The sequence below is a fragment of the Streptomyces virginiae genome (assembly GCF_000720455.1).
In the GTDB taxonomy this organism is placed as follows: domain Bacteria; phylum Actinomycetota; class Actinomycetes; order Streptomycetales; family Streptomycetaceae; genus Streptomyces; species Streptomyces virginiae.
Map to the genome: position 1 here is coordinate 1 of NZ_JOAK01000036.1, position 57,133 is coordinate 57,133.

Annotated in this window: 46 protein-coding genes and 3 pseudogenes (1 of these 49 cut by a window edge); 22 read left to right on the forward strand and 27 right to left on the reverse strand. The window is 73.2% G+C overall.

The window, feature by feature from the left end:
- Positions 1–248: 248 nt before the first annotated feature.
- The 5 genes and pseudogenes from IG86_RS0133570 to IG86_RS0133590 form a co-directional block, all read right to left on the reverse strand.
- Positions 249–1,373: pseudogene (locus IG86_RS0133570) on the reverse strand (acyl-CoA dehydrogenase family protein); the annotation flags it as partial.
- Positions 1,370–3,283: an ATP-binding protein gene (locus IG86_RS0133575; protein ID WP_030823585.1), complete on the reverse strand. Its 1,914-nt coding sequence runs from the start codon at positions 3,281–3,283 to the stop codon at positions 1,370–1,372. The pseudogene IG86_RS0133570 and the gene IG86_RS0133575, both read right to left, overlap by 4 nt.
- Before the next feature lie 8 nt (positions 3,284–3,291).
- Complete coding sequence (locus IG86_RS0133580; RefSeq protein ID WP_030823582.1) at positions 3,292–4,890, reverse strand: acyl-CoA carboxylase subunit beta; 1,599 nt, start codon at positions 4,888–4,890, stop codon at positions 3,292–3,294.
- On the reverse strand, positions 4,887–6,803 hold the full coding sequence (locus IG86_RS0133585) for an acyclic terpene utilization AtuA family protein (RefSeq protein ID WP_078906124.1): 1,917 nt from the start codon (positions 6,801–6,803) through the stop codon (positions 4,887–4,889). The genes IG86_RS0133580 and IG86_RS0133585 overlap by 4 nt, the downstream gene beginning before the upstream one ends.
- Entirely contained in the window at positions 6,800–7,612 is an 813-nt protein-coding gene (locus IG86_RS0133590) for a TIGR03084 family metal-binding protein (protein WP_045936855.1), read from the reverse strand. The genes IG86_RS0133585 and IG86_RS0133590 overlap by 4 nt, the downstream gene beginning before the upstream one ends.
- A 319-nt stretch (positions 7,613–7,931) precedes the next feature.
- On the opposite strand from IG86_RS0133590, the gene IG86_RS0133595 reads away from it, so the two are divergent.
- Positions 7,932–9,554: a CocE/NonD family hydrolase gene (locus IG86_RS0133595; protein WP_030902039.1), complete on the forward strand. Its 1,623-nt coding sequence runs from the start codon at positions 7,932–7,934 to the stop codon at positions 9,552–9,554.
- A gap of 100 nt (positions 9,555–9,654) precedes the next feature.
- On the opposite strand, the gene IG86_RS40655 is transcribed toward IG86_RS0133595, so the two are convergent.
- The 4 genes from IG86_RS40655 to IG86_RS0133615 all read right to left on the reverse strand — a co-directional run bounded on the left by IG86_RS40655 (position 9,655) and on the right by IG86_RS0133615 (position 15,783).
- Positions 9,655–11,202: a PKD domain-containing protein gene (locus IG86_RS40655; protein ID WP_063761591.1), complete on the reverse strand. Its 1,548-nt coding sequence runs from the start codon at positions 11,200–11,202 to the stop codon at positions 9,655–9,657.
- Between the two features lie 418 nt (positions 11,203–11,620).
- Positions 11,621–11,977 carry a DUF1801 domain-containing protein gene (locus IG86_RS0133605; protein ID WP_030902041.1) on the reverse strand — a complete coding sequence of 119 codons (357 nt, stop codon included), beginning with the start codon at positions 11,975–11,977 and terminating at the stop codon, positions 11,621–11,623.
- The gene (locus IG86_RS0133610; RefSeq protein WP_030902043.1) at positions 11,977–12,912 is read right to left on the reverse strand and encodes an EamA family transporter; all 936 of its coding nucleotides are present in this window, start codon (positions 12,910–12,912) and stop codon (positions 11,977–11,979) included. Before IG86_RS0133610 ends, IG86_RS0133605 begins: the two co-directional genes overlap by 1 nt.
- A 57-nt stretch (positions 12,913–12,969) precedes the next feature.
- Positions 12,970–15,783, reverse strand: coding sequence for an FAD-binding and (Fe-S)-binding domain-containing protein (locus IG86_RS0133615; RefSeq protein ID WP_030823560.1), 2,814 nt, complete (start codon positions 15,781–15,783; stop codon positions 12,970–12,972).
- Between the two features lie 118 nt (positions 15,784–15,901).
- Between IG86_RS0133615 and serC the strand changes: the two genes are divergently transcribed.
- A complete protein-coding gene (gene serC, locus IG86_RS0133620; protein WP_030823557.1) occupies positions 15,902–17,020 on the forward strand; it encodes a phosphoserine transaminase in 1,119 nt (372 codons plus the stop codon).
- Positions 17,021–17,262: 242 nt separating this feature from the next.
- Positions 17,263–20,391 carry a sacsin N-terminal ATP-binding-like domain-containing protein gene (locus tag IG86_RS0133625; RefSeq protein ID WP_030823554.1) on the forward strand — a complete coding sequence of 1,043 codons (3,129 nt, stop codon included), beginning with the start codon at positions 17,263–17,265 and terminating at the stop codon, positions 20,389–20,391.
- A 290-nt stretch (positions 20,392–20,681) separates the two neighbouring features.
- On the opposite strand, the gene IG86_RS0133630 is transcribed toward IG86_RS0133625, so the two are convergent.
- Entirely contained in the window at positions 20,682–21,476 is a 795-nt protein-coding gene (locus tag IG86_RS0133630) for an SGNH/GDSL hydrolase family protein (RefSeq protein WP_030902045.1), read from the reverse strand.
- A complete protein-coding gene (locus IG86_RS0133635) occupies positions 21,460–22,038 on the reverse strand; it encodes a PadR family transcriptional regulator (protein ID WP_030902046.1) in 579 nt (192 codons plus the stop codon). The genes IG86_RS0133630 and IG86_RS0133635 overlap by 17 nt, the downstream gene beginning before the upstream one ends.
- A gap of 96 nt (positions 22,039–22,134) precedes the next feature.
- Here IG86_RS0133635 and IG86_RS0133640 point away from each other — a divergent pair, with 96 nt between their 5' ends.
- On the forward strand, positions 22,135–22,551 hold the full coding sequence (locus IG86_RS0133640) for a nuclear transport factor 2 family protein (protein ID WP_030823548.1): 417 nt from the start codon (positions 22,135–22,137) through the stop codon (positions 22,549–22,551).
- 15 nt (positions 22,552–22,566) lie between these two features.
- On the opposite strand, the gene IG86_RS0133645 is transcribed toward IG86_RS0133640, so the two are convergent.
- Entirely contained in the window at positions 22,567–25,029 is a 2,463-nt protein-coding gene (locus IG86_RS0133645) for a cation-translocating P-type ATPase (protein WP_030902048.1), read from the reverse strand.
- A 226-nt stretch (positions 25,030–25,255) separates the two neighbouring features.
- Positions 25,256–25,546, reverse strand: a complete 291-nt coding sequence (locus tag IG86_RS0133650) for a DUF2530 domain-containing protein (RefSeq protein WP_030823543.1) — start codon at positions 25,544–25,546, stop codon at positions 25,256–25,258.
- Between the two features lie 143 nt (positions 25,547–25,689).
- Between IG86_RS0133650 and IG86_RS0133655 the strand changes: the two genes are divergently transcribed.
- Entirely contained in the window at positions 25,690–27,150 is a 1,461-nt protein-coding gene (locus IG86_RS0133655; RefSeq protein ID WP_030902050.1) for an NCS2 family permease, read from the forward strand.
- A gap of 31 nt (positions 27,151–27,181) precedes the next feature.
- On the opposite strand, the gene IG86_RS0133660 is transcribed toward IG86_RS0133655, so the two are convergent.
- Positions 27,182–27,364 (reverse strand): hypothetical protein, encoded by a 183-nt coding sequence (locus IG86_RS0133660; protein WP_030662366.1) that lies wholly within the window; start codon positions 27,362–27,364, stop codon positions 27,182–27,184.
- A gap of 141 nt (positions 27,365–27,505) precedes the next feature.
- On the opposite strand from IG86_RS0133660, the gene IG86_RS0133665 reads away from it, so the two are divergent.
- The 3 genes from IG86_RS0133665 (at position 27,506) to thpR (ending at position 30,049) form a co-directional block, all read left to right on the forward strand.
- Positions 27,506–27,943: a MarR family winged helix-turn-helix transcriptional regulator gene (locus IG86_RS0133665; RefSeq protein ID WP_030662370.1), complete on the forward strand. Its 438-nt coding sequence runs from the start codon at positions 27,506–27,508 to the stop codon at positions 27,941–27,943.
- Positions 27,944–27,968: 25 nt separating this feature from the next.
- Positions 27,969–29,345: an MFS transporter gene (locus tag IG86_RS0133670; protein WP_078906125.1), complete on the forward strand. Its 1,377-nt coding sequence runs from the start codon at positions 27,969–27,971 to the stop codon at positions 29,343–29,345.
- A 149-nt stretch (positions 29,346–29,494) separates the two neighbouring features.
- The gene (thpR, locus tag IG86_RS0133675; RefSeq protein WP_030823534.1) at positions 29,495–30,049 is read left to right on the forward strand and encodes an RNA 2',3'-cyclic phosphodiesterase; all 555 of its coding nucleotides are present in this window, start codon (positions 29,495–29,497) and stop codon (positions 30,047–30,049) included.
- 94 nt (positions 30,050–30,143) lie between these two features.
- On the opposite strand, the gene IG86_RS40335 is transcribed toward thpR, so the two are convergent.
- The 4 genes from IG86_RS40335 to IG86_RS45195 all read right to left on the reverse strand — a co-directional run bounded on the left by IG86_RS40335 (position 30,144) and on the right by IG86_RS45195 (position 34,855).
- Entirely contained in the window at positions 30,144–31,655 is a 1,512-nt protein-coding gene (locus IG86_RS40335; RefSeq protein WP_051785556.1) for a VCBS repeat domain-containing M23 family metallopeptidase, read from the reverse strand.
- A gap of 93 nt (positions 31,656–31,748) precedes the next feature.
- Positions 31,749–33,182, reverse strand: coding sequence for a C40 family peptidase (locus tag IG86_RS40340; RefSeq protein WP_051785557.1), 1,434 nt, complete (start codon positions 33,180–33,182; stop codon positions 31,749–31,751).
- Between the two features lie 188 nt (positions 33,183–33,370).
- The gene (locus IG86_RS43315) at positions 33,371–33,544 is read right to left on the reverse strand and encodes a hypothetical protein (RefSeq protein WP_157854958.1); all 174 of its coding nucleotides are present in this window, start codon (positions 33,542–33,544) and stop codon (positions 33,371–33,373) included.
- A 318-nt stretch (positions 33,545–33,862) separates the two neighbouring features.
- A complete protein-coding gene (locus tag IG86_RS45195; protein WP_030823529.1) occupies positions 33,863–34,855 on the reverse strand; it encodes a helix-turn-helix transcriptional regulator in 993 nt (330 codons plus the stop codon).
- 138 nt (positions 34,856–34,993) lie between these two features.
- Between IG86_RS45195 and IG86_RS0133700 the strand changes: the two genes are divergently transcribed.
- A complete protein-coding gene (locus IG86_RS0133700; protein WP_030823527.1) occupies positions 34,994–35,299 on the forward strand; it encodes a hypothetical protein in 306 nt (101 codons plus the stop codon).
- A gap of 187 nt (positions 35,300–35,486) precedes the next feature.
- Entirely contained in the window at positions 35,487–35,630 is a 144-nt protein-coding gene (locus IG86_RS43320) for a hypothetical protein (protein WP_157854959.1), read from the forward strand.
- A gap of 218 nt (positions 35,631–35,848) precedes the next feature.
- Here the strand turns inward: IG86_RS43320 and IG86_RS0133715 are convergent, their stop codons facing one another.
- Together IG86_RS0133715 and IG86_RS0133720 are read right to left on the reverse strand one after the other, a co-directional pair.
- Positions 35,849–36,838, reverse strand: coding sequence for an aldo/keto reductase (locus tag IG86_RS0133715; RefSeq protein ID WP_030823525.1), 990 nt, complete (start codon positions 36,836–36,838; stop codon positions 35,849–35,851).
- Between the two features lie 59 nt (positions 36,839–36,897).
- A complete protein-coding gene (locus tag IG86_RS0133720) occupies positions 36,898–37,590 on the reverse strand; it encodes a GDSL-type esterase/lipase family protein (protein WP_030902059.1) in 693 nt (230 codons plus the stop codon).
- Between the two features lie 76 nt (positions 37,591–37,666).
- Between IG86_RS0133720 and IG86_RS0133725 the strand changes: the two genes are divergently transcribed.
- Positions 37,667–38,689 (forward strand): membrane protein, encoded by a 1,023-nt coding sequence (locus IG86_RS0133725; RefSeq protein WP_030902061.1) that lies wholly within the window; start codon positions 37,667–37,669, stop codon positions 38,687–38,689.
- Between the two features lie 73 nt (positions 38,690–38,762).
- Here the strand turns inward: IG86_RS0133725 and IG86_RS0133730 are convergent, their stop codons facing one another.
- Entirely contained in the window at positions 38,763–39,686 is a 924-nt protein-coding gene (locus tag IG86_RS0133730; protein ID WP_030823518.1) for a DUF3027 domain-containing protein, read from the reverse strand.
- Positions 39,687–40,014: 328 nt separating this feature from the next.
- Here IG86_RS0133730 and IG86_RS0133735 point away from each other — a divergent pair, with 328 nt between their 5' ends.
- The 4 genes from IG86_RS0133735 (at position 40,015) to IG86_RS0133750 (ending at position 43,681) form a co-directional block, all read left to right on the forward strand.
- Positions 40,015–41,391, forward strand: coding sequence for an MFS transporter (locus tag IG86_RS0133735; protein ID WP_030823515.1), 1,377 nt, complete (start codon positions 40,015–40,017; stop codon positions 41,389–41,391).
- A 206-nt stretch (positions 41,392–41,597) separates the two neighbouring features.
- A complete protein-coding gene (locus IG86_RS0133740; RefSeq protein ID WP_030662405.1) occupies positions 41,598–42,086 on the forward strand; it encodes a hypothetical protein in 489 nt (162 codons plus the stop codon).
- 13 nt (positions 42,087–42,099) lie between these two features.
- A complete protein-coding gene (locus IG86_RS0133745; protein ID WP_045936857.1) occupies positions 42,100–42,843 on the forward strand; it encodes a futalosine hydrolase in 744 nt (247 codons plus the stop codon).
- On the forward strand, positions 42,818–43,681 hold the full coding sequence (locus IG86_RS0133750) for a 1,4-dihydroxy-6-naphtoate synthase (RefSeq protein ID WP_030823509.1): 864 nt from the start codon (positions 42,818–42,820) through the stop codon (positions 43,679–43,681). The genes IG86_RS0133745 and IG86_RS0133750 overlap by 26 nt, the downstream gene beginning before the upstream one ends.
- Before the next feature lie 72 nt (positions 43,682–43,753).
- Here IG86_RS0133750 and IG86_RS45200 read toward each other — a convergent pair whose 3' ends face one another.
- Positions 43,754–44,137 carry a cold-shock protein gene (locus tag IG86_RS45200; RefSeq protein WP_030012939.1) on the reverse strand — a complete coding sequence of 128 codons (384 nt, stop codon included), beginning with the start codon at positions 44,135–44,137 and terminating at the stop codon, positions 43,754–43,756.
- A gap of 178 nt (positions 44,138–44,315) precedes the next feature.
- Between IG86_RS45200 and IG86_RS0133760 the strand changes: the two genes are divergently transcribed.
- Positions 44,316–44,567: a hypothetical protein gene (locus IG86_RS0133760; RefSeq protein WP_030662415.1), complete on the forward strand. Its 252-nt coding sequence runs from the start codon at positions 44,316–44,318 to the stop codon at positions 44,565–44,567.
- A gap of 74 nt (positions 44,568–44,641) precedes the next feature.
- Here the strand turns inward: IG86_RS0133760 and IG86_RS0133765 are convergent, their stop codons facing one another.
- Positions 44,642–45,259: an HAD family hydrolase gene (locus IG86_RS0133765; protein WP_234316144.1), complete on the reverse strand. Its 618-nt coding sequence runs from the start codon at positions 45,257–45,259 to the stop codon at positions 44,642–44,644.
- Positions 45,260–45,511: 252 nt separating this feature from the next.
- On the opposite strand from IG86_RS0133765, the pseudogene IG86_RS44820 reads away from it, so the two are divergent.
- Positions 45,512–45,790 (forward strand): annotated as a pseudogene (locus IG86_RS44820) (sigma factor); the annotation flags it as partial.
- A 24-nt stretch (positions 45,791–45,814) separates the two neighbouring features.
- On the opposite strand, the gene IG86_RS0133770 reads toward IG86_RS44820, so the two are convergent.
- Positions 45,815–46,831: a hypothetical protein gene (locus tag IG86_RS0133770; protein ID WP_030823501.1), complete on the reverse strand. Its 1,017-nt coding sequence runs from the start codon at positions 46,829–46,831 to the stop codon at positions 45,815–45,817.
- A 132-nt stretch (positions 46,832–46,963) separates the two neighbouring features.
- Between IG86_RS0133770 and IG86_RS0133775 the strand changes: the two genes are divergently transcribed.
- Both IG86_RS0133775 and IG86_RS0133780 read left to right on the forward strand, forming a co-directional pair.
- The gene (locus IG86_RS0133775; protein ID WP_030902066.1) at positions 46,964–49,399 is read left to right on the forward strand and encodes a helicase C-terminal domain-containing protein; all 2,436 of its coding nucleotides are present in this window, start codon (positions 46,964–46,966) and stop codon (positions 49,397–49,399) included.
- A 138-nt stretch (positions 49,400–49,537) separates the two neighbouring features.
- Positions 49,538–50,128, forward strand: a complete 591-nt coding sequence (locus tag IG86_RS0133780; RefSeq protein ID WP_030823494.1) for a DUF4291 domain-containing protein — start codon at positions 49,538–49,540, stop codon at positions 50,126–50,128.
- Positions 50,129–50,132: 4 nt separating this feature from the next.
- Here the strand turns inward: IG86_RS0133780 and IG86_RS0133785 are convergent, their stop codons facing one another.
- Positions 50,133–50,675, reverse strand: coding sequence for a DoxX family protein (locus IG86_RS0133785; RefSeq protein ID WP_030823493.1), 543 nt, complete (start codon positions 50,673–50,675; stop codon positions 50,133–50,135).
- A gap of 375 nt (positions 50,676–51,050) precedes the next feature.
- On the opposite strand from IG86_RS0133785, the gene IG86_RS0133790 reads away from it, so the two are divergent.
- Positions 51,051–52,694, forward strand: coding sequence for a DNA repair helicase XPB (locus IG86_RS0133790; RefSeq protein WP_030823491.1), 1,644 nt, complete (start codon positions 51,051–51,053; stop codon positions 52,692–52,694).
- Here IG86_RS0133790 and IG86_RS0133795 read toward each other — a convergent pair.
- Positions 52,652–53,431: a glycosyltransferase 87 family protein gene (locus IG86_RS0133795; protein ID WP_078848380.1), complete on the reverse strand. Its 780-nt coding sequence runs from the start codon at positions 53,429–53,431 to the stop codon at positions 52,652–52,654. The genes IG86_RS0133790 and IG86_RS0133795 overlap by 43 nt on opposite strands.
- A gap of 340 nt (positions 53,432–53,771) precedes the next feature.
- Between IG86_RS0133795 and IG86_RS39375 the strand changes: the two are divergent.
- Positions 53,772–54,948: pseudogene (locus IG86_RS39375) on the forward strand (serine hydrolase domain-containing protein).
- Between the two features lie 16 nt (positions 54,949–54,964).
- On the opposite strand, the gene IG86_RS0133805 reads toward IG86_RS39375, so the two are convergent.
- Positions 54,965–55,150 (reverse strand): hypothetical protein, encoded by a 186-nt coding sequence (locus IG86_RS0133805; protein WP_030662445.1) that lies wholly within the window; start codon positions 55,148–55,150, stop codon positions 54,965–54,967.
- Positions 55,151–55,459: 309 nt separating this feature from the next.
- Here IG86_RS0133805 and IG86_RS0133810 point away from each other — a divergent pair.
- The coding region annotated (locus tag IG86_RS0133810) for a HelD family protein (protein ID WP_063761592.1) crosses the window boundary (this coding region is incomplete at its 3' end): on the forward strand, positions 55,460–57,133 show 1,674 of its 2,091 nt. Its footprint extends 417 nt past the window's final position.

Below are 57,133 nucleotides of genomic sequence, written 5' to 3' on the forward strand. Positions count from 1 at the left end.
GCCGAAGCGAGCCGGACCCCGCCGAGCCGGCCCGCAGGGCAACCCGCGCGGGGTCCGGGGCGGAGCCCCGGCAGCCGCCCGCAGGGCCAGACCCACCCCGACCCGCCGAAGCGAGCCGTGCACCGCCGAGCAAGCCCGCAGGGCAACCCGCGGGGTCCGGGGCGGAGCCCCGGCAGCCGCCCGCAGGGCCAGACCCACCCCCGACCCGCCGAAGCGAGCCGTGCACCGCCGAGCAAGCCCGCAGGGCAGACGAAGTTGAGGATCATTTCGCGGCTGACGGGGGCGATGCGGGCCACGCGGGAGGCCGTGATCAGGGAGCCTAGGCCGTATTCGCGGGTGAGGCCGTTTCCGCCGAGGGTGTGGACGGACTGGTCGACCGCGCGGACGCAGGCCTCGCCCGCCGCGTACTTCGCCATGTTCGCGGCCTCGCCCGCGCCCATGTCGTCGCCCGCGTCGTACAGCGCGGCCGCCTTCTGCGTCATGAGGCGGGCCAGTTCCAGTTCGATGTGTGCCTGGGCCAGCGGGTGGGCCACGGCCTGGTGGGCTCCGATCGGTTCCTTCCACACCTGGCGGGTCTTCGCGTACTCGACGGCCCGGGCGAGGGCGTAGCGGCCCATGCCGATGGCGAAGGCGGCGGTCATGATGCGTTCGGGGTTGAGGCCGGCGAAGAGCTGCAGCAGGCCGGCGTCCTCGTCGCCGACCAGCGCGGAGGAGGGCAGGCGGACCTCGTCCAGGGTCAGTTCGAACTGCTTCTCCGCCGCCTGGAGTTCCATGTCTATGACCGAGCGGCCGAAGCCCGGGGTGTCGCGCGGGACGATGAACAGGCAGGGCTTGAGGCGTCCGGTCCGGGCGTCCTCGGCGCGGCCGACGATGAGGGTGGCGTCGGCGATGTCGACGCCGGAGATGAAGACCTTGCGGCCGGTGAGGATCCAGTCGTCGCCGTCGCGGCGGGCCGTGGTGGTGATGCGGTGGGAGTTGGACCCGGCGTCGGGTTCGGTGATGCCGAAGGCCATGGTGCGGCTGCCGTCGGCGAGGCCGGGGAGCCAGGTCCGCTTCTGCTCGTCGGTGCCGAAGCGGGCGATGACCGTGCCGCAGATGGCGGGCGAGACGACCATCATGAGCAGGGGACAGCCTGCGGCGCCCAGTTCTTCGAGGACGATGGAGAGTTCGGCGATGCCGCCGCCCCCGCCGCCGTACTCCTCGGGGAGGTTGACGCCGAGGTACCCGAGCTTCGCGGCGTCGGCCCACAGTTCGTCGGGGTGGCCGCCCTCGCGGGCGACCCGGGCGAGGTATTCGCGGCCGTAGCGCTGTCCGAGGGCGGCGACGGCGGTGCGCAGGGCCTTGCGTTCGGCGGATTCGAGGGTGGAGCTCATGGCTGCGGTTCCTCCTGGACTACGGCGAGCAGGGCGCCGAACTCGACCTGTTGGCCGGTGACGGCGTGGAGCGCGGTGAGCGTGCCGGAGGCCGGAGCGAGGATGCGGTGCTCCATCTTCATGGCCTCCAGCCAGAGCAGGGGCTGCCCGGCGGTGACGTGGCTGCCGGGGGCGAGGCCGTCGGCGACGCGGACGACGGTGCCGGGCATGGGGGCGAGCAGGGAGCCCGGTTCGGTGCGGTCCTGGGGGTCGGGGAACCGGGGGACTGGGGTGAGGGTGTGGGCTCCGAGGGCGGAGTCGACGTAGACCTCGGTGTTGTTCGAATTTCGTTTCACGTGGAACATCCGGCGGATGCCGTCGACTTCGAGGGCGACGAGGTGCCGTTCGGCGGACAGGACCCGAACGCCCGGGTGGTCGACGGGGTGGTACTGGACCTCGTACTCGGTGCCGGCGCAGGTGTAGCGGCGGGTCTGCGGCTGGGAGCGCACGTTGCGCCAGCCGCCGAGGCGGGCCGCGAGGGGCGCGTCCGGGGCGGGGGCGGCCTCGGCGAGGGCGGCGGCGAGGGCGGCCGTGCCGGCGTCCGGGGCGGTCTCGGTGAGGTCGGCGAGGTGGCGGTCGTAGAAGCCGGTGTCGAGCTGCGCCGCGCCGAACTCCGGGTGGCGCAGGGAGCCCACGAGGAGTTCGCGGTTGGTGGTGAGCCCGTGGATGCGGGCTCCGGCGAGGGCGTGGGCGAGGGCGCGTACGGCCTCGGCGCGGGTGGGGGCGTGGGCGACGACCTTGGCGAGCATGGGGTCGTAGTGGATGCCGACGGTGTCGCCGTCGGTGAAGCCGGTGTCGACGCGGACCTGGCCCGGGATGTCGAGGGTGTGCAGGACACCGGTCTGGGGGCGCCAGTCCTGGGCGGGGTCCTCGGCGTAGAGGCGGGCCTCGACGGCGTGGCCGGCGGGTTGCGGGGGCGACGGGGGCAGGGCGGCGCCCTCGGCCACGCGCAGCTGCAGGGCGACGAGGTCGAGGCCGAAGACGGCTTCGGTGACGGGGTGTTCGACCTGGAGGCGGGTGTTCATCTCCAGGAAGTACGGGCGTCCGTCGGCGGTGACGAGGAACTCGACGGTGCCCGCTCCCTGGTAGGAGACGGCGCGGGCGGCGGCGACGGCCGCGGCGTGGAGGCTTTCGCGCAGGGTGTCCGGCAGGCCGGGCGCCGGGGCCTCCTCGATGACCTTCTGGTGACGGCGTTGGAGGGAGCAGTCGCGGGTGCCGAGGGCCCAGACGGTGCCGTGCGCGTCGGCGAGGATCTGTACCTCGACGTGGCGGCCGCGTTCGACGTAGGGCTCGGCGAACACCTCGCCGTCGCCGAACGCGGAGGCCGCTTCGGCGGACGCGGCGTGGAGGGCCTCCTTGAGGGCGTCCAGGTCGCGGACCACGCGCATGCCGCGGCCGCCGCCGCCGGCGGCCGCCTTGAGCAGGAGCGGCAGGTCGGCGGGGGTCGCGGTGGCCGGGTCGACGGGGTCGAGGAGCGGGACGCCGGCGGCGCGCATCAGTTCCTTGGCCCGGGTCTTGGAGGCCATGGCCTCGATGGCCTCGGGGGGCGGGCCGATCCAGGTCAGGCCGGAGTCCTGGACCTGGCGGGCGAAGTCGGCGTTCTCGGAGAGGAATCCGTAGCCGGGGTGGACGGCGTCGGCTCCGGCGGCGAGGGCGGCCTTGATGACCAGGTCGCCGCGCAGGTAGGTGTCCGCGGGGGCCGCGCCCGGCAGCCGGACGGCCGCGTCGGCGGCGCGGACGTGCAGGGCGTCGGCGTCGGGGTCGGAGTGGACGGCGACGGTGGCCAGGCCCAGGTCGCGGGCCGTGCGGAAGATCCGTACGGCGATCTCGCCGCGGTTGGCGACGAGCAGGGAGCTGATCTGTGGGGTCATGTGCGGGCTCACATCCGGAAGACGCCGAAGCCGCCACGGGCGCCCTCGACGGGGGCGTTGTGGACGGCCGACAGGCACAGGCCGAGGACGGTACGGGTGTCGCGCGGGTCGATGACCCCGTCGTCGTACAGCCGCCCGGACAGGAACATGGGGAGGGACTCGGACTCGATCTGCGCCTCGACGAAGGCCCGCATCCCGGCGTCCTGTTCCTCGTCGTACGGAAGTCCCCTGGCGGCGGCGGACTGCCGGGACACGATGGAGAGGACTCCGGCGAGCTGCTGGGGGCCCATGACGGCGGACTTGGCGCTGGGCCAGGCGAAGAGGAAGCGGGGCTCGTAGGCGCGGCCGCACATGCCGTAGTGGCCGGCGCCGTAGCTGGCGCCGATGAGCACGGACAGGTGCGGGACCCTGGAGTTGGAGACGGCGTTGATCATCATCGAGCCGTGTTTGACGATGCCGCCCTGCTCGTACTCCTTGCCGACCATGTAGCCGGTGGTGTTGTGGAGGAAGAGGAGCGGGATGTCGCGCTGGTTGGCGAGCTGGATGAACTGTGCGGCCTTCTGGGACTCGGCGCTGAACAGCACGCCCTGGGCGTTGGCGAGGATGCCGACCGGGTAGCCGTGGAGGGTGGCCCAGCCGGTGACGAGGCTGGTGCCGTAGAGCGGCTTGAACTCGTCGAAGTCGGAGGCGTCGACGATGCGGGCGATGACCTCGCGCGGGTCGAAGGGGGTCTTCAGGTCGGGCGGGACGATCCCGAGGAGTTCGTCGGGGTCGTAGAGGGGTTCCTCGGCCTTCGGCGGTTCCTGGTGCGGCTTGCGGTGGTTCAGGCGGGCCACGATGCGGCGGGCCTGGCGGATGGCGTCGTACTCGTCCAGGGCGTAGTGGTCGGCGAGTCCGGAGGTGCGGGCGTGCATGTCGGCCCCGCCGAGGGACTCGTCGTCGCTCTCCTCGCCGGTGGCCATCTTGACCAGGGGCGGGCCGCCGAGGAACACCTTGGAACGGTCCTTGATCATGACCGTGTGGTCGGACATGCCGGGGATGTACGCGCCGCCGGCGGTGGAGTTGCCGAAGACGACCGCGACGGTCGGGATGCCTTCGGCGGAGAGCCGCGTGAGGTCGCGGAAGATCGCGCCGCCCGGGATGAAGATCTCCTTCTGGGAGGGCAGGTCGGCGCCGCCGGACTCCACGAGGCTGATGACGGGGAGGCGGTTCTGCCGGGCGATCTCGTTGGCCCGCAGCGCCTTCTTCAGCGTCCAGGGGTTGCTGGCGCCGCCCCGGACGGTGGGGTCGTTGGCGGTGACCAGGCATTCGACGCCCTCGACCGTGCCGATGCCGGTGACCATGGACGCGCCGACGGGGTAGTCGCTGCCCCAAGCGGCGAGCGGGGACAGCTCCAGGAACGGGGTGTCGGGGTCGAGGAGCAGCTCGACGCGCTCGCGCGCCAGGAGCTTGCCGCGCTTCTTGTGGCGGGCCGTGTACTTGTCCCCGCCGCCCTGAAGGGCCTTGGCGTGCTCGGCGTCGAGGGCGTCGAGGCGCTCCAGGGCGGCCGTACGGGCGCTGGTGTGCTCGGGGGCGTGGGGGTCGACGGTGGTGCGCAAGCGGGTCATGGGCCGGTCCCCTCCGGGGCGGGTACGGGTGCGGGGCCCTGGGCGGGCTGCGGGGCGGGTGCGGGGCCCTGGGCGGGCTGCGGGGCGGGTGCGGGGCCCTGGGCGGGCGGCAGGAGGTCGACGGGGATGTCGAGGTGGCGGGCGCGCAGCCATTCGCCGAGGGCCTTGGCCTGCGGGTCGAAGCGGTGGCCGGAGGCGACGCCGTCGCCGAGGATGCCGGTGACGGTGAAGTTCAGGGCGCGGAGGTTGGGCAGTTCGTGCCGCTGCACGGCGAGGCCGCGGGTCTCGGGGAGCAGGGCCTGGAACCGGTCGACGGTGAGGGTGTCGCGGAGCCAGTGCCAGGCGGGGGCGGATTCGGTCCAGACGCCGACGTTGGCGTCGCCGCCCTTGTCTCCGCTGCGGGCCCCGGCCAGCGCCCCGAGGGGGGCGCGGACGGTCTCCCGGGGCTCCGCCCCGGACCCGGCGGGGGCTGCGCCCCCGACCCTTTCGAGGGCTCCGCCCGCGGACCCCCGCGCCTCAAACGCCGGCGGGGCTGAGAATGCGGCGGGCTCCGGCGGCGGGGCTGAAAGTGCGCCGGGCTCCGACGACCCGGCTGGAAAGGCGGCGGGCTTCGGCGGCGAGGCTGGGAGAGGCGGGGTGGGGATCGGGAGGTGGGTGCCGTCCGGGAGGACTGCGGTGTGGGGGACCTCCGTCGCCGGGGCGAAGGTGGAGGCGAAGACGCCGTAGGGCTGGGCCGGGCCGGGTGGGGTGGTGACGTGGAAGCCCGGGTAGCTGCCCAGGGCCAGTTCGACGGCCGCCGAGGTCAGGGCGCGGCCGACCCGGTCCGGGGACGGGTCGCGGACCACCAGGCGCAGCAGGGCGCTCGCCGTCTCCTCCGTGTCGGCGTCGGCGTGGTCGGTACGGGCCAGGGTCCAGGCGACGTCGGCGACGTCCTCCAGGGTCTCGGCGAGCTGCGAGCGGACGAGGTCCGCCTTCGCCTCGATGTCCAGGCCGGTCAGGACGAAGACCACCTCGTTGCGCCAGCCGCCGATCCGGGTCACGCCCACCTTGAGGGTGGGCGGCGGCTGTTCCCCGCGCACGCCCGAGATCCGCACGCGGTCGGCGCCGTCGTCGCCGAGCCGGACCGTGTCCAGGCGGGCGGTCACGTCCGGGCCGAGGTAGCGGACGCCCTGGGTCTCGTAGAGGAGCTGGGCGGTGACCGTGCCGGCCGAGACCACGCCTCCCGTCCCCGGGTGCTTGGTGATGACCGCCGAGCCGTCTGAGGAGATCTCCGCGAGCGGGAAGCCGGGGCGGCGGACGTCGTGGGCGGTGAAGAAGGAGTAGTTGCCGCCGGTGGCCTGGGTTCCGCATTCCAGGACGTGGCCCGCGACCACCGCTCCCGCCAGCCGGTCGTGGTCCTCCGGCGCCCAGTCGAACCACCAGGCCGCCGGGCCGCTGACCAGCGCCGCGTCCGTGACCCGGCCGGTGACGACCACGTCCGCGCCGGCCCGCAGGCAGGCCGTGATCCCGGCGCCGCCGAGGTAGGCGTTGGCCGTCAGGGCGCCGTTCTCGCGGGCGGTGAGGTCGTCGCCCTCGACGTGGGCCACGGAGACGGGCACGCCCACCTTGGCCGCCAGCGCCCGTACCGCGTCGGCGAGCCCGGCCGGGTTGAGACCGCCCGCGTTGGTGACGAGCCGTACGCCCCGCTCGTGCGCGAGACCGAGGCCCTCCTCCAGCTGGCGCAGGAAGGTCTTGGCGTAGCCGAGGTCCGGGTTCTTCAGGCGGTCGCGGCCCAGGATCAGCATGGTCAGTTCGGCCAGGTAGTCCCCGGTCAGCACGTCCAGCGGGCCGCCGGTGAGCATCTCGCGCAGGGCGCCGGAGCGGTCGCCGTAGAAGCCGGAGGCGTTGCCGATGAGGAGGGGGCGCCGGGTCACCGCCGGCCCTCCGGCTCCCGCCCCGCGCCCGCCGGTCCGGCGAAGGCCTGGGCGATGTCCAGCCAGCGGTCCGCGTCGGGGCCGGTCGCGGTCAGGTCGAGGTCGGCGCGGTGGGCCCGCTGGGTCACCAGCAGGCAGAAGTCGAGGGCCGGACCGGTGATCCGCTGCGCGGCCTGCGGCGGCCCGTACGCCCACACCCCCGACGCGTCGGGAGCGGTCAGTTCCACCCGGAACTCCCCGTCGGGCGCGGGCAGTCCGCGTACGGCGTGGGCGTAGTCGCGGGCCCGTACGCCGATCCGTGCCACGTGCCGCAGTCGCGCGGTCGGGGTGCGGCGCACGCCGAGGGCGTCGGCGACGTCCTGGCCGTGCGCCCAGGTCTCCATCAGGCGGGCGCTGGCCATCGACGCGGCCTTCATCGGCGGCCCGTACCAGGGGAAACGGGTGTCGGGCGGGGCCTCGGTGAGGGCCTGCGCGAGTGCGCCCCGCGTGTCGCGCCAGCGGGTGAGAAGCTCGGCGGGCGGCAGCGCCGCGCCCTCCCGCGCACCGTCGTCGACGAAGGAGTCGGGAGCTTTGAGCGCCTCCTGGACCATGTGGCCGAAGCCGTCGGCGTTGGTGAGGGAGAGCAGCGAGGCCCGGTCGGTCCAGTGCAGGTGGGCGATCTGGTGGGCGATGGTCCAGCCGGGTGCGGGTGTGGGCCGGGCCCAGTCCGGGCCGGGCAACCGCTCGACGAGGGCGTCGAGTTCCCGCCCCTCCTCGCGCAGATCGGTGAAGACGGCGACGGCGTCGTCGACGGCGGACGGATCGGGCACGGTGCGCTCCCCTTCTCGGCGTGAGGGGAAGACTGGCAGCACCCAGGAAAACAATCAAGCACGCTTGCATGATTTTCTCGGCCGGGTGACGCCTTCCCGCCACCCACACCAAACCACCGCAATCCACTGGCAGTTGATCCACACCCGCACAGGCCGCAGGTCTCGCGCCGCGGACACGCCGGGGACCACGGAGGGCGATTCAGGCCGTAAGCCGGAAACTCGCGATACGTCACCGGATGTCCCGTCGATACTGAACGCTCCGCTCCGGGCCCGGGCGGGCGCCCACGTTCGTGTCACTCGACGAAGAGGATGAACTGACGTGACTCCAGCCGCCCAACCTCCCTTCTCCCTCTATCCCGAACTCGACGCGACCGCCCTCGGCGCCTTCGTCTCCGCGCTGGAGAGCGGCGACGTCACCGGCCTGCCGCCCGCCCGCGCCGCCGAGGTCGCCGAGGCGCGCGCCCTGGCCGTCTTCACCCGCGGCAAGGTGACCGGCGCCGACGGCGACCTCCTCGACGCGGCGCTCTGGCGGCACACCGGGGCCCGGCCGCGTCCGATGATCGTCATGCCGTCGCCCTGGACGAGCCTGGGCTGGCTCGCGTACGCCGTGCAGGCCACCCTCTTCGCGGCCCGCGGCTACAACGTCCTCGCCTACTCCGCCCGCGGCTTCGCCGGCTCCGAGGGGCAGGTCGACGTGGCCGGCCCGCTCGACGTCGCCGACGGCAGCCGCGCCCTGGACCACCTGATCGAGCGCAGCACCGGCCCCGTGACGAAGGTCGGTTTCCTGGGGGACTCCTACGGCTCCGGCATCAGCCAGCTCGTCGCCGCGCACGACACCCGCGTCGACGCCGTCGTCGCCCTCAGCTCCTGGGGCGACCTGGGGGAGGCCTTCTACGAGAACTCCACCCGCCACGTCGCGGCCGTGAAGGCCCTGCTCAAGGCGGCCGCGAAGGCCCGGCTGAGCCCGCAGACGCAGAGCGTCTTCGACAACGTCCTCACCGGCAGCGACGTCCGGGGCACCCTGCGCTGGGCCGAGGTCCGCTCGCCGTTCACCCACATCAAGGAGCTCAACCGCCGCCAGGTGCCCGTCTTCTTCTCGCACGCCTGGCACGAGACGCTCTTCCCCGCCAACCAGACGCTGCGGATGTTCAACGAACTGACCGGTCCCAAACGCCTCGCCCTCTCCATCGGCGACCACTCGGGCCCCGAGATGTCAGGCGTCCTCGGCCTGCCCAACCGGATCTGGACCGACGCCCACCGCTGGTTCGACCACCACCTCATGGGCATCGACAACGGCATCGACGACGAGGGGCAGTTCATCGGCGAGGTCATGTGGAGCAAGACCCTCGAACCCCGCCCCACCTGGCCGTCCGTCACCGAACAGCTGCAGCGGCTCCACCTCGCCGACGGCGGCGAACTCGGCCCGGAGGCGGAGCCCGGCTGGACGGCGACCGTGCTGTGCGGGATGGACACCCCGGCGACCGTCGCCGACAAGGTCGTCGAGTCCGGGTACGCGGAGATGGCGGGCCGCCCGAAGGTCTATCTGACGGAGGACATCGACCGCACCGTCGCCGCCGTCTGGACGGCGGAGCCGGCCGCGGAGACCGTCCGGCTGCGCGGCACGCCCCGGCTACGTGTGACCTACCGGGCGGCCAACCCCGGTTCCACCTTCGTCGCGTATCTCCTCGACACGGCCCCCGACGGCACGGCCCACCTCGTCACCCACGCCCCGTACAGCGACCTGGAGTCCCCGCCCGACAGCCTGATCAGCGCGGACATCGAGCTCCAGGCCACGGCGTACGACGTGCGGCGCGGCCACCGCCTGATGCTGGTGATCGACGCCCGCGACCCCTTCTACGCCGACGCCAACCTGCCCCGCGCGACGCTGGCCTTCACCTCCCCGGAGGCGACCCCGTCGTACCTGGACCTCCCCCTCGGCTGATGCCGTGCGCCCGCCCAGCCGGTCCCCCGCGGCCGTCCGGGCGGGCGCACGCTTCACAGATGACGCACAGCGAACCGGTCCGGTTGCAGGCGCGGCCCGGCTACCAGTTGTCGTAGTAGCCGAAGATGTCGACGACCAGGTCGGCGCTGTCCCAGCCCTGGTTCCAGAAGTCGACGATGCCGTATTCACCGGCGCTCGCCTGGACCAGGTTGGCGGTGGTCCTGCCCGCCGTCCAGTTCAGGGTGGAGGACACCGGACGCACCGGGGTGAGGGCGGTCCTGTCGGCGTAGCTGCCGGTGGTGTTGGGGTCCGGTGCGACCGAGAGGAAGCCCGCGCCGCGCGTGTTGGTGACCGTGGTGTTCAGCACCCAGGCCTCCTGCCCGATCGAGAAGGCCTGCCAGAGGTAACCGCGTGTGGGCCACGGCCCCTTGGACCAGCTCTCGCGCGTGTCGATCTGCCGGACGGGCGTCACCGGCACGTAGGCGCAGGGGCTCGCGGCGCTGTACGTGCCGACCAGTTCCACGATGACGTCGGACGGCGCCCAGGAGCCGTTGCGGACGGTGATCCGGCCGTCCTTGTCGACCGGCACGATCACCGAGTTGGCGACCGTCTGCCCGGCGGTGAAGTTCACGTTGGACGTGGTCGGTGCCGCCTGTCCGGCCGGGTGGACGGTCAGGTGACCGGCCTCCTGCGGGTTGGTGGCCGTCACGTTCAGCGCGACGGCGGTGGCGCCCGGTTCGGCCACCTTGACGGTGAAGGACCCCTGGCCGGCGACGGGACCGCCCGGCGCTCCGGTCCCGTTGCGGGTGTCGACGACCCGGGCCGGCGCCTGCGGGGCGTACCCGCTGGCTTCGTTCTGGCCGAAGTACCCGGTGACGTCGGCGATCAGATCGACCGGCTCCCAGCCGCCGTTGTACAGCTCGACGTAGCCGTCCGCACCGACCTGCGCGATGACCAGGTTCGGAACGGTCTGACCGGCTTCGAAGTTGATGTTCGATGCGGTCGGCCGCAGGCTGCCGGAGGCGTAGACGCTGACGTGCCCGCCACTGGTGCTGTTGGCGGCGGTCACGTTGAGCGCGACGACGGTGACCCCGGCGGGGATGCCGCCGTTCCCCGCGACCTTCAGCCGGGTCGAGGAGTACCCCTTGACCTTGCCCTTGACCGCGCCCGTGCCGCTGCGGGTGTCCAGCAGGCGGGTGGGACCGTACGGGGTGAACTCCGACCCCGCCGTCCTGACCCGGACCTCCTTGGTGTCGCTCGTCCCGAGCACCGGGTCTACGACGGTGGCCTTGACCGTGTACTCGCCGAGTTCCTTGTAGGTGTGCGGGGTCCGCGTCTCCGAAGAGCCGGAGGCCGTCACCGTGCCCGTGGTCCCGTCGCCCCAGTCGATGGTGGTGTCCAGCGGCGGCGTACCCCTGCCGAGCGAGGTCGTCAGCTCGACGCTGTGCGCCGAGAACGCCCGGGCGCTCAGAAAGAGACTCAGCTGCGCGCTGCCGGTGGTGGCGGCACTCGTGAAGGTCTGCGCCCCCGCCGCCGGATCCACGACGGGCGCCCCCGCCGCCTGCCCGGCGGGCTTGACCGGATCAGCGGCCTGAGCCGTGCCGGGTATGAAACCGATGCTCGCCGCCACGATGGCGGCAGCGGACATTACGAGTCGGCGATTACGCACCGATCCCCCTGTTTTTCAGCTTTTGAACGCGCTCAGCATGAGCTCGCGCACAGCCTACCGAGCAACGCGCGGCCGATCACCGGAGTATCGGCCCGGGCGAGGGCCGGACGCGGTCGGACAGAAGCGCGTAGCGATCGAGGGCGGCCCATGCCCAGCCCCAGGGGGTCGCAGGCTCCGTCTGACGGGAGCGCGTAGCGATCCGGTGCGCTCTGGCTCCGCCCGGGCAGTGGCGGACGCCCCGATGGTGTCTCGGCCCCGGCCCGTCCCTCTGGGGGCTTCCCGGTCCCGGCCCGGTGAACCGGCCTCACCGAAACGCCGCCCAGCGACGGTGGAGCCGCGGGGGTGAGGTCGCCGAGCACGCGGGCACCCGTGAACGGACCACCCCCGTCCTCCCCCCTCAGCACACCCCGCCCGGGCCCGCCAGGGCCGTCGCGCGCAGGAGGTCGCGGACGAGGTCGAAGTCGACCTTGGCGGGGTTGCGGAAGCGGAGGCAGGCCTTGCCCATGTCGTGGGCCGCCAGGCGGTCCGCGAAGGCGTCCCGGACGTCCGTACGCATCAGGTAGAAGGAGATGTACTGCTTCTGGTTCGCCCAGGCGATCTCCGCCTCGGTCCCGCCCGCCCGCACATAGACCGGCATCCCGTACGCGATGCCCTCCTCGAAGCCCTTCAGTTCCGTCACGCACAGCTCGCGCAGGCGGGCGAGGGCCGCCCGGCGGGGCTCGGGGGCGGCTTCCAGGTAGGCCGTGACGTCCATCAGGCGGGCTGCTTTCCGATCTGGGAGCGCACCGCGCCCATGCTGGCCGCGATGACGAGGGCGATGGCGAGGGCGTCGAGCCCCGACAGGGCCTGGTTCAGGACGAGGAATCCGGCGGTGGCGGCGATGGCCGGCTCCAGGCTCATCAGGATCGCGAAGGTCGGGGCGGGCATCCGCCGCAGGGCGAGGAGTTCGAGGGTGTAGGGCAGTACGGAGGACAGTACGGCCACGCCGACGCCCAGCGCGAGGGTGCTCGGGACGAGCAGGTCCGAGCCGGCTTCGACGACGCCCAGCGGCAGCGAGAGCACCGCGGCGGCGGCCATGGCGAGGGCCAGGCCGTCGGCCTGCGGGAAGCGGCGGCCGGTGCGCGCGCTGAACACGATGTACGCCGCCCACATCGCGCCCGCCCCGAGCGCGAAGGCCGCGCCCAGCGGGTCGAGGGAGCCGAAGCCGAGGCCGCCCCCGCCGTGCCCGGACAGCAGCACCACGCCGCCGAGGGCGAGGCCGGCCCACAGGAGGTTCACCAGTCGGCGGGAGACGACGACGGACAGGGCGAGCGGCCCGAGCACCTCCAGGGTGACCGCCGGGCCGAGCGGGATCCGGTCGATGGCCTGGTAGAAGAGGCCGTTCATGCCGGCCATCGCCACGCCGAACGCGACGACCGTGCCCCAGTCGGAGCGCGTGTACCCGCGCACCTTCGGCCGGCACAGGAGCAGCAGCACGATCGCGGCGGCCGCGAGGCGCAGGGTCACCACGCCCGCGGCACCCGCCCTGGGCATGATCATGACCGCGAGGGCGGCCCCGAACTGCACCGAGATGCCGGCCGAGATCACCAGTGCGACCGGCCCGAAGCGGGACCGGGCCGCCTCGGCGGAGGGTTCGGTGGGGAGCGCTGCGGCGGGGGTGGTCGTCGGGGACGCGGTAGGTGCGGGCATGCATCCAGACTAAGCCGCCGTAAGGAGTGTCGCCGCTCCTGTTGCCTTACATCTTCGCTACGGCCGTGTGTCGTCCGCCAAGCCCCCCGCGAGGAGTTCCACGAGGTGACGGGCCCGGACTCCGCCCAGCTGGGCGATCTGGGTCCGGCAGGAGAACCCGTCCGCCTGGACCAGCGCGTCCGGCGGAGCCGCGCGCAGGGACGGCAGGAGCTGTTCCTCCGCGCAGGCCACCGACACCTCGTGATGACCGGGCTCGAAGCCGAAGTTCCCGGCGAGCCCGCAGCACCCTCCGGCGGGCTCCCCCACGAGTCCGGCGCGTTCGCGCAGTCGGCGGTCCGCCGCGTCGCCGAGTACGGCGTGCTGGTGGCAGTGGGTCTGGCCGACCACCGCGCGGTCGAGGCGGGGCGGCCGCCACTCCGGCGCGTACTCCTCCAGGGTTTCCGCGACAGTGCGTACGGCTGCCGCCAGGCGGGCCGCGCGGGGGTCGTCGGGGAGCAGGGCGGGAAGGTCGGTGCGCAGGGCCGCGGCGCAGCTCGGTTCGAGGACGGTGACGGGGCCGGGGACCTCGCCGACGGTGTCCAGGGTCCGGCGCAGGACCTTGCGGGCACGGTCGAGGCGGCCGGTGGAGAGGTAGGTCAGGCCGCAGCAGACCCGGCCGCGGGTGCGGGGGACGGACACGTCCAGGCCGGCCGCCCGGAGCACGCGGAGCGCGGCGTGGCCGACCTCGGGGGCGAGGTACTCCGTGAAGGTGTCGGGCCACAGGACCACGGCGGCACCGGCCGCCCGGCCCCCGGCAGCAGACCCGCCCCCGGCCGGGACTGCCCGGCCGGCGGCCGCGGCACCAGCCGCCGCCGGGCGCCCGGCCAGCCCCCGCGTGAAAGGCCGCTTGGCGAGTTCCGGCAGGGACCGCTCCCGGGCCAGGCCCGGCACCGGGACCGGCAGGAGGCGCGCGGCCGTGTTGACGGCTCCCGCCGCCCGCAGCCGGGCGATCAGGCGCAGCCATCCGGGCAGGCCGCCCAGCGTGTAGTGGGCGAGCGGCCGGATCCGGCCGGCCCAGTGGTGGTGCAGGAACTCCGACTTGTACGAGGCCATGTCCACGCCGACCGGGCAGTCGCTGCGGCAGCCCTTGCATCCCAGGCACAGGTCGAGCGCCTCGGCGACCTCCGGCGAGCGCCAGCCGCCGGTGACGACCTCCCCGGCGAGCATCTCGTGCAGCAGCCGTGCCCGGCCGCGGGTGGAGTGCTGTTCCTCGCCGGTGGCGCGGTAGGAGGGGCACATCACGCCGGGTCCGCCCGTTTCGCCCGTACGGCATTTCGCGACCCCGACGCACCGGGCGACCTCGGCGGCGAAGGGGGTGGCCGGGAGCACCGCGAAGCGGAGGTTCTCGTCCAGCCGGGCGGGCCTGACCAGCATCCCCGGGTTCATGCCGCCCGCCGGGTCCCACACGTCCTTGTACGCGCCGAAGAGCCGGATCACGTCCTCGCCGTACATCTTCGGCAGGAGTTCGGCGCGCGCCTGCCCGTCGCCGTGTTCGCCCGACAGGGATCCGCCGTGGGCGACGACCAGGTCGGCGAGTTCCTCCGAGAAGGTGCGGTAGCGGGCCACGCCGGCGGCCGAGGCCAGGTCGAAGTCGATGCGTACGTGCACGCAGCCCTCGCCGAAGTGGCCGTACGGGGTGCCGCGCAGGCCGTGGGAGGCCAGCAGGGCCCGGAAGTCACGCAGGTAGGCGCCCAGCCGGGCCGGCGGGACCGCGCAGTCCTCCCAGCCCGGCCAGGCCATCCGCCCGTCCGGCGTCCTGGTCGCGGTGCCCGCGGCGTCCTCGCGGATCCGCCACAGCGCCCGCTGCCGGGCCGGGTCCGTGACGACCAGCGCGTCGAGCGCGTCGGCGCCCCGTACGACGGCCCGCGCCCCGCCCTCGTCCGGCATCTCCACGAACAGCCAGGCCCGCCCCCGGGGCAGTCCCGCGGCCCTGCCCTCCCCGCCCGTGGCCCCGCCCACCAGGTCCTCGGCCATGCCCTCGACCGTCAGCGGCCGGTACGGGAGCAGCCCGGCGGCCGCGTCCGCCGCCGCGCTCTCGTCGGCGTACCCGAGGACGGCCAGGGCGGGCGTGGGCGGCAGTTCCACGAGGCGCACCACGGCCTCGGTGACCACCCCGAGGGTGCCTTCGCTGCCGCAGAAGGCCTCGGCCAGGCGCACCCCGCGTTCGGGGAGCAGGGCGTCCAGTCCGCCGTAGCCGGAGATCCGCCGCGAGAAGCGGGGCGGCATGCCGGTGCGCAGCAGGCCGAGGTGTGCGCCGACCAGTTCGCGCAGGCCGTGGGGGGCGCCGTCCCAGCCGGTGCCGATGCGGTGGGCGGTGCCCGCGTACGTGGTGACGGCGAGTTCGGTGACGTTGTCGGCGGTGGTCCCCCAGGCCACGGAGTGGGCTCCGCAGGCGTTGTTGCCGATCATGCCGCCGAGGGTGCAGCGGGAGTGGGTGGAGGGGTCGGGCCCGAAGGTCAGCCCGTACGGCCGTACGGCCTCCCGGAGGCGGTCGAGGACCAGGCCGGGCTGGACGACGGCGGTGCGGGCGGCCCGGTCGACGGACAGGAGGGCGTTCATGTGGCGGGTGAGGTCGAGGACGACGCCCACGCCGGTGGCCTGCCCGGCGATGGAGGTGCCGCCGCCCCGGGGGACGACGGGCACGCCGGCCTCGGCGCACACGCGCAGTGCGGCGGTCACGTCGTCGGCGTCGCGCGGGGCGACGACGCCGAGGGGTACGCGGCGGTAGTTGGAGGCGTCCATGGTCACGAGTGCGCGAGCCGCGGCGCCGAAATCCACCTCCCCGCGCAGCTCCGCCCGCAATGTCCGCTCGACTTCACCGGGTGTCGTCACGGCGCCCAGCCTGCCACCGTCGTGCCGGCGTCGCGCCGACGTCGTGCCGGCGTCGCGCCGCGTCTCATCCGGTGGACGCGCTTCCGGAGCGTGGACCCGGACCCGATACGCTCCGCTCGTGGCTGAGATCCAGATTCCCGCTGACATCAAGCCCGCCGACGGACGCTTCGGCGCGGGCCCCTCCAAGGTGCGGATCGAGGCGCTGGACGCCCTCGCCGCCACCGGTACCTCCCTGCTCGGAACCTCACACCGCCAGGCCCCGGTCAAGAACCTGGTCGGATCGGTGCGCCAGGGCCTCCGGGACCTCTTCTCCCTCCCCGAGGGCTACGAGGTGATCCTGGGCAACGGCGGCTCCACCGCCTTCTGGGACATCGCGACCGCCGGGCTGATCGAGCGGAAGTCCCAGCACCTGACCTTCGGCGAGTTCTCCTCGAAGTTCGCCAAGGCGGCGAAGCTCGCGCCGTGGCTGGACGAGCCGTCCGTGATCTCCTCCGAGCCGGGCACGCACCCCGAGCCGGTGGCCGAGGCGGGCGTGGACGTGTACGCGTACACCCACAACGAGACCTCGACGGGTGTCGCGGCGCCGGTCGAGCGCGTCGCGGGCGCGGACGCCGGGTCCCTCGTTCTGGTGGACGCGACCTCGGGCGCCGGCGGCCTGCCGGTGGACATCACCGAGACGGACGTCTACTACTTCGCGCCGCAGAAGTCCTTCGCCTCCGACGGCGGTCTGTGGCTGGCGGCGTTCTCCCCGGCGGCCCTGGAGCGGGCGGCCCGCGTGCACGCGTCGGGCCGGCACATCCCGGAGTTCTTCTCGCTGCCGACGGCGATCGACAACTCGCTGAAGAACCAGACGTACAACACCCCGGCGCTGTCCACCCTGTACCTGCTCGACCAGCAGCTGGAGTGGATGAACAGCCAGGGCGGCCTGGAGTTCACCACGGGCCGTACGGCGGCCAGCGCGCGCAACCTGTACGGCTGGGCGGAGGCGTCCAAGTACGCCACGCCGTTCGTCGTGGACGCCGACAAGCGCTCCGCCGTCATCGGCACGATCGACTTCTCGGACGACATCGACGCGGCGGCCGTCGCGAAGGTGCTGCGCGCCAACGGGATCGTGGACACGGAGCCGTACCGCAAGCTCGGCCGCAACCAGCTGCGCATCGCGATGTTCCCGGCGATCGACCCGGCGGATGTGCAGGCGCTGACGGCCTGCATCGACTACGTGATCGAGAAGCTCTAGCCGTCATCCGTCCGCCACTTGCCGAGCCCCCGGTGACTCTTCGTCGCCGGGGGCTTCTTGTGGTGTCGTGCGGGGACCAGGGGGTGTCTTGCCGATCAGGCCGGGCTCGCGGCGGGTGGCGCCCCCACGAAGGGCCGCCACTGGGATTCCGGCGTCGTCGTGTTCGCCCACCTCACGGGGAAGGCGCAGCCCCGCACGCGATACCTTCAGGAGTTCGTTGGGCGATTCTTGGAGGCAGCGGCGTGAGCGTGCGAGTGACGGCGGCCCAGAGCGGCGTGGACCCCTTCGGCACGGCCCGGCTGCGGCGCGGCGTGCTCGATGCCTGGGGTGCCGGCCCGGCCCGGTTCCGCGAGGACGCCAACGCCGAGGAGGACCTCGCCCTCGGCGGCTACCGGGACCGGCTCGTCGTCGAGCTGGCCCAGAACGCCGCCGACGCCGCGGCCCGCGCCAAGGTGCCCGGCCGGCTGCGGCTCACCCTCCACGCGGGCGAGGGCGGCCACGCGCTGCTGGCCGTCGCCAACACCGGTGCCCCGCTGGACGCGACGGGCGTGGAGTCCCTGAGCACCCTGCGGGCCTCCGCCAAACGGGAACCCGCCTCCGAGAGCGTCGGCCGGTTCGGCGTCGGCTTCGCGGCCGTCCTCGCCGTCTGCGACGAGCCCGCGGTGCTCGGCCGCCACGGCGGTGTCCGCTGGTCCCTCGCCGAGGCCCGCGAACTGGCCCGCGAGGCCGCCGTCGGCAGCCCGGGCCTCGGCGACGAACTGCGCCGCCGCGACGGCCACGTCCCCCTGCTGCGGCTCCCCCTGCCCGCCGAGGGCACCGCCCCCGAGGGGTACGACACCGTCGTGGTCCTCCCGCTGCGCGACGCCGCCGCCGAGGACCTCGTACAGCGGCTGCTCGCCGGCATCGACGACGCCCTGCTGCTGACCCTGCCCGGGCTGTGCGAGGTCGTCGTGGAGACCCCCGCCGGCTCGCGCACCCTCAACCGCCGCGACGAGGGCGCGTACACCGTCGTCGAGGACACCGACGGCTCCGCCACGCACACCACCCGCTGGCGCACCGTCCGCCACAGCGGCGCCATCGAGCGGGCGCTGCTCGCCGACCGGCCCGTCGAGGAACGGCTGCGGCCCTCCTGGGCGGTGTCGTGGGCGGTCCCCGTCGACCCCGACGGCGCCCCGCTGCGCCCGGCCACCGCGCCCGTGGTGCACGCCCCGACACCCACCGACGAGCCGCTGGGCATCCCGGCGCTGCTCATCGCCACGCTGCCGCTGGACACCAGCCGCCGCCACCCCGCGCCGGGGCCGCTGACCGACTTCCTCGTGGAGCGCGCGGCCGACGCGTACGCCGAACTCCTCGGCTCCTGGGACCCGGTGAGCACCGGGCTCGTGGACCTGGTCCCCGGCCCGCTCGGCAAGGGCGAGCTGGACGGGGCACTGCGCGCCGCCGTGCTGCAGCGGCTCCCCCGCACGGCGTTCCTCGCGCCGGCCGCGCCGCCCGAGCACGCGGAGGAGCGGAGCGCCCTGCGCCCCTTCGAGGCCGAGGTGGTGGAAGGCGCGGGCGCCGAGACCGTACGCGTCCTGGCGGAGGTCCTGCCGACCCTGCTGCCGGCGGGCCTGGAGCGCCGCGCCGAGCTGCGCACCCTGGGCGTGGGCCGGCTCCCCCTGGGCGACGCCATCGAGCGGATCGCGGGCATCGAGCGGACCCCCGAGTGGTGGTACCGGCTCTACGACAGCCTCGCCGGCGTGGACCCCGACCGGCTGTCCGGGCTGCCCGTGCCGCTCGCCGACGGCCGTACGACGATCGGGCCGCGCCACGTCCTGCTCCCGTACGCCGAGACGCCCGCGGACCTGGCCCGGCTGGGCCTGAAGGTGGCCCACCCGGAGGCGGCGCACCCGCTGCTGGAGAAGCTCGGGTCCCTTCCGGCGACGGCGCGCGCCGTCCTGACGACCCCGCAGGTACGCGCGGCGGTGGCCGCCTCCCTGGACGCCGGGGAGATCTGGGACGAGGACGCCGACACCCTGGACGCCGACGAACTGGCCGAGGTCGTCCTCGGTCTGGTCCGCGACGCGGAGCTGGCGCCGGGCGACGAGCCGTGGCTGGGGGCGCTCGCCCTGCCGGACGAGGACGGGGAACTGACGCCGGCGGGCGAACTGCTGCTGCCGGGCTCGCCGCTGGCCTCCGTCATCCGCGAGGACGAGGTCCCGTACGTGGACGCCGAGCTGGCCGAGCGGTGGGGCGGGGGGCCGCTGACCGCGTGCGGGGTACTGGCGGCGTTCCAGCTGGTGCGCGCCACCGACGTGGTCCTGGACCCGGACGAACTGGAGCCCCGCGAGGGCGACTTCGCCGAGCCGGACGACGCGGGACTGCTGGACGCGGTGGACGTGTGGTGCGAGGACGTACTGGACCAGCTGCCGGACCTGCCCGTGCCGCCGGTGGCGACCGAGCTGGTCGCCGTCCGTGACCTGGACCTCGTCGACGACGACTGCTGGCCGCAGGCCCTCGCCATGCTGGCGCAGCCGCCGCTGCGGGACGCGCTGACCCAGCCGGTGCGGATCCTGCTGCCGGACGGCACGACGCAGTCGGTGCGCCCGTACACGGCGTGGTGGCTGCGCGACCACCCGGTGCTGGACGGCCGCCGCCCGGCGGGCCTGCGCGCGGCGGGCGGCGACCCGCTGCTGGAGGGCCTGTACACCTCGGCGGACGCGACCGGGTTTGAAGACGAGCAGGTGCTGCGGGCGCTGGGGGTACGGACCTCCGTGGCGGCCCTGCTGGACGAGCCCGGGGGCGCGGCCGAGCTGCTGGGCCGGCTCGCCGACCCGGAGCGCGAGGTGACGGACCGGCAGTTGCACGGCCTGTACGGGTTTTTGGCCGATCTCGACCCCGAGCAGGTGACCCTGCCGGACGAGCTGCGGGCGGTGGTGGACGGCGAGGTGCTCGTGGTCGACGCGGCGGACGCGGTGATCGCGGACGCCCCGGACCTGCTGCCGCTGGCGACGGGCCTGCCCCTCCTGCCGGTCTCCCCGTCCCGGGCGGCCGACCTGGCGGACCTCCTCCAGGTGCGCCGGCTCTCGGAGACGGTCCCGGCGGAGGTGACCACGCCGGGCGAGGAGCACGAGGTCCCGGAGTCGGTGCGGGTCCTGCTGGGCCCGGCGACCCCGGCGACGTACTTCGAGCACGAGGAGCTGGTCGCGGGCGGCACCGAGCTGGACTGGCGGCGCACCCCCGACGGCACCCTGCACGCGTCCACCCTGGAGGGCGTGGCGGCGGGCCTGGCCTGGTCGGCGGGCCAGTGGCCGCGCCGCTTCGAGGTGGCGGCCCTGCTGGAGGACCCGTCCCGCACGACGGAACTGGCCCGGGACCGCTGGTTCGACTAGACGCCCGCGGCCCCGGACCGGGCATCGGCCCGGTCCGGGGCTCCGGGATCAGGGAGCGGCGCGCGCGGGGCCCCGGGCCTCACCGCCGCCGGACACCCCCGTGTCCCGGCCGCGGCCGCCCGGTCCCGCAGCCGTTCACCGGCCGCCGCGCCACGGGCGCAGACGACGCACCGTCCGGCGGCCCGGCCCGTGGGGGCGTCCGCGGCGAACGGCGTCAACGCGAACCTAGCCGCCGTACGGACCGTCCCGGCGTCCCAGAGCGTGCCGAGACGTCCCGGGACGCGGCCGGGTCACCGCTCGCCGGCGCTGTCGGTGGCCAGGGGGAGCAGGTCGGGGCGTTTGGCGGTGCGGCCGTCCCCGGAGGAGCGGCCGCGCAGGCGGCGGCCCAGCCAGGGGCCGAGGAAGGCGGTGGCCCAGCGCAGTTCGGCCGCGACGGCCGAGCGGCGCAGCGCGTCCGGCGGTGGCAGCGGCCGCGTCCAGGTGTCGTCGCTGCCGGGGAGGCCGACGGCGTGGGCGAGGGCGGCGGCGATGCGTTCGTGGCCGAGGGAGCTGGCGTGGAGGCGGTCATCGGTCCACATCCGCGGGTCCGCCACGGCCTCCGGCAGGGCGGTCTCGGCGACGAAGACCCCGTGCCGGGCGGCCGCGGCGCGGACGAGCTCGTTGAGTTGGAGCAGGCGGGGGGCCAGCGGCCGGGCGAGGGGCGCGATCCGTCCGATGTCGGGGAAGGTCACGGTCGCCACGTGCGCCCCGGTGGCCGTGAGCGCGGCGAACATCTCCTCCAGGTGCCCGGCGACCTCGGCCGCCACGAAGCGGGGCCGCAGCACGTCGTTGACCCCCGCGACGACGGTGGCGATGTCGGGCCGCAGGGCCAGGGCGGGTCCGAGCTGTTCGGCGCGGACCTGACCGGCGAGCCGTCCCCGTACGGCGAGGTTGGCGTAGAGCAGGCCGGGGCGGGCGGCCTCCAGGTGTCCGGCGAAGCGGTCGGCGAAGCCGCGCAGACCCGCGCTGTCGTCGCCGTCGCCGAGGCCTTCGGTCTGGCTGTCGCCCAGGGCGACGTAGCGCCGGTACTCAGTGCTCGTCGGCACGGGTGGTCAGCCCCTCTCGCTCTCGCAGGATCGCCGCGCTGCGGCGGCACCAGTCGCGGTGGCCCTGCTCGAACGCGATGCCGCGCAGGCAGGTCAGGTACCCGCCGATCGCGTCGCCGCGGAGCAGGAACTCCTCCTCGTCGAGATCGCCGCGCATCTTGCGCAGCACCCTGCGGAGGAGGTCGATCTTGGCGTCGGCGGCGGTCGCCCGCTCTTCGAGCTGTGCGATCACCGGCGCGGTGCCGATCCGGTCGGCGGTCTGGACCTTGACGAGGAGGTCGTCGCGGATGACCGAGGGCTTCAGGGCCGCCGCCGCGAACGCCTCCAGCTCGGCCCGGCCGGCGTCGGTGACCTGGAAGAGTCGCTTGTTGGGGCGCGCCTCCTGGACCACCTGGCGGCCCTCGACCAGGCCTTCCTTCTCCAGCTTGGCCAGCTCCGTGTAGAGCTGCTGGGGGGAGGCGTGCCAGAAGTTCGCGACGCCGATGTCGAACGACTTCGCCAGCTCGTAGCCGCTGAACTCGCCGTCCAGCAGCGCCGCCAGTACGGCGTGTCGCAAGGCCATCGCGGCTGCCCCTTCCCTTTTCCTCGTGCTCCCCCGCATGATACTCACGAAACTGACTAGTCAATTCCTTGAGTATCAGGAGGAGCCGTGGAGTCCGTGCCGGAGACCGCCGAACGCTTCCGTGCCGCCGTGGAGAAGCGTGACCTGTCCGCGCTGGAGGACCTGTTCACCGAGGACATCAGGCTCTACAGCCCGGTGAAGTTCCGCCCCTTCGAGGGCAGGCCGATGGTGCTGGGCCTCTTCGGGGTCCTGCTGCGCGTCTTCGAGGACCTGCGCTACGTCGGCCACTTCGACGGCGCGACCGAGACCAGCGCGGACGGCACCCGGGCCGCGGCGTCGGTCCTGCCCTTCCGCGCCACGGTGGACGGCAAGGAGATCCACGGCATCGACATGCTGCACTTCGACGAGTCGGGCCGGATCAAGGAATTCACCGTGATGGTCCGCCCCCAGTCCGCGGTCCACACCCTGGGCCAGGCCGTCCTGACGGGCTTGCAGGCGGACGGCCTGGCCTAGGGGGTGTCTTGCCGGTCAGGCCGGGAACTTGCGGTCGACCCAGCGGAAGGTGAATTCGATGAGGGTCGCGGCGGCTGCCGCGACCGCCACCGCGGTCCACGGCATCGTGGCTCCGACCAGCTTGAGCTGGAAGAAGTCCTGGAGCCACGGCACGATCAGGACGATGAGGAAGGCCCCGCCCATCGCGCCCACCAGGGCCACGCGCCACCACGTGTACGGGCGGGCGATGATCGCCAGGACCCACATCGAGGTCAGGAACAGCGTCAGCGTCGCCGCGCTCGTCTCCGCTGGCAGGGCGTCCGCGCCCGTGTAGTGGTGGCGGGCGATCAGGTAGGTGACGAAGGTGGCGGTCGCCGCGATCACGCCGCCCGGGATCGCGTACCGCATCACCCGTTTCACGAAGTGCGGCTTCGCACGCTCCTTGTTCGGGGCCAGTGCCAGGAAGAACGCCGGGATGCCGATGGTGAGGGTGGACAGCAGCGTCAGGTGGCGCGGCAGGAACGGGTACTCGACCTGCGAGCACACCACCAGGATGGCCAGCAGCACCGAGTAGACCGTCTTCGTGAGGAAGAGGGTGGCCACGCGCGTGATGTTGCCGATGACCCGGCGGCCCTCGGCGACCACCGACGGGAGGGTGGAGAAGCTGTTGTTGAGCAGGACGATCTGCGCGACGGCGCGGGTGGCCTCCGAGCCCGAGCCCATCGAGACGCCGATGTCGGCGTCCTTGAGGGCGAGCACGTCGTTGACGCCGTCGCCGGTCATCGCCACGGTGTGGCCCCTGGACTGCAGGGCGCCGACCATGTCCCGCTTCTGCTGCGGGGTCACGCGCCCGAAGACGGAGTTGCCGTCGAGGACCTCCGCCATCTCGGCCTGCTCGGAGGGCAGCTTGCGGGCGTCCACGGTGTTCTGCGCGCCGGGCAGGCCCAGCTTGCCGGCGACGGCGCCGACGGAGACCGCGTTGTCGCCGGAGATCACCTTCGCCTTGACGTTCTGGTCCTCGAAGTAGCGCAGCGTGTCGGCGGCGTCGGGGCGCAGCCGCTGTTCCAGGACGACCAGGGCGGTCGGCCTGACCCCGGTGGCGACGGCCTCGTCGTCCAGCTCGCGGGCGGAACGGGCGAGCAGCAGGACCCGCAGGCCCTGTTCGTTGAGGCCGTTGATCTCCTGGAGGGCGGGGTCCCCGGCGGGCAGCAGTACGTCGGGGGCGCCGAGCAGCCAGGTGTTGTTCTCTCCGTCGCCCTCGCTGAAGCTGGCGCCGCTGTACTTGCGGGCGGAGGAGAAGGGCAGGGACTCCGTGCACCGCCACTCGGCGCTGTCGGGGTAGGCGTCGATGATCGCCTGGAGGCTGGCGTTGGGACGCGGGTCGGACTCGCCGAGCGCGCCGAGCACCTTCTGGACGTACGCCGGTTCCGCGCCGCCGAGCGGGCGGAGCTCGGTGACGTCCATACCGCCCTCGGTGAGCGTGCCGGTCTTGTCGAGGCAGACCACGTCGACGCGGGCGAGGCCCTCGATGGCGGGCAGCTCCTGTACGAGGCACTGCTTGCGGCCCAGGCGGATGACGCCGATCGCGAAGGCCACGGAGGTGAGGAGGACGAGCCCCTCGGGGATCATCGGCACGATCCCGCCGACGGTGCGGGCGATGGCGTCGTTGAGGTTGTTCTCCTTGACGACGAGCTGGCTGATGATCAGGCCGATGGAGGTCGGGATCATCATCCACGTGACGTACTTGAGGATGGTGGAGATGCCGGAGCGCAGCTCGGAGTGGACGAGCGTGAAGCGGGAGGCCTCTTCGGCCAACTGGGCGGCGTAGGCCTCGCGGCCGACCTTGGTGGCGGTGAACGCGCCACCGCCGGCGACGACGAAGGAGCCGGACATGACCTGGTCGCCGGGCTTCTTCAGGACGGGGTCGGCCTCGCCGGTGAGCAGGGACTCGTCGATCTCCAGGCCGTCGGCCTCGCCGACGGACCCGTCGACGACGACCTTGTCGCCGGGGCCGAGTTCGATGACGTCGCCGAGGACGATCTCGGAGGTGGAGATCTCCGCGGTCCGGCCGTCGCGGCGCACGCCGGGTTTGGCCTCGCCGATGACGGCGAGGCCGTCGAGGGTCTTCTTGGCGCGCAGTTCCTGGATGATGCCGATGCCGGTGTTCGCGATGATGACGAAGCCGAAGAGGCTGTCCTGGATCGGCGCGACGCAGAGCATGATCACCCAGAGGACGCCGATGATCGCGTTGAAGCGGGTGAAGACGTTGCCGCGGACGATGTCGGTGGTGGAGCGCGAGGACCGTACGGGGACGTCGTTGACGTCCCCGCGGGCCACGCGCTCGGCGACCTCGGCGGTGGTCAGCCCGCCCGGCTTGAACCGGGGCGCCGGTGGCCGCACGGGGTGCACCGGGTCGAGCTCCGCCCCGGCGTCGATGGCCGTCCCGGGCCCGCCGCCCGGCTCCCGCCCGTCATGGTCGATCCTCTCCCGCTCCGTCATGGTTTCGACGGTAAGCGGGGTTGTATGGCTTCACCCGCCGAGAAGCCCGAAGACGCGACCTCGGGATGACCCGGATCGTCCCCGAGTAGGAGCCGAAACCGCCCCGCGGGTGACCTACCCTCCGCGATGCCCTTGCTCAGGCCCGAGCCGACCCGCGGGACGCAGTGGCTGCCGCCCGCCCGGCCGGCAAGGGGCCCGCACCGGAGCCTCCCGGCCGCGGGCGCCGTCAGGCCTCCGCGGCTCCGCCCGACTCCTGCCGGGCCTGCGCAGCAGCATCGGCATGGCGCTTCAGCGCCGCCTCGCGGCCGCGGACGTACCAGATGCCGATCAGGCCGAGGAAGCCGCCGGCCGCGCAGGTCCAGACCCACCACAGCTGACCGCGGTCGGCGAACCACCCGTAGAACGGCAGCTGGACCACGAAGAGGGCGAACCACAGGATCGTGCCACCCGTGACCGTCGCGACGACGGGACCCTCAAGGGGCTCGGGCGCCTCGTGCTTCGCAATCCATTTCGCCATGCAGCCAGTTTAAGCGGGAGCCCCCCGCCACCAGCCCCCACGCTGTCTACGCGCGGAGATGGACGGCCCTTCTCTGATGTGTTCATACTGAAACGGTTTGGGCGCGGCCCATTTTCTTCGTATGAACCACCAATGAGGACCGTATGAGCACCCCGGCCCCCGCCCCCGCACCCGCCACTCCGGAGCCTTCCCCCCGGGAGCCCTCCGGCGGGCTGGACCGCTACTTCAAGATCTCCGAGCGCGGCTCGTCCGTCGCCCGCGAGGTCCGCGGCGGTTTCGCGACCTTCTTCGCCATGGCGTACATCATCGTGCTGAACCCGATCATCCTGGGCAGCGCGAAGGACATGTACGGCCACCAGCTCGACAGCGGTCAGCTCGTGACGGCCACCGTCCTGACGGCCGCCTTCACCACGCTCCTCATGGGCGTCATCGGCAACGTCCCCATCGCGCTCGCCGCCGGCCTCGGCGTGAACACCGTCGTGGCCCTCCAGCTCGCCCCGCGCATGAGCTGGCCCGACGCGATGGGCATGGTGGTCCTGGCCGGCTTCGTCGTGATGCTGCTGGTCGCCACCGGGCTGCGCGAGCGCGTCATGAACGCCGTCCCGCTGGGCCTGCGCAAGGGCATCGCGATCGGCATCGGCCTGTTCATCATGCTGATCGGCCTCGTCGACTCCGGCTTCGTCTCCCGCATCCCGGACGCCGCGCACACCACCGTCCCGCTGCAGCTCGGCAGCGACGGCCACCTGCACGGCTGGCCCGTCCTGATCTTCGTGATCGGCACGCTGCTCACCCTCGCCCTGCTGATCCGCAAGGTCCCCGGCGCGATCCTGATCTCCATCGTCGCCATGACCCTCGTGGCGGTCGTCGTCCAGCTCGTCGCCGACCTGCCCGACTCCGGCTGGGGCCTGACCGTCCCGGCCTGGCCCGGCAACCCGGTCTCCGCGCCGGACTTCGGCCTCGTCGGTCAGGTCAGCCTCTTCGGCGGCTTCGGCAAGGTCGGACTGCTCACCGGCATCCTCTTCGTCTTCACCGTGCTGCTGTCCTGCTTCTTCGACGCCATGGGCACGATCCTGGGCGTCGGCGACGAGGCCAAGCTGATCGACAAGAAGACCGGCGAGTTCCCCGGCATCAACCGGGTCCTGTTCGTCGACGGCCTCGCCGTCGCCTCGGGCGGCGCGACCTCCTCCTCGGCGACGACCTGCTTCGTGGAGTCCACGGCCGGCGTCGGCGAGGGTGCCCGTACGGGCCTGGCGAACGTCGTGACGGGCGCCCTCTTCGCCGTGGCGCTGTTCCTCACCCCGCTGGCCACCATGGTCCCGTCGCAGGCCGCCACGCCCGCGCTGGTCGCGGTCGGCTTCCTGATCCTGGCGGGGTCGGTCAAGGACATCGACTGGAGCGACTTCACCATCGCCGTCCCGGCCTTCCTGGCCATGGTGATGATGCCCTTCACCTACTCGATCACCAACGGCATCGGCATCGGCTTCATCACCTTCAGCGTGCTGCGTCTGGCGACCGGCCGGGGCCGCGAGGTCCCGACCGCCATGTACGTCGTGTCGGCGGTGTTCGTCTTCTACTACGCGATGCCCGCGCTCGGCCTCGGCTAGGCCGTGCCTTTCGGCCGCCGGGGGCTCGGGCTCACGTCAGCCCGTAGAACTTCTCCGTCTCGTCGACGGCCGACTTGAAGCGCTCGTCGAAGTCATCGCGAATGAGCGTCCGGACCACATAGTCCTGGACGCTCATTCCGCGTTTGGCGGCGTGGATCCGGAGCCTGTCGAGGAGCTCCCCGTCTATGCGCATGCTCAGCACATGTGTCCCCATGCCGAAAGAGTCGGGGCACAGGGTGCGCGCGCGTGTCACTTTCGGCCGCCGACTCACCCGTACGAGTGACTTGGCACATACCTGGTGCATGACCGGGAAACCCGGTGTTCTTTAGCGAGAGTAATGAGTTATTCTAAGTACATGCCTGACCTCTCCCATGGCGACGATGCTGCCGCCGTGAACGACCTCCGCTCTGCCGTCATGCGGCTGGGGCGGCGCCTGAAGCACCAGCGCGTCGACGAGTCGCTGAGCCCGACCGAGATGTCGGTCCTCGGCACCCTCGCCCGCTGCGGCCAGGCCACACCCGGTGAGCTTGCGCGGCGGGAGCACGTCCAGCCGCCGTCCATGACGCGCATCGTCGCGTTGCTGGAAGCCAAGGGACTGGTCACGCTGGAACCGCACCCCGACGACCGCCGCCAGAAGGTGGTCCGCCAGACGGAGGAGGCCGAAGCGATGCTCGAAGAGAGCCGCCGCAAGCGCAACGCCTTCCTGGCCGGGCTCGCGGCAGAGCTGACCGAGGACGAATGGGCCAAACTGCGCGCGGCCGCACCCGTCCTGGAGAAGCTCGCGCACCTGTAGGAACGACGCCAGGAGGCGAACGCTTTTGAGTACGGGAAACGGAGCAGACTCCGCACCCGGCCACATATCCACCCCCACTACCGCCGCGCGACCCGCGGCACCCGCGGCACCCGCGGCACCCACGAGCAGGAACTCGATGTTCAGCTCGCTGAGGATCCGCAACTACCGGCTCTTCGCCACCGGCCAGGTCGTCTCCAACACGGGCACCTGGATGCAGCGCATCGCCCAGGACTGGCTGGTCCTCTCACTGACCGGCTCCGCCTCCGCCGTCGGCATCACCATCGCCCTGCAGTTCCTGCCGATGCTGGTGTTCGGCCTCTACGGAGGCGTACTCGCCGACCGGCTGCCCAAGCGGCCCCTGCTCCTCGTCACCCAGAGCGCGATGGGCCTGACCGGCATCGCACTCGCCGCCCTCACCCTCGCGGGACACGTCCAGGTCTGGCACGTCTACGTCGCGGCCCTCCTCCTCGGCCTGATCACCGTCGTGGACAACCCCGCCCGCCAGACCTTCGTCCCCGAGATGGTCGGCAAGGACCAGGTCGCCAACGCCGTCAGCCTCAACTCGGCCAACTTCCAGTCCGCCCGGCTGGTCGGCCCGGCGATCGCCGGTGTGCTGATCACCGCCGTCGGCTCCGGCTGGGCCTTCCTGCTCAACGGCCTCTCCTTCGCCGCGCCCATCGCCGGCCTGCTGATGATGCGGACGAAGGAACTGCACCCCGTCGAGCCCCGGCCCCGCGCCAAGGGCCAACTGCGCGAAGGCCTGCGCTACGTCGCCGGCCGGCCCGAGCTGGTCTGGCCGATCGTGCTCGTCGGCTTCATCGGCACCTTCGGGTTCAACTTCCCGATCTGGCTGTCGGCGTTCGTGAGCGACGTCTTCCACGGCGACGCGGGCACCTACGGACTCTTCAACACCCTGATCGCGGCCGGCTCCCTCGCGGGCGCCCTGCTCGCAGCCCGCCGGGGACACTCCCGCCTGCGGCTGCTGGTGGCCGCGGCCGCCCTGTTCTCCGTACTGCTGCTCGTGACGGCCTTCGCACCCGGCTTCTGGCTGTTCGCCGCGCTGCTCGTGCCCATCGGCGTCTTCGGCCTGACGGTCAACGTCACCGCCAACTCCAGCGTGCAGATGGCCACCGACCCCGAGATGCGGGGTCGGGTCATGGCCCTCTTCATGATGGTCTTCACCGGCGGCACCCCGCTGGGCGCCCCGCTGCTCGGATGGATCACGGACACCTACGGCGCGCGCATCGGCATGGCCTCGGGCGCCCTGATCTCCCTGGCCGCGTCCGTGGCCATCGCGGTGGTCCTGGCCCGCGTCGGCAACCTCCGGCTCCGGGTCGGCCGCCACGGGGTGGCCTTCGTCCCCGCCGTTTCGCGCCGCCCCGAGCTGGTGACGGTGGCCTAGGGAGTCTCTTCCGGCGGGACCCGGCGCGGCGCCCCACGGGGCTCCGCCCCGGACCCCGCCGGGCAATCTCAGCCTCGCCGGCGTTCGAGGCGCGGGGGCCCGGGGGCAGGGCCCCCGGCAGCGGCGCCGCACCCCTATACGCTCCTCGCATGAGACTGTTCGCCGCCGTTCTGCCGCCCGAGGAGGCCGTCGCCGCGCTGCGGGAAGCCGTAGCGCCGCTCCGCGACGACCGGCTGACCTGGACCGCGGAAGCGGGCTGGCACTTCACGCTCGCCTTCATGGGCGAGGTGCGCGACGACGTGCTCCCCGAGCTGCACGCCCGCCTGGAGCGGGCCGCCCACCGCACGGCGCCCTTCGCGCTGCGCCTGCACGGCTGCGGGCACTTCGGCGACCGGGCCCTGTGGGCCGGCGCCGCCGGGGAGCTCGACGCCCTGCGCCTGCTCGCCGACCGAACCGACGCGGCCGCACGGCGGGCCGGGGTCCCCATGGAGCAGCACCGCCGGTACACCCCGCACCTGACCCTCGCCCGCAGCCGCCACCCCACCACCCCGCTGCGCCCGTACCTGGACGCCCTCGCGGACTTCGAGGGCACCGCCTGGCAGGTGGACACGCTCAGCCTGGTCCGCAGCAACCTGCCCGTGAGCGGGGTGCCGGGCGAACAGCCCCGCTACGAGACCGTGCGCGCCTGGCCGTTGGCCGGCTGAACCGCCTACGTACGGCGAACGCCGTGAGGCGGCCCGTCCTGCAGGGACGGGCCGCCTCACGCGTCTTCACTTTCGGGCCGTGGTGTTCAGGTGGTCACCAGCCGCCGGTGCCGATCTCCTTACGGGCGCCGAGGCCGCCGGAGCCGGTGCCCGGGTAGAGGAAGAGCTTGCCGGTGGAGTTCTGGACGGCGATCAGGTCGTCCGAGAGCTGCGAGTTCAGCAGGTCGCCGCCGATCAGGTCGGACATGCCGTTCCAGCCGCCCGAGCCGATCTCGATGCGCGGGCTCAGGTAGCCCTTGTCACCGGGGTACATGAACAGCTTGCCCGAGGACTTCTCCACCGCGACCAGGTCCTGGCGGCCGCTGTTGTTGAGGTCCATGCCGGTCAGGTTCGACATGCCGTTCCAGCCGCCGGAGCCGATCTCCTTGCGGGCGTTCAGACCGGTGCCGTTGCCCGGGTAGAGGTACAGCTTGCCGGTGGACTTCTCGACGGCCGCCAGGTCGGCGATCTTGTCGCCGTTGAGGTTGAGGGCGGTCAGGTTGGACATGCTGTTCCAGCCGCCCGAGCCGATCAGGACGCGGCTGCCGCCGGAGGCGATCGTCGAGTTGTCGGCGCCCTTGTAGAGCCACAGCTTGCCGGTGGACTCCTCGACCGCGACTATGTCGTCCTTTCCGTCACCGGTGAAGTCGCCGCCGGTCAGGTTGGACATGCCGTTCCAGCCGCCCGAGCCGATCAGGACGCGGTTGCCGCCGGAGGCAATGGTGCCGTTGGAGGAGCCCTTGTAGAGCCACAGCTTGCCGGTGGACGCCTCCACCGCGGCGACGTCCACCACGTTGTCGCCGTTGAGGTCGGCCGAGGCCAGGTCGACCATGCCGGTGGAGCCGGCGCCCCCGTCACCGGGGCCCTCGGGCTTCGGCTCCGGAGCCTTGGTCTCACAGTTCTTGCTGGTCAGCGACTTGGACCAGCGGCCGGAGCCGCCGAAGGGGGCGCCGTTGAAAGTGATGCGCTGGTCGACGGTGTCGTGGCGCTGCTCGAAGTGGAGGTGCGGACCGGTGGACCCGCCGGTGCTGCCGACGATGCCGATCTGCTGTCCGGCCTTGACGGTGGCACCGGTGGAGGTGTTGAAGCCGTTGAGGTGGGCGTAGACGGTGGACCAGCCGCCGCCGTGGTTGATGACCACGTACTTGCCGTAGCTGGTGCCGCCGAGGTCCCTCACCTTGGACACGACGCCGTCGGCGCTCGCCACGACGGGGGAGTTGAGCGTCGAGCCGCCCTGCGTCCAGTCGATCGCGTTGGCGGACGGGCTGTGGTCGGGGCGGGAGGCACCCTGCCAGGTCTCGCCGCACTTGAACGGCATCTGGAAGTCGGGGCGGTCGTCGCCGGCGGTGGCCGCCATGGCCGTCATCATCTGCGGGCCCTCGGGCAGCCCGAGGTCCTCCGCGGTCAGGACGGGCAGCTCGCCGTGCGGGTCCTCCGGGCCGCCGTCGGCGTTCGCGCCGCCGGCGGAGAGGGCGACCGCGGCGGCGGTGGCGCAGACCAGGCCGGTGGCGATGCGGACCCGGCGGGACATGAAGCGGGAGAGGGTGGAGGTGGTCTCGACAGACATGGGAGTGCTTCCAAACCGGCACGAGGGTGCCAAAAGAGGTTCCAGGGAGGGGAGTTGCGAAGAAGAGCGGGAGAGACGTCCGAGGCGGTGGGGCTACCAGCCGCCGGAGCCGATCTCCTTGCGCGCCCCCAGACCCGTGCCGGTGCCCGGGTAGAGGTAGAGCTTTCCGGTGGCCTTCTCGACGGCGACGAGGTCGTCGTTCGCGTTCGAGGTGAAGTCGCCGCCGATGAGGTCGTTCATGCCGTTCCAGCCGCCCGAGCCGATCTCCGTGCGGGCGTTGAGGCCGGTGCCGTTGCTCTTGTAGAGGAAGAGCTTGCCCGTCGAGGTCTCCGCCCCGACGACGTCGGTCCTGCCGTCGTTGTCGACGTCCATGCCGACCAGGTCGTGCAGGCCGTTCCAGCCGCCGGACCCGATCAGTACGCGGCTGCTGCCGCCGCCGATCGATCCGGTGCCGTTGCCCTTGTAGAGCCACAGCTTGCCGGTCGACTTCTCGACTGCGGCGACGTCGGCCTTGCCGTCGCCGTTGAAGTCACCGCCCATCAGCTCGGACATGCCGTTCCATCCGCCGGAGCCGATCTCCTTGCGGGAGGAGAGACCGCTGCCGGTGCCCGGGTAGAGGTACAGCTTTCCGCTGGCTTCCTCGACCGCGACGATGTCGTCCTTGCGGTCGCCGTTGTAGTCGCCGGCGGCCAGGTTGGCCATGCCGTTCCAGCCGCCGCTGCCTATCTCCACCCGGTTGCCGCCGGAGGCGATGGTGCCGTTGGAGGCGCCCTTGTAGAGCCACAGCTTTCCGGTCGAGGCCTCGACGCCGACCACGTCGTCCACGGCGTCGCCGTTGACGTTGGCCGCGACGAGGTCGGTCATGCCGGGCTTGGGCGCCGGCGGGGTGGTCACGTCGTCGGCGATGTTCTTGTAGCGAACGGGCACGTAGGGGCCGTAGCCCGGGTAGTACGGGTAGTCGTAGACGCGGTGGTGGACGCCGCTGGGCGTGAAGTCGAAGCCCCAGTACTGCGTGCGGTCGGAGTTGGCCCACTTCTCGAAGAGGACGACGTGTCCGGAGGAGCCCGCGTCGTCGTCCAGGAGGGCGTCGCCCGCCTTCAGTTCGGACTTGGTGATCGACTCGGTCACGCCGCGGGAGGCGAAGGAGTTGGTGGCCGGCTGGAAGTCCAGGTCCCAGGCCATCGAGACGTAGCCCGAGCAGTCCGTGCGGTATCCGCCGTGACGGCCGCCGCTGTTGTAGTCCAGGCCGATGCCGACCCAGCTCTTGGCCCGGGCGATGACCGAGCTGCGGGTGATCTGCGCGGTGGCCGCAGCGGCGAAGGTCGTCGCCCGGAACTCCCCGTCGACCGCTTCTTCCTCGCCCTGGCCGGGGCTGCCGTAGTCGGGGTTCGCGGGGGGTTCGGCGGTGACGGCCGCCGGTGCGGCGACCGCCGCGGAGTCGACGGCGACCACGGTGCCGGCGGCGACGGCGCCGGCGATCAGTGCGGCGACGGCTGCCCGGCGGGTTCTGGGCAGGTGTCGGGACATGGCTGTGCTCCGGTTCTGGTGGGTCAGGGGGTCTGGAGGGCCGGGAGCGAGGGCTCGACCGGCGTCACGCGATGTGCGAGGTGCGATGCGAGGCGTGCGAGGTGTGGCGGACGGACAGCTGTCCTGCAGGTACAGCGGTCCTGGGGATTCTGCGGATGGTGCGGATGGACCGTGCGGGCGCGACGCGTCTAGCGGGAGCCGGCCACCGCGGTGAGCGGGGTGAGCGGGGTGCCCGCCGCGCCGGCCGTTCCGGTCGCCGGGACCGGGTGGGCCGGGGCATGGGCGGAGGCCATCGGGGCGACGGAGGTGATGCCGAGGGTGAGGGCGACGACCGCGGTGGCCCTGAGGATTCCCGTACGCATGGGGTGCTTCGTCCTTCCGAAACGAAATGATCTGGTGGCTTGAACCCGTCGTCCCAGGACGTCCCGCGGTGGCGTCCGTTGAGGGCTTTCAGGGCCTTCGGTGCTCGTCCCCGGGGGGCTGCCCCGCTGACAAGCAATAGATTCGCCGCTGCCCGGGCCGGACGGAAGAGAGATCGACTGGCCCGAACGGGCCGTGGCCGGTCCTGGCCACGGTGGCCTGATCCGGCCCCTCCCCCCGGCCTCGCCCACACACACGAAAGCCGCCCGGCGGGACCACTCTCGTGGTCCCGCCGGGCGGCTTTCGTTCGGTACTACCGGTCAGGCGCGCGCGGGCAGCCAGCCCTCCTGGACGGCACGGACTCCGGCCTCGAAACGGCTGCGCGCCCCGAGCCGTTCCATCAGCTCGTTGGCGATGCGCCGGGCCGTGCGCGAGGAGACCCCCAGCCGCTTGGCTATCGCGTCGTCCGTGTGCCCCTCCGCCAACAACCGCACGGCGGCCGCCTGTTGCGCGGTCAGACCGTCCGGCCCCAGGACCGCCACCTCCGCCAGCGGCTGCGCCGCCGCCCACGTCGACTCGAAGAGCGCGCACAGGGCGACCAGCATGCCGTGCCCGGTCAGGACGACCGCGCCCGCCGAGGAGTCGTCGCTCACCGGGATCAGCGCCGTCCTGCGGTCCACGATGAGCATCCGCGTCGGCAGCGACGCCACCGTACGGACCTGACCGCCAAGCTCCGTGAGCCAGTTGGCGTGCTCGACCGAGGGACGGCTGTTGCGCACGCTGTCCAGGTAGAGGGTGCGCATGCGGACGCCGCGTTCGAGCAGCGCCCTGTTCAGCGGGCGGGAGGCGGCCAGCGCCGACTCGCTCAGCGTGGCGTCCGGCGAGAAGGCCAGCAGCTCCTCCTTAGTCTCCCGGGTCAGCGCGACCAGCCGGTCGCGGACCGCGTCGAGGCCGATGAGCTGCTCCACACCCGGGTGCCTGGCGGCCGGCCGCAGCTCCGAGTACTCAGAGATCAGCCTGGCCGCGGCGGCCCGCGACGCCTCCAGCCGCTGCTGCTGCGCGGCGAGTTCCGCCTGCCCCCGGGCCATCAGGATCTCCATCCCGACCTCCGGGGAGACCGCGCGCAGCCGCCCGCTCTCGTCGGCCGACGGCTGGACCAGGGCCAGTTCGCTCAGCAGGTCCAGGGCCTCGCGTACGTCGCCCTCGCCGATCCCCACGGCATCGGCGAGCGCGGTGACGCCCGACCCGGGTTCCATGAGCATGGCGCGGTAGACGGCCTCGGCTCTCGCGTCGAGGCCCAGTTCGGTCAACATGTGGTTCCCCCCACCCCGTTGGCACTTCGATGGGAAAGATCATCTCAAAGAAGTGCCGGATGGACAGATGTGTCCACGGCCACAAACGGCCAGCCGGAGGGGTGTCCCCCACGGGTCCGCCGGGGCCACGGTGGAGACATGTACCTCGTCCATGCCCGTCTGCGGACGGTTCCTCCGGCGGAAGTGCCCGACGACCTGCGTGAGACGGCCCGCGCCGCGCTGCGCCCGAGGGACCGGGTGGAGCACCTGGCCGTCCACCCGCAGTCCGCGGAGCACTTCACGCTCGGCTTCTACCTGCTCTCGGGCTCCCTGCGGGAGGCGGAGCGGCACGCCGAGTCCGTCTGCCGCCGTCTGCTCGGCGCGCGGGCGCTGCCCCCCGCGCGCCTGCTGGACGTCGGTGTCCCGCTGATGCCGATGTCGGTGCCGGAGCTGCGGAGCGGCTGACCTTCCACCCGTCTCCTGTCCTCAACCGTCCACGGACGGTTTGGGCCAGCCGATCCCCCTTCTCCCCCCGCTGAGCTGCGGCTTAGCTATGTCTCACCGGAAAGGGACAGCGCCACCGCGGGACGCGGGACCGACCGGGAAGCCACCGTCATCACGCCTCACGGCACCCCGAAGGGACCCGGACACCATGAACACCACTCGCATCGTCAAGGCCGCCGCGGTCGTCGCCCTCGCCCTCGTCCTCGGTGCGCCGGCCGTCGCCTCCGCCGCCCCGCTCACCGCCGCGAAGCCCCCGGTCGCCGCACAGAACGGTGACATGAGCTGGCAGTGACCGCCCGGCCACGGCCGGCAGCGCACCCTCCACGGCACAGCCCCTGCGTCCACGATGCGGGGGCTGCCGCGTTAGGCTCGACGGGTGGATCCCAAGACCAGAAACCGTGTGATGGCCGGTGTGCTCGTGCTGATGTTCCTCGTCGTCGCCGTGGCGGCCGCCGTCGGCCAGTAGCCCCACGACGGCCACGACGGCCACCGGCGACGAGCGCCGGAGGGCTACCAGGCGAAGGCCTCCGGCGAGGGCCCCGGACCGGGGAAGATCTCGTCCAGCCCGGCCAGCACCTCCTCGCTCAGCTCCAGCTCCACGGCCCGCAGCGCCGAGGCGAGCTGCTCCGGCGTACGCGGCCCCACGATCGGCCCGGTGACCCCGGGACGCGTCAGCAGCCAGGCCAGCCCGACCTCGCCCGGCTCCAGGCCGTGCTTGTCGAGCAGGTCCTCGTACGCCTGCACCTGCGCCCGTACGGCGCTGTTGGCGAGGGCGTCGGCGGACCGTCCGGAGGCCCGTCGCCCGTCGACGGCCTCCTTCTTGATCACACCGCCGAGCAGCCCGCCGTGCAGCGGGGACCAGGGGATGACCCCGAGCCCGTACTCCTCGGCGGCCGGGATGACCTCCATCTCCGCGCGCCGCTCCGCGAGGTTGTAGATGCACTGTTCGCTGACCAGGCCCAGCCGCCCGGTGCGCGCCGCGACCTCGTTGGCCTGGGCGATCTTGTAGCCGGGGAAGTTCGAGGAGCCGACGTAGAGGATCTTGCCCTGCTGGACGAGGACCTCCACGGCCTGCCAGATCTCCTCGAAGGGGGTCCGCCGGTCCACGTGGTGGAACTGGTAGAGGTCGATGTAGTCGGTCTGGAGCCGCTTGAGGCTGGCGTCGACGGCCCGCCGGATGTTCAGCGCCGACAGGCGGTCGTAGTTGGGCCAGGTCTCGCCCTCGCGGGACATGGAGCCGTAGACCTTGGTGGCGAGGACCGTCTTCTCGCGGCGCCGGCCGCCCTGGGCGAACCAGGTCCCGATGATCTCCTCGGTGCGGCCCTTGTTCTCGCCCCACCCGTACACATTGGCGGTGTCGAAGAAGTTGATCCCCGCCTCAAGGGCGGAGTCCATGATCGAGTGGCTTTCGGGCTCCGTGGTCTGGGGTCCGAAGTTCATGGTGCCGAGTACAAGTCGGCTGACCTTGAGGCCGGTGCGTCCGAGCTGTGTGTACTTCATGGTGCACTAGCCAACTGCTTCGAGTGCACTCCAAGCAAGACCCCTCGATGAAGGGCGTGTTACGGGTGCTGCGCCGCGCGGTACGGGCCGCCGAGGCCCCAGGCCTGGTGGAGGACCGCCGCGAACTCACCCGCCAGGCGGTGCTCGCCGGAGGCGTTCGGGTGGGTGCCGTCGTAGGTGTCCCGGTGGATGTCGTACGAGGCCGGGCGCGCGGCCAGCAGGATCGGCGAGGCGTCCGTGGTGAGGTCGGCCACCGCCTTGGCGAGGAGGTCGTTGAAGCGGTCCACCTCGGCCGCGAAGGGGGCGTCCTCCTCGGCCCGGCTGTTCGGGATGACGGGCAGCAGCACCATGCGAATGCCGGGGCGGGCCGCGCGGGCGCCCGCCACGAAGCGGCGGACGTTGGCGGCGGTCTGCTCGGCGTCGGTGTAGAAGCCGAGGTCGATCAGGCCCAGGGAGACCAGCAGCACGTCCGGGCGGTGCGCGGCCACGGTCTCGCCCATGACGGGAGCCATGTGCTGCCAGCCCTCGCCCCAGCCGGCCAGATGGCGGCGGGCGTGCTCCGGGAAGCCCGGGTCGGCGTACTCGTGGCTGACGGCCGCGTCGGCGCCCGCGTCGTAGACCTCGCAGCGCGGGCCGACGATCCGGTAGGGGCCGCCGAAGGTCGAGTTGAGGTGCTGCCACAACCGGTAGCGCCAGGTGTAGTCGCCGGCGCGTCCGATGGTCATGGAGTCGCCGACGAACATGAAACGCATCCGGTCATCATCGCGGATCGCGCGACAGAAACATCTGTGACGCCGGACACGCGGCACGTACTGGCAGGCTGGGAGGATGCGCCCGCCCCTGCCGTCCGCCGCCGCCCTCGCGACCGCCGCCGCCACCGCCCTCGCCGCCGCCACCGTCCTCGCCGTACTGCCGGGCACGGCGTACGCCGCGCAGTCACCGGGGGCGTCCTCGTTCACCATCTCCGATCCGCGGATCAAGGAGTCGAGCGGGCTGGCGGCCAGCCGCATCCATCCGGGCGTCTACTGGACGCACAACGACAGCGACGACGGCCCGTACGTCTACGCGGTGGACTCGGCCACCGGCAGCACGGTGGCCCGGGTGACGCTGACGGGCATCGGCAGGCCGCGCGACGTCGAGGCGATCTCGCTGGGCCCGGACGGGCAGCTCTACGTCGGTGACATCGGCGACAACCGGGGCGGCACCTGGGACCACGTGTGGATCTACCGCTTCCAGGAGCCGCGGCAACTGGGTGATGTCACCGTCAAGGCAGCGCAGTTCACGGTGCGGTACGAGGACGGGCCGCGCAACGCCGAGTCCCTGATGGTCCATCCGGTGACGGGCCGGGTCTACATCGCGAGCAAGGACGAGAGCAGGGGCGGCCTGTACGAGGGCCCCGCGCAGCTGTCGGCGGGCGCGGACAACGTCTTCCGGCGGGTCGCCGACGTCCCCTGGGTGACGGACGGGGCGTTCTCCCCGGACGGGAACCGGCTGACCCTGCGCGGCTACTTCACCGCCCGGACGTACCCGTGGAAGGACGGCCGGCCGGAGGGCGAGGGCGAGCGGGTGGACGCCCCGTGGCAGGGGCAGGCGGAGTCGGTGACGTACACCGCGGACGGCTCCACGCTGATGTTCGGCTCGGAGGGCGCGAGCAGCCGGGTGGTCGCGCTCCCGGCGGCCGGAACCCCCTCTCCCGGCGGTTCGGCCTCGCCGCAGCCGGGGTCACCGCCGGACACGGCGACCTCCCCGGAGCCGACCGGCAGCTTCGGCAAGGGCGCCCTGGTCCTGGCGGGCGGCCTGGTCCTGGTCTTCGGTGCGAAGCGGCTCCTCCGCCGCCGCGCGCGGGACTGACGGCGCGGGGCTGACGTTGCGGGACCGACGGCGCGGGTGCGCCCGCGCCGCCCCGCGGACGGGGCCGTACGGGTTACGAGTGGCCGAGGTCCAGGTCAGCGGCCTGCGCGTCGGGGGTCGGGACCGGGCCGGTGTCCTCGGCCGGACGCAGTACGAACTCGTCCGAGGCCATCGAGTCGAGGACCGGCGGGGCCGGCCGCAGCGGCGCCGGCATGACCGCGGCCTCGGAATGGCCGCCGCAGCCGTAGGACAGCGACACCAGGCGGCCGTCGGCCGGGCTGAACTCGTTCGCGCAGACGCCGAAGGCCTGGCCCAGCGAGCCGCCGACGGCGACGAGGAAGCCGCAGGAGACGCAGGACGCGGGCGCGGCCTGCGCCATCGGGGTCTTCGCGCCGAAGGACTCGTCCCAGCGGTCGGCCGCGCTGTGCAGCCCGTACCGGGACAGCACGCGCGCCCGGCGCATGCCGAGTTCCTCGGCGACCGAGGAGATGGAGCCGCGGGCGGGAACCGTCACGCGGTCGGTGACGTCGGCGTCCTCGGCCTCGACCAGTTCGGCCATCTCGGTGGAGACGACGGAGTTCGGCGGCGGGGCGTCCTCGCCCGACCAGCCCGGCTCCAGCCTCAGGTCGTCGGCCTCGGTGGGCAGCAGGTCGCCCGGGCCCATGTCGCCGGGGCGCAGCCGCTCGCTCCACGGCACCCACTCGGGGGCCAGCAGGGCGTCGTCGCCGGGGAGCAGCACCGTTTCGTCGAGGGTGACGTTCTTGGCGCGGGAGGCGCGGGCCACGGTGACGGCCCACCGCCAGCCGCGGTATCCCGGTTCCTTGGACTCGAAGAAGTGGGTGACGACGCGGTCGCCCTCCGCCACGGCGGAGACGTGTGCGCCCACCACGCCGGGGAAGGCTGCCTCCTCGGCGGCCGCGCGGGCGAGTTCCACCGCCTCGACGCACAGGCGGTCGGGGGTACGCGGGGTACGGCTTCGCGTCGTCGCAGCACTCACTGGTCTCGTTCTCTCCTACGCCGTCTCACGTGTGCGCCGTCCGTACTGTCGTCCACAACGACCCGGTGGTGCTGTCCGTACGAGGCGCGGGCGGAGCGGACCAGAGGGCCGCGTCGACGTCCGCACCCGATCGGACTCCGGGCGCACCTCACTGCGATCCATTCTGCGGGATCACGAAGAGGCGCGCGGCCAGGAGCAACCGCCGGTGGCGCGCTACGCACGCTACCTCCTCTTAAGCCCTGGGCACACATGCAAGGTCCGATTCGCGGACAAGCCGCCGGTTCCGCGACGCGCCGGGAGGCGCCCCGCGGGGGCCGGGTGGGGCACTATGTCGAGTGTGGCACCCGTACGGTCGTCCGACGACGGCTCGGGACCGGCCAGGCGGGCCGGCCGGGCTGTCGGGCGTGCCCTGCACCGTCCGATCACCGGTCCGGCCAAGGGGATCCGGCGGGCCACGCACGCGCACGGGGCGGGCGAATCGGGTCTGGGCAAGCTGATCGAGCTGCACGCGATCAACGGCGCCGGCGACATGATGATCACGGTGGCGCTGGCCTCGACGGTGTTCTTCTCGGTGCCCACGGACGAGGCACGGGGCCGGGTGGCCCTGTACCTGGCGATCACGATGGCGCCGTTCACGGTGCTGGCCCCGGTGATCGGGCCGCTGCTGGACCGGCTGCCGCACGGGCGGCGGGCCTCGATGGCCGCGGCGATGCTGGCGCGGGCGGTCCTCGCGCTGCTGATGTCGGCCGTGGTGGCCACGGGGGGTCTCCAGCTGTATCCGGAGGCGCTGGGCGTGCTGGTCGCGTCCAAGTCGTACGGGGTCGTGCGCAGTGCGGTGGTGCCACGGCTGCTCCCGCCGAAATTCTCACTCGTCAAGGCGAACTCCCGGGTCACGCTGGCCGGCCTGCTGGCCACGGGCGCGGCGGCGCCGGTGGCCGCCGGGCTGAACTCGATCGGGCCGCAGTGGCCGCTGTACGGGGCCTGCGTCATCTTCCTGGGCGGCGCCTTCGCGGCGTTCACGCTGCCGCACAAGGTGGACGAGGCGAAGGGCGAGCGCCGTGCCCGGCTGTCGACGCACGAGGCGCACTCGAAGCGGCCGGGGCTGCGGACGGTGAGCCGCAGCGTGCTGTGCGGGCTGCTGGCGAACGCGGCGATGCGCGGGCTGTCCGGCTTCCTGATCTTCTTCCTGGCGTTCCTGCTGCGCGAGCATCCCCTGGCGGGGCAGAGCGCGGCGGTGTCGCTGGGCATCGTGGGCGTGTCGGCGGGCGTGGGCAACGCCTGCGGTACGGCGGTGGGCGCGTGGCTGCGGGCGCGCGCCCCGGAGGTGATCGTCGCTTCGGTGCTGTGCGTGACGCTGGGGGTGGCGGTGCTGGCGGCCGTCTTCTACAGCGGGGTGTTCGTGGCCGTGCTGGCCGCGACGGCGGGCTTCTGCCAGGCGCTGGCGAAGCTGTCGCTGGACGCGATGATCCAGCGGGACGTGCCGGAGGCGGTACGGACCTCCGCGTTCGCCCGTTCGGAGACGCTGCTCCAGGTGGCGTGGGTGATGGGCGGGGCGATCGGCATCGTCCTGCCGCTGAACGGCGTACTGGGCATGTCGGTGGCTGCGGCGATCGTCGCGCTGGGCGCGACGATGGGCATCCGCGGCGCCCTGTCCTCCCCCCGCCACCACCCGCAGCAACGCACGTCCCGCCCCCGGGTGGCGTGACAGTCGGCTCCCCCGCTTTCGGCCCCGCCGACACCCCTCCGGCCCCGCCGGCGTTCGAGGCGCGGGGGCCCGGGGGCAGCGCCCCCGGCAACGGCGCCGCGCCCGTACGCCCACGGTCACCCCGGCGGGAGCCGAACGGCGGCGCGCCGCAGGCCCGCGGTACCCCGTGCAGCGGCGCAGCCCAGGGGCCCGATAGCCTTCGGCTCATGACCGCACCGCTTTTCTCGGGTAGGGCCCGCCGCAGCGTCGCGGCCCTCGGAGCCGTGTCCGCCGGCCTCCTCCTTCTCTCCGCCTGCGACAAGCCGACCCCGCTCGCGACCGTGACGGTCGGCAGCTCGTCGGTGTCCGCGGAAGCCTCTTGCCACAACGACGGCAAGGAGCTCTCCATGGACGAGGTCCAGGAGTGCCTCACGAACCTCAAGAACCCCAAGACCATCAAGTACGGCCGCGGCGAGACGCTGCGCCTCGGCGTCGAGCCCGAGGTCGTCGAGGACGGCAAGCGCTGGTCGGCGGTTCTCGACGGCCAGCCGATCACCGAGCCCTCGTCGAGCACGTACCGCAGCTTCCCGAACGCCGACGTCTTCGCGACCGGCGGCCAGGGCGAGGCGCCGACCTCGAAGAAGCTGGCCTTCCTGCAGATCGGCGAGGACGGCAAGCCGCTCGCCGTCTGGTCCTTCAACCTCAAGCTCAAGTAACCGGACGACACCGGTGCGCGCGCTCGTCGTGACGGCGGTGGGGGCGGAGTCGGACTCCGTCCTCACCGGTCTGACCCCTCATCCGGACAGTCCCGGTCCTGAGCCGCGCACGCTCCCCGGCGGGTACCTCATCACCCGCCGGGACCTTCCGGGCATCGCCTTCGACGTGCTCGTCGGCGGCGTCGGTCCTGCGGCGGCCGCCGCGGGCACCGCCACGGCGCTGGCCCTGGCCGGAACCGAATACGGGCTCGTCGTCAGCGCCGGCATCGGCGGCGGGTTCGCGCCCGCCGCCCCGCTCGGATCCCTCGTGGTCGCGGACGCGATCGTCGCGGCCGACCTGGGGGCGCAGACCCCCGACGGGTTCGTGGACGTGTCCGCACTGGGCTTCGGGCGCAGTGTGCACCTGCCGCCCGCCGAGCTGGCCGCCCGGGCCGCCGAGGCGACCGGGGCACTGCTGGCGCCCGTGCTGACCGTCTCCACCGTGACCGGGACCGCCGACGGGGCGACCGCCCTCGCGGCCCGGCATCCGATGGCCGGGGCCGAGGCCATGGAGGGCTTCGGGGTCGCGGAGGCCGCCGCCGCGCACGGGCTGCCCGTACTGGAGATCCGCGCCGTGTCCAACGCCGTGGGGCCGCGCGACCGTGCGGCCTGGCGGATCGGGGACGCGCTGGCGGCGCTCGCCGAGGGCTTCCGCGTACTGGGGCCCGTACTCGCGAACTGGGGAGAACGCCATGAGCAACACCGTGGTCGACGGTGAACCGCTGAAGATCGCCTATTCGCCCTGCCCGAACGACACGTTCGTGTTCGACGCGTGGGCGCACGGACGGGTGCCCGGCGCGCCGGCCCTGGACGTCACCTTCGCGGACATCGACATCACCAACGGCATGGCCGAGCGCGGCGAGCTGGACGTGCTGAAGGTGTCGTACGCGGTGCTGCCGTGGGTGCTGGAGGAGTACGCGCTGCTGCCGTGCGGCGGGGCCCTCGGGCGCGGCTGCGGCCCGCTGGTGCTGACGGCGGAGCCGGGCCTGGACCTGGCCGGGCGGACGGTCGCGGTGCCGAGCGAACGCTCCACGGCGTACCTGCTGTTCCGGCTGTGGGCGGCCGACGTGCTGCCGCAGGGCGTCGGCAAGGTCGTCGTCCTGCCCTTCCACGAGATCATGCCGGCGGTCCGGGACGGCCGGGTGGACGCCGGACTGGTCATCCACGAGGCCCGGTTCACCTATCAGGACTACGGCCTGCACTGCCTCGCCGACATGGGCGAGCACTGGGAGTCCACGACCGGTCTGCCGATCCCGCTCGGCGCGATCATCGCGAAGCGGTCGCTGGGTGCCGAGCGGCTGCGCGAGCTGGCCGAGTCGGCGCGCACCTCGGTCCGGATGGCCTGGGACGACCCGCAGGCCTCCCGCCCGTACGTACGCGCGCACGCGCAGGAGCTGGACCCGGCCGTCGCCGACCAGCACATCGGCCTGTACGTCAACGAGTTCACCGCGGACCTGGGCGACTCCGGCTACGCGGCGGTGCGCGGGCTGCTGACGCGGGCGGCGGCCGAGGGGCTGGTACCGGCCATCGCGCCGGGCGCGCTCGCCTTCCCGTAGGGGTCCGCGCGCCGCACACGACTGCGCCCCGCCGCTCGTTCGAGTGGCGGGGCGCGGGTGTGCGTGGGCGGGTCAGACGTCGAGCTGGTCGGCCACCGCGCGCAGCAGGCCGGCGATCTTCGTGCCGTGCACCTTGTCGGGGTAGCGGCCGCGTTCGAGCATCGGGGTGATGTTCTCCAGCAGGGTGGTGAGGTCCTGCACGATCGAGGCGAGCTCGTCGGGCTTGCGGCGCTGGGCGGCCGCGACGGACGGCGCCGGGTCCAGAACGGTCACCGAAAGTGCCTGGTCACCGCGTTGTCCGGCGACGACGCCGAACTCGACTCGCTGACCGGGCTTGAGGGCATCGACCCCGGCAGGGAGCACCGACGAGTGGACGAAGACGTCTCCGCCGTCGTCGCGGGAGAGAAAGCCGAAGCCCTTCTCACTGTTGAACCACTTGACCTTGCCGGTAGGCACGTCCGTCCTCTGTCCTTGTGCTCGTCGGGGGTCCGAAGTGCCGCGAACGGCTCCGGACAACAGCGCAGCGGGCCATGTGTGACCCGCCACCTCAAGGCTAATGGTCGGGGGCCGGGTGACAAGACGTTCCCCGGTCCTTCGCGGTCGGCTGCTTCGGCCAGGGAACTACCCTGGTGAGGTGACTGTTACTCCTCATTCAGACGAAGCGCGGCCCGGCGACGGACTGGTCAGGGCCGGCGGCATCGTGTTCATCGCCGGGGCCGTCGCCACGCTGGCGACGATGGCTCCGCTGTTCCTCGACGTCGACCCGTTCCCGTCGTACGCGTGGGCCGTGTGCATGCTGATGGGCGTCGGCTTCGCGATCTCCGCCGCGGGCGTCCTGCGCTCGGCCGCGGCGCAGCGCAAGGCGGCGCGGGCCTCCCAGGCCTGAGCCCTGCAGGCCCGGGCCGGGAGGCCTCGGAGAACCGCCTCGGACGGGGCGGAGGGTCAGACGGGGCGGACGGGTCAGACGGGCTGTGCGGCGACGTACTGTGCGAGCCACTCGGGCAGCGCGGTGAGGTCGGGCAGCACCACGTCCGCGCCCGCGGCGCGCAGTTCCGGCTCCGGGCAGGGGCCGGTGGGCACGGCCACGGACAGCGCGCCGGCCGTGCGGGCGCCGCGTACGTCGCCGATGTGGTCGCCGACGTAGACCTGCGCGCCGTGCTCGCGCAGCGCGCCCGCCTTGGCCTCCGCCCACAGCCAGCCGATGACCGCGTCCGGCTCGATGCCGAGGTGCCCCAGGTGCAGGCGGGCGTTGGGCTCGTGCTTGGCGGTGACGACGATCGCGCGGCCGCCCATCGCCTGGACGGCGGCCACGGCCTCGCGGGCGCCGGGCATCGCGGGCGTCGGCTCGATGGCGTGGTCCGGGTAGATCTCCCGGTAGCGGTCCGCCATGGCCGGGATCTCGTCCTGCGGGAACCAGCGCGCGAGCTCCTCCTCCAGCGGGGGTCCCAGGCGGGTGACCGCCGCGTCGGCGTCGATGTACGTCCCCGTCTCGGCCGACAGTGCCCGGTAGGCGGCCCGGATGCCCGGGCGGGAGTCGATGAGGGTCATGTCGAGGTCGAAGCCGACGGTGAGGTTCATACGGCCCATTGTGCCGAGCTGGGCGGAGCGCGGTGGACGGCGGGGCGAACCTCCCCGGAACTCGTGTTCAACCTTTCCGGCGCGGGAGCGCTCAGGACAGGGGTGAAGGACACGATGTGAGAGGGAGGGCGGATGCCACCAGGCGCCGAACACAACGCAGCGCGGGACTTCGGGCCCGCGTACGGACCCGAGTACGAGCAGGGGTACGGCCCCGGGCGAGCGGCCGCCGAGCGGGACGCGGCGACCGGCGGCCTCGACTTCGAGACCTTCGCCCGGGCCGCCCAGCGGGGGCTGTACCGGACGGCGTACCTGCTGTGCGGGAACGCCGACGGCGCACGCGACCTGACCCAGACGACCCTCGCCAAGCTGTTCCAGCACTGGCGGCGCGTGGCCGCCGCCGACAACCCGCAGGCGTACGCCCGGACCGTGCTGACCCGCACCTTCCTCGCCGAGCGGCGCCGCCGCCTGCGCGACCTGCTGGCCCACCGGCGGATCGATCCGCCGCGGGCCCCGCACCACGCCGACCTGCGGGCCCGCCGGGCGCCCGGGCGTGCCTCAGCGTCGGCGCGCCCGCCACACCAGATACAGCACGGACGCCAGCGCGGCGCCCCGCAGCAGCCACGGCCACATGCCCTGGACCGCGCCGCCGACCTGGTCGTCGGCCAGGGTCTCGCCCCACTTGCCGTTGGTGCGGCCCCACAGCCACACCGCGGCGCCCGCGAGGACCACGCCCGGCGGGCCGAGGACGGCCCACTTGCGTTCGGCGGGCCGCAGCACCCGTGAGGCGTACGGCAGGAGCCAGCCGATGACGAGGAGCAGCCAGTGGCCGCTGACGACGCCGACGACGAGGACCGCGGCGGCCAGCAGCAGGAAGGCGTTGGGCCGCGGGCGGGCCGGGGCGGCGGCCGCCTCCGGCTGCGCCCCGGCCTTCCCGGCGGCTTCCGCCTTCGCGCGCCGCCGCTCGCGCAGGAACCGTACGAGGGTCCGTGCGCGCGAGTCCGCAGGCCCGGGCGGGACCCCGTCCGCCTGCTCCCCGTCCTCGTCCTCGTCCTCCGGCCGCTCCTTGAACAGGTCCGGGATCTCGATGCCGCCCGCGAAGCCCTCGACCTGCGGGCCGCCCCCGTACGCGCCGGGAGTCATCCGCCACCAGTCGGGCTCGGCGCCGCCGGACGGGCCGAGCTCGTCCAGCCCGGCCAGGTGCGGCGGTACGTTCTCCGGCTCCGGCTCCCGTTCCGGCGTCGGCCGCGGCGCGGGGACCCCGGGCAGGCGCAGCCGGCCCGGGGCGCGCTGGGCGGGCACCGCCGGGACCGGGGCGGCGGGGCCCGCGGAGGGGGCCGCGGCCTGCCGGGTGCCGAGGGTGTCCAGGACCTCCTCCGGCGTGCCGATGCGCTCCAGGATGCGGCGCACGGCCGCCGGGGTCTCCGGGTCGTACTTGGCGCGCCGACGGTCGATCTCGTCCCGCAGGCCCGCCACGAGCCGCATCCGGTCGCCCGAGGAGAGGTGCCTGCGTTGCGCCAAGTCCCCGACGGCGCTCAGATATTCGTAGACCAGGTGGTCGCTTTCGATCCCCACGCCCAGGCTCCTCCCGTACCGCCTCTCCCGAAGGTAGCGCGTGCACCCGTGGAGCCGCCCCGGGCGCAGCGGATACCGTTGGCCGGATGGGGACCGGCCGATACGACCGGCCGACGCGACCGGGAGGCGACTGTGCCCGAGCCAAGCACTGCTGCGGGAGCTCCGGAGAACGGGACCGGGGCCACCTCCCCGCGTTCCCTCGCCGAGGCGCTGCGCGCCCGCGACGACGCCGCGCTCTCCGCCCTGCTGCACTCCCGGCCCGACCTGCTGAACCCGGTGCCCGGTGACGTCACCCAGCTCGCCACGCGCGCCGGGACCCGGGCCTCGGTGGTGCGGGCGCTGGAGCGCCTGGACCGGTTCACGCTGCAGACGGCCGAGGCCCTCGCCGTGGCCCCGGACCCGTGCCCGTACCCCGTACTGGAGGGGCTGCTGAGCGGCGGCGAGGACGAACGGGCCCGCGCCGCGCTCCCCCGGGCCCTGGACACCCTGCGCGACCAGGCCCTGGTGTGGGGCGACGAGGACCGGCTGCGCCTGGTGCGCACCGCCCGCGAGCTGCTCGCGCCGTCCCCCCAGCGCCCTTCGCCGACGGGGCTCGGGCCGACCGTCGCCGAGGCCACGGCCGGGATGTCGCCGACCCGGGTGCAGGAGATCGTGGCGGCGGCCGGGCTGCCCGGCACGCACGACCCGGTGTCCGCGGTCACGGCGCTGACCGCGCTGTTCACCGACCCGGAGCGGATGTCGGCGCTGCTGGACGAGGCCCCCGCCGAGGCGCACCAGGTGCTGGGGCGGCTGGTGTGGGGGCCGCCGTACGGGGAGGTGACCCCGAATCCGGCGCCGCCGGTGCGCTGGCTGCGCGACCGGGGGCTGCTGCTGCCCGCGACGGCGCGGACCGTTGTCCTGCCCCGGGAGGTGGCGCTGCACCTGCGCGGCGGGCTCGCGCACCGGGACACCTCGCCGGTGGCTCCGCCGGTGCCGGCGCACCGCGAGCACCGTCCACAGCTTGTGGACGCGAACGCCGCCGGTCAGGCGCTGGCCGCGCTGGCCACCGTCGAGGAGCTGGTGAAGTCCTGGGAGCACACCGGTCCGCCGGTGCTGCGGGCGGGCGGGCTGTCCGTACGGGACCTGAAGCGGGCCGCGGCCGGCCTGGACACCACCGAGGCCTCGGCGGCGTTCTGGATCGAACTGGCCTACGCGGCCGGGCTGCTGGCCAGCGACGGGGAGGCGGACGAGCGGTACGCGCCGACCCCGGCCTTCGACGACTGGCGCGAACTGCCGCCCGCCGAGCGGTGGTCGGTGCTGGCGGCCGCCTGGCTGCCGGCCACCCGTACCGCCGGCCTGGTCGGCGAGCAGGACGCGAAGGGGCGCACGCTGTCGGCGCTCGGCCCCGAACTGGACCGTTCCGCGGCGCCCGAGGTGCGCCGGCGCGTCCTGGAACTCCTGGCGGACCTCCCGGAGGGCGCCTCGGCCGACACGGAGGCGGTGCTGGCGCGGCTCGCGTGGGAGCGTCCCGTGCGCACGGCGAGCGACCTGCGGGCCCGGCTCGCGGGCTGGGCACTGACCGAGGCGGAGGTCCTCGGCGTGACCGGCCGGGGCGCACTGTCCGGGCCGGGCCGGGCGCTGCTGGAGCACCGGGATCCGGCGCCGCTGCTGGCGCCGCTGCTGCCGGAGCCGGTGGACCACGTACTGCTCCAGGCCGACCTGACGGCGGTGGCGCCGGGACCGCTGCGCCGCCCGCTCGGGGACACCCTCGCCGTGCTCGCGGACGTGGAGTCCAAGGGCGGGGCGACGGTCTACCGGTTCACGCCGGGCTCGGTGCGGCGGGCACTGGACGCCGGTCACGCCGCCGCCGATCTGCACGCCTTCCTCAAGGAGCACAGCCGTACGCCGGTTCCGCAGCCGCTGGCCTACCTGATCGACGACGTGGCGCGGCGGCACGGGCACCTGCGGGTCGGCGCGGCCTCCTCGTACGTGCGCTGCGACGACGACGCGATGCTGGGCGAGATCCTCGCGGACAAACGCTCGGCGGGACTGGGTCTGCGCCGGCTGGCGCCGACGGTGCTGGCCGCGCGGGCCGAACCGACCGCGCTGCTGGAGGGGTTGCGGGCGATGGGATACGCGCCGGCAGCGGAGTCGGGCACCGGCGACGTGCTGGTGGCACGGGCCGACGCCCACCGCACGCCGGCCCGTTCGGCGCCCGTACCGGTGCCGGACGGCCCGCCGGTGCCGGACGCGACGCTGCTGGGGGCGGCCGTACGGGCGATCCGTGCGGGCGACCTGGCGGCGACGGCGGTCCGCAAGGACCCCGGGCCGGCGGCCGGGGTGCCCGGCGAGCTGCCGCGCACGAGCGCGGCGGAAACCCTGGCGACGGTGCAGGCGGCGGCACTGACCGGGTCGGCGGTGTGGATCGGCTACGTGAACGCGGACGGCGCGGCGAGCCAGCGGGTCATCGCCCCGGTACGCGTCGAGGGCGGCTTCGTCACGGGCTACGACCACACGGCGGACGAGGTCCGCACGTACGCCCTGCACCGTGTCACGGGCGTGGCAGAACTGGCGGACGACCACCTCTGACCGTCAGCCCCGCCGGCCCCATCCAGCCCCGCCGGCGTTCGAGGCGCGGGGGCCCGGGGGCGGCGCCCCCGGCAACGGCGTCGCACCCGCACGGAAAACGGCTGGCGGCGCGGCCCCGGCGCCCGCGACGCTGAGGCCATGCAAGACGTACCGCACCGCCAGATCCGCGCCGCCCACACCGACACCACGATCACCGTCTACCAGGCCTACGCCCCCCACCTGGGGATCCCGGCGGCCCGCGACGGCCGTTTCCCGCCGGCGTGGAAGCGGGAGCGGATGACGTGGATCAAGCCGTCGTTCCTGTGGATGATGTACCGCTGCGGCTGGGCCGCCAAGGCCGACCAGGAGACGGTGCTCGCGGTCGAGATCACCCGCGACGGTTTCGACCGGGCGCTGCGCGGGGCCTGTCTGTCGCACTACGAGGCGGGCGTGCACGCCGACCGGGCGGCCTGGCAGGAGTCGCTGCGCGGGGCGCCGGCCCGCGTGCAGTGGGACCCGGAGCGCGACCTGCACCTGAACCCGCTGCCGTACCGCTCGCTCCAGCTGGGCCTGTCGGGTCCGGCCTCGCGGGCGTACGCCGACGAGTGGACGGTCTCCATCCGCGATGTGACCCCGCTGGCGCGGGAGGTCCACGGCCTGCTCCGGTCGGGCGAGGACGACGCGGCGCGCGCCCTGCTGCCGGTGGAGACGCCCTACCCGTCGGGGCCGCTGGCGCACCTGGGGGCGTGAGCCGTCAGTCCCGGACGAGCAGGACCACGAAGCCGACGACGGCGCCCGCCAGCAGTGCGAGCACGGAGTAGCGGGGCCGCGACGCGCGCAGCACCGGCAGGTAGTGGTCGACGGCGTAGCGGCCGGGCCCGGTGAGCGTGAGGGCGATGATCGAGGCGAACAGCACGACTTCGAGTTCGATGCCCTTGGGCGGGAAGTAGGCGTCGAAGCCCCGGACGTCGAGGATGTTGACGAAGACGCCGGTCAGGGCCGCGCCGGCGAGCGGCGTGAGCAGGCCGAGGGCGAGTCCGAGGCCGCCGAGGGTCTCGGAGAGTCCGGCGATGACGGCCATGGCGTCCCCGGCGGGGTAGCCGGCCATCGTGAAGCCCTTGCCGGTCGCGGTGAGGCCCGGCCCGCCGAACCAGCCGAAGAGCTTCATCGTGCCGTGGCCGGCCATCGACAGGCCGACGACGAGCCGGAGGACGAGCAGGCCGATGTCGTGGACGACGGTGGAGGCGGGGGGCGAGGAGTCGAAGAGGAGCGAGCGGTCGAACCGTGTCTGCGTCATGAGCGTCCGTTCGTCAGGAGCGTCCGGTCCCCCCTGGTCGCCTGAGCGACGGCCACCCTATGACGGCGCTTTCACGATCATCGGTCCGCAACGTCGTGGGGGGCCGTCCTCGACCCGTTCGGCCCCGGCCCGGGCTCCCGGCGGGCCCGAGGGGCTCCAGCCGGAAGCCGTCGCCGACGAAGGTGCGCGGCACGGTGAATCCGGCGGGGACGAAAGGGTGCTGAGCATCGGTCATGCGCGGACCGTACGCGTCGCCACGCGGGCGTCAGCTGCTTTTCCGCCGGGTGCCGGCCGCCCCGTCGAAGCGCCGTGTTCCCACCCCCGGCCCGGTACGGCACACTGGAGGTTTGACCTGAGTGAAACGGGGCGCCGCGCGTGAATGGTCCACTAATCGTCCAGAGCGACAAGACCCTCCTGCTCGAGGTCGACCACGAGCTCGCCGGAGCAGCGCGCCGCGCCATCGCTCCGTTCGCGGAGCTGGAGCGGGCGCCCGAGCACATCCACACCTACCGGATCACCCCGCTGGGGCTGTGGAACGCCCGGGCGGCCGGGCACGACGCCGAGCAGGTCGTCGACGCGCTCGTGGAGTACTCCCGTTACCCGGTACCGCACGCCCTGCTCGTCGACGTCGCCGAGACCATGGCCCGCTACGGCCGCCTCACCCTCTCCAAGCACCCCGTGCACGGCCTGGTGCTGACCAGCACCGACCGGCCGGTGCTGGAGGAGATCCTGCGGTCGAAGAAGATCACCCCGCTGGTCGGGGCGCGGCTCGACCCCGACACGGTGGCCGTGCACCCCTCCGAGCGCGGGCAGATCAAGCAGACGCTGCTCAAGCTGGGCTGGCCGGCCGAGGACCTCGCCGGGTACGTCGACGGTGAGGCGCACGCGATCGACCTGGCCGAGGACGGCTGGGCGCTGCGCCCGTACCAGCAGCAGGCCGTCGAGGGCTTCTGGCACGGCGGCTCCGGGGTGGTCGTGCTGCCCTGCGGCGCCGGAAAGACGCTGGTCGGCGCGGGCGCGATGGCGAAGGCCAAGGCGACCACGCTGATCCTGGTGACGAACACCGTCTCGGCCCGCCAGTGGAAGCACGAGCTGGTCAAGCGGACTTCCCTGACGGAGGAGGAGATCGGCGAGTACTCCGGTACCCGCAAGGAGATCCGGCCGGTCACGATCGCCACGTACCAGGTCCTGACGACGAAGCGGAAGGGCGTCTACCCGCACCTGGAGCTCTTCGACTCCCGGGACTGGGGCCTGATCGTCTACGACGAGGTGCACCTGCTGCCCGCGCCGGTCTTCAAGTTCACCGCGGACCTGCAGGCACGGCGCCGGCTGGGCCTGACGGCGACGCTGGTGCGCGAGGACGGCCGGGAGTCGGACGTCTTCTCGCTGATCGGGCCGAAGCGGTTCGACGCCCCGTGGAAGGAGATCGAGGCGCAGGGCTACATCGCGCCCGCCGACTGCGTGGAGGTCCGGGTCAACCTGACCGAGTCGGAGCGGCTCGCGTACGCGACCGCCGAGACGGAGGAGAAGTACCGCTTCTGCGCGACGACGGCGACGAAGCGGAAGGTCACCGAGGCGCTGGTGCGCAAGCACAAGGGTGAGCAGACCCTCGTCATCGGCCAGTACATCGACCAGCTCGACGAGCTCGGCGAGCACCTCGACGCGCCCGTCATCAAGGGCGAGACCTCCAACGCGCAGCGCGAGAAGCTCTTCGGCGCCTTCCGCGAGGGCGAGATCAGCGTGCTGGTGGTGTCGAAGGTCGCGAACTTCTCCATCGACCTGCCGGAGGCCACCGTCGCCATCCAGGTGTCGGGCACCTTCGGCTCGCGCCAGGAGGAGGCGCAGCGCCTGGGCCGTGTCCTGCGCCCGAAGGCGGACGGCCACGAGGCGCGCTTCTACTCGGTCGTCGCGCGCGACACGATCGACCAGGACTTCGCGGCGCACCGCCAGCGGTTCCTCGCCGAGCAGGGCTACGCCTACCGGATCATGGACGCCGACGAGCTGCTGGCCAACGACTGACGCCGGCCGTGGGCCGCCCGGACCCGGGCGACGGCCACGGTGAGCAGCGGGACGCACCACACCCACAGGCCCGGACCGTCCAGGACGAGGACGCGGCCGGTGGCGGCCAGGTGCCGGGACCAGAACGCGGCGGACTCCTCGGGGAGGACCAGCCGTCCGAGCAGGGCGGTGCCGGCGAGCGCGGCCAGCGCCGTCAGCCCGGCCCGGACCCGGCGGGTGGCCAGCAGGTACGGGACGAGGACCGCCGGGGTCAGGGTGATCCCGGCGGCGATGCCCACCGCGAAGCCCTTGCCGAGGGCGGCGCCGGGGCGGCCGAGGTCCCACAGGACCAGGCAGGCGAGGGCGAGGTTGATCTGGCCGGGCAGCGGGGCCTGGAACAGCGGCTCCAGCCACAGCCCGGCGATGGTGGCGGCCAGGACGGGCCCGGTCCTGGCCGGCAGTCCCGCGAGGCGGCAGGACAGGGCGATGAGCAGGGCGAGCAGGCCGGCGTTGCCGAGGACGAGGACGGCCTTCAGTAACCCGGCCGGCAGCCAGGCGGCCGGCGTGAACAGGATCGCCGCGAACGGCGGATACCCGGCGGGCGGGTGCCAATCGGCGGCGGAGAAGCCCTCGACGAGGGCGTCGGCCATCGGGACGCGCAGGGCGATGCACAGGACGCCCAGCACGAGCAGCGAGCCCGTCACCAGCACACCGGCGAACGAAGACGGCGAGCGGCTGGGGGCGGGGCTCAAGGTCACGCGCGTGACCCTAGTGGATCAGTCAACTCGCCGCTCCGGCCGGGCGGGCGGCCTGCGGGCCGACGCGGAGGCACTGGACCGGCTCGGCGGCTCCGTGCTCGCTCCGCTCCGTCGTACGCGTCGCAGGCCACGGCCCGACCGTATGCATTCACTCCTAGGTCATTGCAATGCGCAGCTCGATCGTCCATTGCATTCAGTTGCATATTCATTGCAACGCAGAGCCAAACACCTTGCCATTAAAGGGGATTAGCCTCACCTCTTTCTGTTGACCGATTCATAAACGCAATGTAGCTTCGGGGTCGTTCAGCAAACGCCGAACGCAACTACGGGGAGAATCACCATGGACAAGAGCAACAGCGGCTTCTCCGAAGCCGGTCTGCGCAAGATCCGCGACGTGCTGACGCGCCACGTCGACTCCGGGAAGATCCCCGGTGTGGTCGCCCTGGTCGGCCGCGGCGAGGAGACGCACGTCGAGGCCATCGGGACGATGCGCCACGACGGTGGCGCGCCGATGAGCCGGGACACGATCTTCCGGATGGCGTCCACGTCCAAGCCGGTCACCATGGCGGCGTCGATGGCCCTCCTCGACGACTGCCGGCTGCGGCTGGACGACCCGGTGGACCAGTGGCTGCCCGAACTCGCCGGCCGCCAGGTGCTGAAGCGGATCGACGGCCCCATCGACGACACCGAGCCCGCACGGCGCCCGATCACCGTCCGGGACCTGATGACCTCCACCTTCGGCCTCGGCATCGACCTGACCGCCGTGGGCTCTCCGATCTTCAACGCGATCTTCGAGAACGGCGTCTTCAGCCAGGGCGCGGCGCCGCTGCCCGAGCAGGACGAGTGGATGCGCCGCCTCGGCACGCTGCCGCTGATGCGCCAGCCCGGCGAGCACTGGCAGTACCACCTCAGCCACGACGTGCTCGGCGTACTCGTCTCGCGGGTCACCGGCCGGCCGTTCGAGACGTTCCTGCGCGAGCGCGTCCTCGATCCGCTCGGGATGAAGGACACCGGCTTCCACGTGCCCGCCGACAAGATCGACCGGCTGCCGCCCAGCTACGCTCCCGACCCGCAGACCGGTGAGTTCACCGTCTGGGACGAGGCGAAGACCGGGCAGTACAGCGCGCCCCCGGCGTTCCAGGCCGGCGGCGGCGGGCTCGTCTCCACCGTCGACGACTACCACGCCTACTTCCGGATGCTGCTCGACCACGGCATGCACGGCACCGAGCGGATCCTGTCCCGGCCCGCCGTCGAGCTGATGACCACCCGTCAACGTGTCGTTCGGCCAGGGACAGCAGGGTGGCTGGGGCTTCGGAATGGCGGTGCGCACCTACCGCGGCGACTACGCGCCCCTCGGCCAGTTCGGCTGGGACGGCGGAACCGGCACCTCGGCCTACGCCGACCCGGAGAACGGGATCACCGGCATCCTGCTCACACAGGTCGGACTGACCACTGCCGCTCCGGCGCAGCTCATCCACGACTTCTGGACCACGGTCTACCAGGCGGTCGACGCCTGACACCGAGGGCGGGCCGTCAGCGACGTATGACGCCCGCGTCCTCGGCGTACTCGCCCAGCACGACGACGCTCACCGCTGCCGCCGCGAACACCTTGGCGGCGTGCAGCATGCTGCCGAGGCGGTGGCGGGGGGTGGAGTCGGAGATGGCGGTGGCGCCGCTCGGGCGGCCGCCCTGAATCGGGGTGAAGGTTGCGGTGCTCATGAATCCATGGTGCTCCGCCGCCACCGGATCCACATCGCTCCGGAGGGCTAATCCCAGCACCCCCCGCCTCCTCCTCCCGTCGCACACCGCCCCCTAGGGAGTGTCCGAAAGTCTGACGCTCCCGGGTACGACACCCGTACGGACGTCCCGTCCGGGACGGACTTGCGGCCCGGTGAATTCGTTCGCGCGGGCCCGCCCCGCTGGCTACAATCTCCGCTCTTGCCGCCTCCCACCGCCTCATCGGGGAGAGCCGCCCGCCGGCCGGAAACCGGGGGCATCTGTTCCGTACCAGCAGCTGGAGGCAGTCCCGTGCCCGCGCACGCCCCCGACACCACCCCCGACGACGCGACCCCGCCCGCCGACCCGCTGGGACGCGAACGGGCCCACCTCGCCGCCTCGCGCTCGGCCCTGCGCGCCATGCGCGAGGACGTCGAGGCCCTCGACATCCGCGACGTCACCGCGAACTGGGTCAACGCGATCGTCCTCCAGGCCCAGATCGACGACCGCATCAAGGCCCTCGCCGACCTCGCCCACACGCCCCTCTTCTTCGGCCGCCTCGACTACCTCCACGCCCCCGGCGCCGAGCTCGCCGAAGGCGCGGAGGGCGAGCAGTTCTACATCGGCCGCCGCCACGTCCACGACGCCGACGGCGATCCGATGGTCATCGACTGGCGCGCACCCGTCTCCCAGCCGTTCTACCGGGCCTCCAAGAAGGACCCGCAGGACATCACCCTGCGCCGCCGCTTCGGCTACACCGGCGGCGAGCTCACCGCGTACGAGGACGAACACCTCTCCGACCCCGCCGAGACGGCCGCCGTCAGCAAGCTGCTCCAGCAGGAGATCGAGCGCCCGCGCGTCGGCCCCATGCGCGACATCGTGGCCACGATCCAGCCAGAACAGGACGAAATCGTCCGTTCCGGCCTGTCCGGCTCCGTCTGCGTGCAGGGAGGCCCCGGCACCGGCAAGACCGCCGTCGGCCTCCACCGGGTGGCGTACCTGCTGTACGCGCACCGCGAGCGCCTCGCCCGCACCGGCACCCTCGTCATCGGGCCGAACCGTTCCTTCCTGCACTACATCGAGCAGGTCCTCCCCGCCCTGGGCGAGCTGGAGGTCAAGCAGGCCACCGTCGACGACCTGGTCGCCCGCGAGGGCCTGGAGGTCCGCGGCGCCGACCCCGCCGAGACCGCCGTCGTCAAGGGCGACGCCCGCATGGCGGAGGTGCTGCGCCGCGCGGTCCGCTCGCACGTCGGCCGCCCCACGGAGCCGCTGATGGTCGTGCGCGGCTCGCGCCGCTGGCGGGTGCCCGCGTACGAGCTGGAGGAGATGGTCGAGGAGCTGCAGAACCGCGACATCCGCTACGGCGCCGCCCGCGACGCCCTCCCCCAGCGCATCGCCCACGCCGTCCTGGTCCGGATGGAACAGGCCGGCGAGGCCCCGGACGACCGCGTCCAGGACGCGGTCGCGCGCAACGCGGCCGTCAAGGCGGCGGTCAAGGAGATCTGGCCGCCCGTCGAACCGGCGAAGCTGGTCCTGCGCCTCCTCTCCGACCCGGACTTCCTCGCCGTCCACGCGCAGGACGTCCTGACGGCGGACGAACAGAAGCTCCTGTTGTGGCCCAAGCCGTTCCGGAGCGTGAAGTCGGCGAAGTGGTCGGCGGCGGACCTGGTCCTCATCGACGAGGCCGCCGACCTGGTGGAACGCACCCACTCGCTCGGCCACGTCGTCCTCGACGAGGCGCAGGACCTCTCCCCCATGCAGTACCGGGCGGTGGGACGGCGCTGCACGACCGGCTCGGCGACGGTCCTGGGCGACCTGGCGCAGGGCACCACCCCGTGGGCCACGCGCAGCTGGGACGAGGCGCTGGCGCACCTGGGCAAGCCGCAGGCGGTGCTGGAGGAGCTGACGGCGGGCTTCCGCGTGCCGCGCGAGGTGATCGCCTACGCCTCCCGCCTGCTGCCGGAGATCTCCCCGGGCCTGGCCCCG

What these genes read in the sequence shown, in the direction of transcription:
- IG86_RS0133575 (WP_030823585.1), bottom strand. Translation starts at nt 3,283, where the DNA reads ATGACCCCACAGATCAGCTCCCTGCTCGTCGCCAACCGCGGCGAGATC.
- IG86_RS0133580 (WP_030823582.1), bottom strand. Translation starts at nt 4,890, where the DNA reads ATGACCCGCTTGCGCACCACCGTCGACCCCCACGCCCCCGAGCACACC.
- IG86_RS40655 (WP_063761591.1), bottom strand. Translation starts at nt 11,202, where the DNA reads ATGTCCGCTGCCGCCATCGTGGCGGCGAGCATCGGTTTCATACCCGGC.
- IG86_RS0133605 (WP_030902041.1), bottom strand. Translation starts at nt 11,977, where the DNA reads ATGGACGTCACGGCCTACCTGGAAGCCGCCCCCGAGCCCCGCCGGGCG.
- IG86_RS0133610 (WP_030902043.1), bottom strand. Translation starts at nt 12,912, where the DNA reads ATGCCCGCACCTACCGCGTCCCCGACGACCACCCCCGCCGCAGCGCTC.
- IG86_RS0133635 (WP_030902046.1), bottom strand. Translation starts at nt 22,038, where the DNA reads ATGGCCTTGCGACACGCCGTACTGGCGGCGCTGCTGGACGGCGAGTTC.
- IG86_RS0133645 (WP_030902048.1), bottom strand. Translation starts at nt 25,029, where the DNA reads ATGACGGAGCGGGAGAGGATCGACCATGACGGGCGGGAGCCGGGCGGC.
- IG86_RS0133650 (WP_030823543.1), bottom strand. Translation starts at nt 25,546, where the DNA reads ATGGCGAAATGGATTGCGAAGCACGAGGCGCCCGAGCCCCTTGAGGGT.
- IG86_RS0133655 (WP_030902050.1), top strand. Translation starts at nt 25,690, where the DNA reads ATGAGCACCCCGGCCCCCGCCCCCGCACCCGCCACTCCGGAGCCTTCC.
- IG86_RS0133660 (WP_030662366.1), bottom strand. Translation starts at nt 27,364, where the DNA reads ATGGGGACACATGTGCTGAGCATGCGCATAGACGGGGAGCTCCTCGAC.
- IG86_RS0133665 (WP_030662370.1), top strand. Translation starts at nt 27,506, where the DNA reads ATGCCTGACCTCTCCCATGGCGACGATGCTGCCGCCGTGAACGACCTC.
- thpR (WP_030823534.1), top strand. Translation starts at nt 29,495, where the DNA reads ATGAGACTGTTCGCCGCCGTTCTGCCGCCCGAGGAGGCCGTCGCCGCG.
- IG86_RS40335 (WP_051785556.1), bottom strand. Translation starts at nt 31,655, where the DNA reads ATGTCTGTCGAGACCACCTCCACCCTCTCCCGCTTCATGTCCCGCCGG.
- IG86_RS40340 (WP_051785557.1), bottom strand. Translation starts at nt 33,182, where the DNA reads ATGTCCCGACACCTGCCCAGAACCCGCCGGGCAGCCGTCGCCGCACTG.
- IG86_RS43315 (WP_157854958.1), bottom strand. Translation starts at nt 33,544, where the DNA reads ATGCGTACGGGAATCCTCAGGGCCACCGCGGTCGTCGCCCTCACCCTC.
- IG86_RS45195 (WP_030823529.1), bottom strand. Translation starts at nt 34,855, where the DNA reads ATGTTGACCGAACTGGGCCTCGACGCGAGAGCCGAGGCCGTCTACCGC.
- IG86_RS0133700 (WP_030823527.1), top strand. Translation starts at nt 34,994, where the DNA reads ATGTACCTCGTCCATGCCCGTCTGCGGACGGTTCCTCCGGCGGAAGTG.
- IG86_RS43320 (WP_157854959.1), top strand. Translation starts at nt 35,487, where the DNA reads ATGAACACCACTCGCATCGTCAAGGCCGCCGCGGTCGTCGCCCTCGCC.
- IG86_RS0133715 (WP_030823525.1), bottom strand. Translation starts at nt 36,838, where the DNA reads ATGAAGTACACACAGCTCGGACGCACCGGCCTCAAGGTCAGCCGACTT.
- IG86_RS0133720 (WP_030902059.1), bottom strand. Translation starts at nt 37,590, where the DNA reads ATGCGTTTCATGTTCGTCGGCGACTCCATGACCATCGGACGCGCCGGC.
- IG86_RS0133725 (WP_030902061.1), top strand. Translation starts at nt 37,667, where the DNA reads ATGCGCCCGCCCCTGCCGTCCGCCGCCGCCCTCGCGACCGCCGCCGCC.
- IG86_RS0133735 (WP_030823515.1), top strand. Translation starts at nt 40,015, where the DNA reads ATGTCGAGTGTGGCACCCGTACGGTCGTCCGACGACGGCTCGGGACCG.
- IG86_RS0133740 (WP_030662405.1), top strand. Translation starts at nt 41,598, where the DNA reads ATGACCGCACCGCTTTTCTCGGGTAGGGCCCGCCGCAGCGTCGCGGCC.
- IG86_RS0133750 (WP_030823509.1), top strand. Translation starts at nt 42,818, where the DNA reads ATGAGCAACACCGTGGTCGACGGTGAACCGCTGAAGATCGCCTATTCG.
- IG86_RS0133765 (WP_234316144.1), bottom strand. Translation starts at nt 45,259, where the DNA reads ATGAACCTCACCGTCGGCTTCGACCTCGACATGACCCTCATCGACTCC.
- IG86_RS0133780 (WP_030823494.1), top strand. Translation starts at nt 49,538, where the DNA reads ATGCAAGACGTACCGCACCGCCAGATCCGCGCCGCCCACACCGACACC.
- IG86_RS0133785 (WP_030823493.1), bottom strand. Translation starts at nt 50,675, where the DNA reads ATGACGCAGACACGGTTCGACCGCTCGCTCCTCTTCGACTCCTCGCCC.
- IG86_RS0133805 (WP_030662445.1), bottom strand. Translation starts at nt 55,150, where the DNA reads ATGAGCACCGCAACCTTCACCCCGATTCAGGGCGGCCGCCCGAGCGGC.